The 54,920-nt window shown below is 72.8% G+C and carries 49 protein-coding genes, 18 tRNA genes and 2 pseudogenes (2 of these 69 only partly in view); 49 read left to right on the top strand and 20 right to left on the bottom strand.

All coding sequences use genetic code 11. The features are described 5' to 3' along the window. A protein-coding gene (locus Asi02nite_RS01970; protein WP_203710368.1) for a penicillin-binding protein crosses the window boundary here: on the bottom strand, positions 1 to 797 show its 5' end (the start). It extends 1,657 nt beyond the left edge of the window; 797 of the gene's 2,454 nt are visible here — the first part of the coding sequence; the start codon lies at positions 795 to 797; its stop codon lies off the left edge, out of view. A 151-nt stretch (positions 798 to 948) separates the two neighbouring features. Here Asi02nite_RS01970 and Asi02nite_RS01975 point away from each other — a divergent pair, with 151 nt between their 5' ends. Further along, positions 949 to 1,347: a YidB family protein gene (locus Asi02nite_RS01975; protein WP_203710370.1), complete on the top strand. Its 399-nt coding sequence runs from the start codon at positions 949 to 951 to the stop codon at positions 1,345 to 1,347. Then, positions 1,344 to 1,628, top strand: coding sequence for a GlsB/YeaQ/YmgE family stress response membrane protein (locus tag Asi02nite_RS01980; RefSeq protein WP_203710372.1), 285 nt, complete (start codon positions 1,344 to 1,346; stop codon positions 1,626 to 1,628). Before Asi02nite_RS01975 ends, Asi02nite_RS01980 begins: the two co-directional genes overlap by 4 nt. Here the strand turns inward: Asi02nite_RS01980 and Asi02nite_RS01985 are convergent. Beyond that, positions 1,614 to 3,011 (bottom strand): metallophosphoesterase family protein, encoded by a 1,398-nt coding sequence (locus Asi02nite_RS01985; protein WP_203710374.1) that lies wholly within the window; start codon positions 3,009 to 3,011, stop codon positions 1,614 to 1,616. The two genes, Asi02nite_RS01980 and Asi02nite_RS01985, sit on opposite strands and share 15 nt — an antisense overlap. A 41-nt stretch (positions 3,012 to 3,052) precedes the next feature. On the opposite strand from Asi02nite_RS01985, the gene Asi02nite_RS01990 reads away from it, so the two are divergent. Both Asi02nite_RS01990 and Asi02nite_RS01995 read left to right on the top strand, forming a co-directional pair. Further along, positions 3,053 to 4,345, top strand: coding sequence for a M16 family metallopeptidase (locus Asi02nite_RS01990; protein ID WP_203710376.1), 1,293 nt, complete (start codon positions 3,053 to 3,055; stop codon positions 4,343 to 4,345). Next, positions 4,342 to 5,691 carry a M16 family metallopeptidase gene (locus tag Asi02nite_RS01995; RefSeq protein WP_203710377.1) on the top strand — a complete coding sequence of 450 codons (1,350 nt, stop codon included), beginning with the start codon at positions 4,342 to 4,344 and terminating at the stop codon, positions 5,689 to 5,691. Before Asi02nite_RS01990 ends, Asi02nite_RS01995 begins: the two co-directional genes overlap by 4 nt. 224 nt (positions 5,692 to 5,915) lie before the next feature. Here the strand turns inward: Asi02nite_RS01995 and Asi02nite_RS02000 are convergent, their stop codons facing one another. From Asi02nite_RS02000 to Asi02nite_RS02015, 4 genes are all read right to left on the bottom strand, one after another. Continuing rightward, positions 5,916 to 6,929 (bottom strand): aspartate-semialdehyde dehydrogenase, encoded by a 1,014-nt coding sequence (locus Asi02nite_RS02000; RefSeq protein ID WP_203710378.1) that lies wholly within the window; start codon positions 6,927 to 6,929, stop codon positions 5,916 to 5,918. Between the two features lie 64 nt (positions 6,930 to 6,993). Next, entirely contained in the window at positions 6,994 to 7,758 is a 765-nt protein-coding gene (locus Asi02nite_RS02005) for a putative protein N(5)-glutamine methyltransferase (protein ID WP_203710379.1), read from the bottom strand. Positions 7,759 to 7,765: 7 nt separating this feature from the next. Next, entirely contained in the window at positions 7,766 to 8,665 is a 900-nt protein-coding gene (locus Asi02nite_RS02010; RefSeq protein WP_203710380.1) for an SDR family oxidoreductase, read from the bottom strand. Next, on the bottom strand, positions 8,662 to 8,994 hold the full coding sequence (locus Asi02nite_RS02015; protein ID WP_203710381.1) for a TfoX/Sxy family protein: 333 nt from the start codon (positions 8,992 to 8,994) through the stop codon (positions 8,662 to 8,664). The genes Asi02nite_RS02010 and Asi02nite_RS02015 overlap by 4 nt, the downstream gene beginning before the upstream one ends. A 73-nt stretch (positions 8,995 to 9,067) precedes the next feature. On the opposite strand from Asi02nite_RS02015, the gene Asi02nite_RS02020 reads away from it, so the two are divergent. Then, the gene (locus tag Asi02nite_RS02020; RefSeq protein ID WP_203710382.1) at positions 9,068 to 9,958 is read left to right on the top strand and encodes a hypothetical protein; all 891 of its coding nucleotides are present in this window, start codon (positions 9,068 to 9,070) and stop codon (positions 9,956 to 9,958) included. Between the two features lie 43 nt (positions 9,959 to 10,001). Continuing rightward, positions 10,002 to 10,637 carry an SRPBCC domain-containing protein gene (locus tag Asi02nite_RS02025; RefSeq protein WP_203710383.1) on the top strand — a complete coding sequence of 212 codons (636 nt, stop codon included), beginning with the start codon at positions 10,002 to 10,004 and terminating at the stop codon, positions 10,635 to 10,637. Positions 10,638 to 10,649: 12 nt separating this feature from the next. Here the strand turns inward: Asi02nite_RS02025 and Asi02nite_RS02030 are convergent, their stop codons facing one another. Further along, positions 10,650 to 11,222, bottom strand: a complete 573-nt coding sequence (locus Asi02nite_RS02030; RefSeq protein ID WP_203710384.1) for a DUF3558 family protein — start codon at positions 11,220 to 11,222, stop codon at positions 10,650 to 10,652. A 43-nt stretch (positions 11,223 to 11,265) separates the two neighbouring features. Continuing rightward, positions 11,266 to 11,511 carry a hypothetical protein gene (locus Asi02nite_RS02035; RefSeq protein WP_203710385.1) on the bottom strand — a complete coding sequence of 82 codons (246 nt, stop codon included), beginning with the start codon at positions 11,509 to 11,511 and terminating at the stop codon, positions 11,266 to 11,268. Positions 11,512 to 11,674: 163 nt separating this feature from the next. Between Asi02nite_RS02035 and Asi02nite_RS02040 the strand changes: the two genes are divergently transcribed. Together Asi02nite_RS02040 and Asi02nite_RS02045 are read left to right on the top strand one after the other, a co-directional pair. Then, positions 11,675 to 12,487, top strand: a complete 813-nt coding sequence (locus tag Asi02nite_RS02040; RefSeq protein ID WP_203710386.1) for a helix-turn-helix domain-containing protein — start codon at positions 11,675 to 11,677, stop codon at positions 12,485 to 12,487. A gap of 78 nt (positions 12,488 to 12,565) precedes the next feature. Further along, complete coding sequence (locus Asi02nite_RS02045; protein ID WP_203710387.1) at positions 12,566 to 13,372, top strand: SAM-dependent methyltransferase; 807 nt, start codon at positions 12,566 to 12,568, stop codon at positions 13,370 to 13,372. Between the two features lie 228 nt (positions 13,373 to 13,600). Here Asi02nite_RS02045 and Asi02nite_RS02050 read toward each other — a convergent pair whose 3' ends face one another. Further along, positions 13,601 to 13,810 carry a DUF397 domain-containing protein gene (locus Asi02nite_RS02050; protein ID WP_203710388.1) on the bottom strand — a complete coding sequence of 70 codons (210 nt, stop codon included), beginning with the start codon at positions 13,808 to 13,810 and terminating at the stop codon, positions 13,601 to 13,603. A 382-nt stretch (positions 13,811 to 14,192) separates the two neighbouring features. Between Asi02nite_RS02050 and Asi02nite_RS02055 the strand changes: the two genes are divergently transcribed. Both Asi02nite_RS02055 and Asi02nite_RS02060 read left to right on the top strand, forming a co-directional pair. After that, positions 14,193 to 14,465 (top strand): hypothetical protein, encoded by a 273-nt coding sequence (locus tag Asi02nite_RS02055; RefSeq protein ID WP_203710389.1) that lies wholly within the window; start codon positions 14,193 to 14,195, stop codon positions 14,463 to 14,465. Positions 14,466 to 14,538: 73 nt separating this feature from the next. After that, positions 14,539 to 15,225 carry a nucleotidyltransferase domain-containing protein gene (locus Asi02nite_RS02060; protein WP_203710390.1) on the top strand — a complete coding sequence of 229 codons (687 nt, stop codon included), beginning with the start codon at positions 14,539 to 14,541 and terminating at the stop codon, positions 15,223 to 15,225. Here the strand turns inward: Asi02nite_RS02060 and Asi02nite_RS02065 are convergent. After that, complete coding sequence (locus Asi02nite_RS02065; RefSeq protein ID WP_203710391.1) at positions 15,192 to 15,848, bottom strand: response regulator; 657 nt, start codon at positions 15,846 to 15,848, stop codon at positions 15,192 to 15,194. The two genes, Asi02nite_RS02060 and Asi02nite_RS02065, sit on opposite strands and share 34 nt — an antisense overlap. Next, positions 15,845 to 16,630 carry a sensor histidine kinase gene (locus tag Asi02nite_RS02070; RefSeq protein WP_203710489.1) on the bottom strand — a complete coding sequence of 262 codons (786 nt, stop codon included), beginning with the start codon at positions 16,628 to 16,630 and terminating at the stop codon, positions 15,845 to 15,847. Before Asi02nite_RS02070 ends, Asi02nite_RS02065 begins: the two co-directional genes overlap by 4 nt. A gap of 176 nt (positions 16,631 to 16,806) precedes the next feature. On the opposite strand from Asi02nite_RS02070, the gene Asi02nite_RS02075 reads away from it, so the two are divergent. The 20 genes from Asi02nite_RS02075 (at position 16,807) to Asi02nite_RS02170 (ending at position 22,439) form a co-directional block, all read left to right on the top strand. Further along, complete coding sequence (locus Asi02nite_RS02075) at positions 16,807 to 17,490, top strand: ABC transporter ATP-binding protein (protein WP_203710392.1); 684 nt, start codon at positions 16,807 to 16,809, stop codon at positions 17,488 to 17,490. A 70-nt stretch (positions 17,491 to 17,560) separates the two neighbouring features. Next, positions 17,561 to 19,918 carry an FtsX-like permease family protein gene (locus tag Asi02nite_RS02080; protein ID WP_203710393.1) on the top strand — a complete coding sequence of 786 codons (2,358 nt, stop codon included), beginning with the start codon at positions 17,561 to 17,563 and terminating at the stop codon, positions 19,916 to 19,918. 267 nt (positions 19,919 to 20,185) lie between these two features. Next, positions 20,186 to 20,258, top strand: a tRNA-Trp gene (locus tag Asi02nite_RS02085). 97 nt (positions 20,259 to 20,355) lie between these two features. Beyond that, a tRNA-Pro gene (locus Asi02nite_RS02090) sits at positions 20,356 to 20,428 on the top strand. Between the two features lie 12 nt (positions 20,429 to 20,440). After that, positions 20,441 to 20,513: transfer RNA gene (locus Asi02nite_RS02095), tRNA-Glu, on the top strand. A gap of 13 nt (positions 20,514 to 20,526) precedes the next feature. Beyond that, positions 20,527 to 20,599: transfer RNA gene (locus Asi02nite_RS02100), tRNA-Gly, on the top strand. Between the two features lie 6 nt (positions 20,600 to 20,605). Next, a tRNA-Leu gene (locus Asi02nite_RS02105) sits at positions 20,606 to 20,679 on the top strand. A gap of 24 nt (positions 20,680 to 20,703) precedes the next feature. Beyond that, positions 20,704 to 20,779: transfer RNA gene (locus tag Asi02nite_RS02110), tRNA-Gly, on the top strand. A 33-nt stretch (positions 20,780 to 20,812) separates the two neighbouring features. Then, on the top strand, positions 20,813 to 21,253 hold the full coding sequence (locus Asi02nite_RS02115) for an HNH endonuclease (RefSeq protein ID WP_239126410.1): 441 nt from the start codon (positions 20,813 to 20,815) through the stop codon (positions 21,251 to 21,253). A 38-nt stretch (positions 21,254 to 21,291) separates the two neighbouring features. Next, positions 21,292 to 21,363 (top strand) — tRNA-Gln (locus Asi02nite_RS02120). 19 nt (positions 21,364 to 21,382) lie between these two features. Next, positions 21,383 to 21,455: transfer RNA gene (locus tag Asi02nite_RS02125), tRNA-Thr, on the top strand. Between the two features lie 172 nt (positions 21,456 to 21,627). After that, positions 21,628 to 21,699 (top strand) — tRNA-Arg (locus Asi02nite_RS02130). 5 nt (positions 21,700 to 21,704) lie between these two features. Next, positions 21,705 to 21,781, top strand: a tRNA-Pro gene (locus tag Asi02nite_RS02135). 1 nt (position 21,782) lies between these two features. Next, positions 21,783 to 21,856 (top strand) — tRNA-Lys (locus Asi02nite_RS02140). Positions 21,857 to 21,858: 2 nt separating this feature from the next. Next, positions 21,859 to 21,937 (top strand) — tRNA-Met (locus tag Asi02nite_RS02145). Position 21,938: 1 nt separating this feature from the next. Next, positions 21,939 to 22,010, top strand: a tRNA-Asn gene (locus Asi02nite_RS02150). 5 nt (positions 22,011 to 22,015) lie between these two features. Next, positions 22,016 to 22,087 (top strand) — tRNA-Val (locus tag Asi02nite_RS02155). A gap of 2 nt (positions 22,088 to 22,089) precedes the next feature. After that, positions 22,090 to 22,166: transfer RNA gene (locus Asi02nite_RS02160), tRNA-His, on the top strand. A gap of 16 nt (positions 22,167 to 22,182) precedes the next feature. Then, positions 22,183 to 22,254 (top strand) — tRNA-Arg (locus tag Asi02nite_RS02165). Positions 22,255 to 22,368: 114 nt separating this feature from the next. Beyond that, positions 22,369 to 22,439: transfer RNA gene (locus tag Asi02nite_RS02170), tRNA-OTHER, on the top strand. Positions 22,440 to 22,503: 64 nt separating this feature from the next. On the opposite strand, the gene Asi02nite_RS02175 is transcribed toward Asi02nite_RS02170, so the two are convergent. Next, positions 22,504 to 22,579: transfer RNA gene (locus Asi02nite_RS02175), tRNA-Arg, on the bottom strand. Positions 22,580 to 22,671: 92 nt separating this feature from the next. On the opposite strand from Asi02nite_RS02175, the pseudogene Asi02nite_RS42655 reads away from it, so the two are divergent. Further along, positions 22,672 to 23,040: pseudogene (locus Asi02nite_RS42655) on the top strand (DUF1444 domain-containing protein); the annotation flags it as partial. A 241-nt stretch (positions 23,041 to 23,281) separates the two neighbouring features. Here Asi02nite_RS42655 and Asi02nite_RS02180 read toward each other — a convergent pair. Continuing rightward, positions 23,282 to 24,331 carry an alpha/beta hydrolase gene (locus tag Asi02nite_RS02180; protein WP_203710491.1) on the bottom strand — a complete coding sequence of 350 codons (1,050 nt, stop codon included), beginning with the start codon at positions 24,329 to 24,331 and terminating at the stop codon, positions 23,282 to 23,284. A gap of 168 nt (positions 24,332 to 24,499) precedes the next feature. Between Asi02nite_RS02180 and ssb the strand changes: the two are divergent. Beyond that, positions 24,500 to 25,057, top strand: a pseudogene (ssb, locus tag Asi02nite_RS02185) (single-stranded DNA-binding protein); the annotation flags it as partial. On the opposite strand, the gene Asi02nite_RS02190 reads toward ssb, so the two are convergent. Beyond that, positions 24,964 to 25,626, bottom strand: coding sequence for a TetR/AcrR family transcriptional regulator (locus Asi02nite_RS02190; RefSeq protein WP_203710394.1), 663 nt, complete (start codon positions 25,624 to 25,626; stop codon positions 24,964 to 24,966). The pseudogene ssb and the gene Asi02nite_RS02190 overlap by 94 nt on opposite strands. 53 nt (positions 25,627 to 25,679) lie before the next feature. On the opposite strand from Asi02nite_RS02190, the gene Asi02nite_RS02195 reads away from it, so the two are divergent. The 10 genes from Asi02nite_RS02195 to Asi02nite_RS02240 all read left to right on the top strand — a co-directional run bounded on the left by Asi02nite_RS02195 (position 25,680) and on the right by Asi02nite_RS02240 (position 37,237). Then, complete coding sequence (locus Asi02nite_RS02195; RefSeq protein WP_203710395.1) at positions 25,680 to 27,008, top strand: NAD(P)/FAD-dependent oxidoreductase; 1,329 nt, start codon at positions 25,680 to 25,682, stop codon at positions 27,006 to 27,008. A 465-nt stretch (positions 27,009 to 27,473) separates the two neighbouring features. Then, complete coding sequence (gene solA, locus Asi02nite_RS02200; protein ID WP_203710396.1) at positions 27,474 to 28,664, top strand: N-methyl-L-tryptophan oxidase; 1,191 nt, start codon at positions 27,474 to 27,476, stop codon at positions 28,662 to 28,664. 42 nt (positions 28,665 to 28,706) lie between these two features. Then, entirely contained in the window at positions 28,707 to 29,666 is a 960-nt protein-coding gene (locus Asi02nite_RS02205; protein WP_203710493.1) for a cobalamin biosynthesis protein, read from the top strand. After that, complete coding sequence (locus tag Asi02nite_RS02210; RefSeq protein ID WP_203710397.1) at positions 29,663 to 31,195, top strand: cobyric acid synthase; 1,533 nt, start codon at positions 29,663 to 29,665, stop codon at positions 31,193 to 31,195. Before Asi02nite_RS02205 ends, Asi02nite_RS02210 begins: the two co-directional genes overlap by 4 nt. Before the next feature lie 5 nt (positions 31,196 to 31,200). Then, positions 31,201 to 31,782: a uridine kinase family protein gene (locus tag Asi02nite_RS02215; RefSeq protein ID WP_239126411.1), complete on the top strand. Its 582-nt coding sequence runs from the start codon at positions 31,201 to 31,203 to the stop codon at positions 31,780 to 31,782. 231 nt (positions 31,783 to 32,013) lie between these two features. After that, entirely contained in the window at positions 32,014 to 33,129 is a 1,116-nt protein-coding gene (locus Asi02nite_RS02220; RefSeq protein ID WP_203710399.1) for a M48 family metallopeptidase, read from the top strand. Positions 33,130 to 33,164: 35 nt separating this feature from the next. Continuing rightward, positions 33,165 to 34,535, top strand: coding sequence for a dipeptidase (locus tag Asi02nite_RS02225; RefSeq protein WP_203710400.1), 1,371 nt, complete (start codon positions 33,165 to 33,167; stop codon positions 34,533 to 34,535). A 52-nt stretch (positions 34,536 to 34,587) separates the two neighbouring features. Then, positions 34,588 to 34,794 carry a hypothetical protein gene (locus Asi02nite_RS02230; protein ID WP_203710401.1) on the top strand — a complete coding sequence of 69 codons (207 nt, stop codon included), beginning with the start codon at positions 34,588 to 34,590 and terminating at the stop codon, positions 34,792 to 34,794. Between the two features lie 159 nt (positions 34,795 to 34,953). Beyond that, a complete protein-coding gene (locus Asi02nite_RS02235) occupies positions 34,954 to 35,325 on the top strand; it encodes a glyoxalase superfamily protein (RefSeq protein WP_203710402.1) in 372 nt (123 codons plus the stop codon). A gap of 355 nt (positions 35,326 to 35,680) precedes the next feature. Next, positions 35,681 to 37,237: an ATP-dependent DNA ligase gene (locus Asi02nite_RS02240; protein ID WP_203710403.1), complete on the top strand. Its 1,557-nt coding sequence runs from the start codon at positions 35,681 to 35,683 to the stop codon at positions 37,235 to 37,237. Between the two features lie 15 nt (positions 37,238 to 37,252). On the opposite strand, the gene Asi02nite_RS02245 is transcribed toward Asi02nite_RS02240, so the two are convergent. Further along, a complete protein-coding gene (locus tag Asi02nite_RS02245; protein ID WP_203710404.1) occupies positions 37,253 to 37,822 on the bottom strand; it encodes a GNAT family N-acetyltransferase in 570 nt (189 codons plus the stop codon). After that, the gene (locus Asi02nite_RS02250; protein ID WP_203710405.1) at positions 37,819 to 40,356 is read right to left on the bottom strand and encodes a cobyrinic acid a,c-diamide synthase CobB; all 2,538 of its coding nucleotides are present in this window, start codon (positions 40,354 to 40,356) and stop codon (positions 37,819 to 37,821) included. The genes Asi02nite_RS02245 and Asi02nite_RS02250 overlap by 4 nt, the downstream gene beginning before the upstream one ends. A gap of 143 nt (positions 40,357 to 40,499) precedes the next feature. Between Asi02nite_RS02250 and Asi02nite_RS02255 the strand changes: the two genes are divergently transcribed. The 3 genes from Asi02nite_RS02255 to Asi02nite_RS02265 all read left to right on the top strand — a co-directional run bounded on the left by Asi02nite_RS02255 (position 40,500) and on the right by Asi02nite_RS02265 (position 43,401). After that, positions 40,500 to 41,309 (top strand): SURF1 family cytochrome oxidase biogenesis protein, encoded by an 810-nt coding sequence (locus tag Asi02nite_RS02255; RefSeq protein WP_203710406.1) that lies wholly within the window; start codon positions 40,500 to 40,502, stop codon positions 41,307 to 41,309. A 72-nt stretch (positions 41,310 to 41,381) separates the two neighbouring features. Further along, positions 41,382 to 42,002 carry a hypothetical protein gene (locus tag Asi02nite_RS41375; RefSeq protein WP_239126412.1) on the top strand — a complete coding sequence of 207 codons (621 nt, stop codon included), beginning with the start codon at positions 41,382 to 41,384 and terminating at the stop codon, positions 42,000 to 42,002. Between the two features lie 37 nt (positions 42,003 to 42,039). Then, positions 42,040 to 43,401 carry an APC family permease gene (locus Asi02nite_RS02265; protein ID WP_203710407.1) on the top strand — a complete coding sequence of 454 codons (1,362 nt, stop codon included), beginning with the start codon at positions 42,040 to 42,042 and terminating at the stop codon, positions 43,399 to 43,401. A 430-nt stretch (positions 43,402 to 43,831) separates the two neighbouring features. Here the strand turns inward: Asi02nite_RS02265 and Asi02nite_RS02270 are convergent, their stop codons facing one another. Then, a complete protein-coding gene (locus tag Asi02nite_RS02270; protein ID WP_239126413.1) occupies positions 43,832 to 44,482 on the bottom strand; it encodes a pyridoxine/pyridoxamine 5'-phosphate oxidase in 651 nt (216 codons plus the stop codon). Between the two features lie 93 nt (positions 44,483 to 44,575). Between Asi02nite_RS02270 and Asi02nite_RS02275 the strand changes: the two genes are divergently transcribed. Beyond that, entirely contained in the window at positions 44,576 to 45,028 is a 453-nt protein-coding gene (locus Asi02nite_RS02275; protein ID WP_203710409.1) for a protein-tyrosine phosphatase family protein, read from the top strand. 508 nt (positions 45,029 to 45,536) lie between these two features. On the opposite strand, the gene cobC is transcribed toward Asi02nite_RS02275, so the two are convergent. Then, complete coding sequence (gene cobC / locus Asi02nite_RS02280) at positions 45,537 to 46,577, bottom strand: Rv2231c family histidinol phosphate aminotransferase CobC (RefSeq protein WP_239126422.1); 1,041 nt, start codon at positions 46,575 to 46,577, stop codon at positions 45,537 to 45,539. A 103-nt stretch (positions 46,578 to 46,680) separates the two neighbouring features. On the opposite strand from cobC, the gene Asi02nite_RS02285 reads away from it, so the two are divergent. The 3 genes from Asi02nite_RS02285 to cobA are packed head-to-tail and all read left to right on the top strand — an operon-like array spanning position 46,681 to position 51,207. Next, on the top strand, positions 46,681 to 48,837 hold the full coding sequence (locus tag Asi02nite_RS02285) for a transglycosylase domain-containing protein (protein WP_203710411.1): 2,157 nt from the start codon (positions 46,681 to 46,683) through the stop codon (positions 48,835 to 48,837). 52 nt (positions 48,838 to 48,889) lie between these two features. Next, positions 48,890 to 49,984, top strand: a complete 1,095-nt coding sequence (gene cobT / locus Asi02nite_RS02290) for a nicotinate-nucleotide--dimethylbenzimidazole phosphoribosyltransferase (RefSeq protein ID WP_203710412.1) — start codon at positions 48,890 to 48,892, stop codon at positions 49,982 to 49,984. Continuing rightward, positions 49,981 to 51,207 (top strand): uroporphyrinogen-III C-methyltransferase, encoded by a 1,227-nt coding sequence (cobA, locus tag Asi02nite_RS02295; protein WP_203710413.1) that lies wholly within the window; start codon positions 49,981 to 49,983, stop codon positions 51,205 to 51,207. Before cobT ends, cobA begins: the two co-directional genes overlap by 4 nt. Here the strand turns inward: cobA and otsB are convergent. Both otsB and Asi02nite_RS02305 read right to left on the bottom strand, forming a co-directional pair. Beyond that, entirely contained in the window at positions 51,204 to 53,771 is a 2,568-nt protein-coding gene (gene otsB, locus Asi02nite_RS02300) for a trehalose-phosphatase (protein WP_203710414.1), read from the bottom strand. The two genes, cobA and otsB, sit on opposite strands and share 4 nt — an antisense overlap. Beyond that, positions 53,768 to 54,920, bottom strand: partial view of an alpha,alpha-trehalose-phosphate synthase (UDP-forming) gene (locus Asi02nite_RS02305; RefSeq protein WP_203710415.1) — the 3' portion only. 251 nt of this gene lie beyond the right edge of the window; only the last 1,153 of its 1,404 coding nucleotides appear in the window; its start codon lies off the right edge, out of view; its stop codon occupies positions 53,768 to 53,770. The genes otsB and Asi02nite_RS02305 overlap by 4 nt, the downstream gene beginning before the upstream one ends.

Consider the following 54,920-nt stretch of genomic DNA (forward strand, 5'->3'; position numbering starts at 1 on the left):
GTGGTGATCGCGCCGGTCTTGACCATCTGGTCGAGCACCCAGTCGCGCCGCTCCAGGGTCTGCGGCCGCTGCCCCTCGTCCATCGGGTCGTAGACGCTCGGCGCCCGGATCACGCCGGCGAGCAGGGCCGACTCAGACAGGGAGAGCTTGTCCGGCGTCTTGCCGAAGTAATAGGAGGACGCCGCGTAGATGCCGTACGTGCTGTGCCCGAACGGGGCCATGTTCAGGTAGCGCTCGATGACACCGTTCTTGCCGAGCTCCTTGTCGAGCGCCAGGGCCTGCCGGCTCTCCTTGATCTTGCGGCTGGTGCTCTTCTCGGTCGCCTCGACCACCTGCTGCGGGTCGGTCGCGGCGTAGGTGGCGAGCATCCGGACGAGCTGCATGTCGAGCGTCGAGCCGCCCTGCTGGGCGCCGGTCGTCTTGTTGACCACCACGGCCCGCGCGAGGCCGCGCACGTCCACGCCATTGTGCCGGTAGAACGACTGGTCCTCGGCCGCGACCAGGGCCTGCGGCATCGTCGGCGCGATCGCCGCGAGCTGCACGTCCTTGCGGTTCTCGTCGAAGAACGTGGCGAGCTGGGTCCTGCCGTCCCGGGCGAACACCTGGGTGGCCTGCGGCGCCTGCTTCACGGTGAAGCTCGCGGGCAGCGCGTCGAAGGAGACGGCACCCGCCTTCGCGATGAGCCCGGACGCGGCGGCGAGGGGGAAGGCGGCGGCGGCCACGATCACGCCGGAGAGCACACCGACCGCGGCCAGCGTGGCGACATTGCGAAACCGGCTGTTTTCGTGCGCGCGCATAGGACCCCCGGGCTGTTTGGCGTGTATTGGACCAGACGCGTCAATCGGCCTCCCGGTTGCGGGTCGGGATGCGTGAATCAAGTCACCCTCGCCACGACACGCGGCATAGCCTCCCTATAAAAGGGGCAAATGCCAGATATAGGGAGCGGGGATGGACCTGGACGAGATCACCAAACTGGCGCAGAACGAGCGGGTACGCCGGCTCCTGCTCAGCGTGCTCACCCGGGCCGGTGCCGGTCTCGACCTGAACCGCCTCCTCGACCAGCTCCAACAGGGCGGCCTGCAGCAGCAGGTGCAGTCCTGGGTCGCCGCCGGGCCCAACCGCGAGATCACCGACGCCCAGATCCGGGACGCGCTCGGCGCGGCCAACCTCGACGCGGCCGCCGGTGACGCCGGCCTGTCGCCCGAGCAGGCCGCCACCACGCTCGCCGAGGTGCTGCCCCAGCTCGTCGACCGGGCCAGCCCGGGCGGTGCCCTGCCCGACGCCAGCACGCTCGAGGACGCCTTCGGCCAGCTCCTGCTGGGCGACGCGAGGGAGGACCACCCATGATCAGCACACTGCTCTGGGCGCTCATCGGCGGCGCCGTCATCGGCGTCCTGGCCCGGGTGATCCTGCCCGGTCGTCAGTACCTCTCGATCTGGGCCACGATCGGCGTCGGCTTCGTGGCCGCGCTCGTCGGCGGCGTGATCGCGGACTTCCTGGGCGTGGGCGAGACCCGCGGCATCGACTGGATCCGCCACGGCATCCAGATCGGCCTGGCGATCCTGTTCGTCTGGATCTTCAGCCGGCTGGCCGCCCGCGACGTCGCCAAACGGTCAATCGAGCGGTAGCTCGTCGAACAGCACCACGGGCCCGTCGGGCTCGCGGGTGTCGAAGCGGTACGAGCGGACCACGGCGGCGGCCGAGTCGAGCACCGAGAACACGGTCACGTCGTTGTCGGCCACGTAGGGCAGCGGCTCGCCCGCCGGCCCGGTCAGCGGCGCGCGCGTGGGCACGATCGGCTCCAGCCCGCCCGGGTCGCCGCGGTGCGGGTACGCGCCGTACGAGTTGCCGACGTTCGAGCTCTCCAGCCAGTTGACCCCGTTGTCGTCCCGGAACCGGTTCCACAGGTGGGAGTGGCCGTTGACGACGAGGTCGACCCCGGCCGCCCCGAACAGCGGCGCCAGGTCGCGCAGCACGATGTCGTCGGGGTACGCGTAGCCGTCCGCGGTCGCCACCGGGTCGGTGTAGGCCGGCAGCACGTGCGCGCCCAGGCCGTGACTCGCGTGGTGGAACAGCACCACCCGGAACCGGGCTTCCCGGGCCGCGGGCGACGCGAGCTCACCGGCCAGCCACTCGTGCTGCGGCGACCCCGCGTCGATCCGCTCGAACAGGAACTGCCCGCCCATCGGGTCGCCGACCCGGTCGGCCGGCTCCCGGTAGGTCGTCACCGCGTCGCGCCACGCCCGGGTGACGAACAGCGCCACCACGAACACGTCGCCGACGGTCCGCGACCACCAGCGCGGGCCGTCCGGGCCGGCCGGCACCGGGAACAGCGCCTCGTAGGAGGCCGTGTCCCAGGCGTCGGGCGCCGGGTCGTCGAAGAGGTCCTGCGGCGTGCGGTGCCGGGCCCGGCGGCCCATCACCTCGTGGTTGCCGATCGCCGGGAACAGCGGGGCGTGCTGCAGCAGCGGCGCGCCCCGGTAGTGCCGGCCCGCGATCACCGTGTCGGCCCGCCCGGTCAGGCTCGCGAAGAAACCCCGCCCGGTCGGGTGCGCGAACCAGTCGGCGGCGCGGTCCGGCACACCCACCATGTCGCCGGCGAACAGCACGCCGTCGAGCTCGACACCGACCGTCTCGGCCACCTTCGCCAGGTTGGCGGGGGTCATCGGCCACATCTGGTGGTCGCTGGAGAGCAGCAGCCGCACCGGCGCGCCCGGGGCGACCGCGGGCGCCAGGCTGTAGTCGGGTGACTCGGCGACGCGGCCGTCGGCGAAGAACGAGACGACGCGGTACGGGGTGCGGCCCGCCCCGAGCCCGTCCACGTACGCCCAGTGGCGGTGCACGGTCGCGCGTACACCCTGGTCGTCGTGGAGGGTGACCAGCGTGGAGCTGGTCGCTTCGACGCGCCGCCCGCCCGGCAGGAGCACCGCGCCGGTCGCCGGCTCGTCGGTGTGCCAGAGGACGTGCACCCCGTCCGGGGACGGGTCGAGGAGGTACGGCTCGCTGTGCACCGCACAAGTATCCCGGTCCGCTGATCGGATAACGTCACTCCATGTCCGAGACGGGTTATCCCTGGCCGATCGAGACCACCCGGCTCGCCAACGGCCTGCGCGTCGTGGTCTCGCCGGACCGCACGGCGCCGGTCGTGGCGGTCAACCTCTGGTACGACGTCGGGTCGCGGCACGAGCCCGAGGGGCAGACCGGCTTCGCCCACCTGTTCGAGCACCTGATGTTCGAGGGCTCGGTCAACGTGCCCAAGACCGAGCACATGCGACTCGTCCAGGGCAACGGCGGCTCGCTGAACGCGACGACCAACCCTGACCGGACCAACTACTTCGAGACGCTGCCGGCCGAGCACCTGGAGCTGGCGCTCTGGCTCGAGGCCGACCGGATGGGCGGGCTGGTGCCCGCGCTGGTCCAGGAGACGCTCGACAACCAGCGCGACGTGGTCAAGAACGAACGGCGGCAGCGGTACGAGAACGTGCCCTACGGCGACGCCTGGCTGCGGCTGCTCCCGCTGCTCTACCCGGAGGGGCATCCCTACCACCACCCGACGATCGGGTCGATGGCCGACCTCAACGCGGCCGAGCTCGGCACGTTTCAGGCGTTCCACCGCTCCTACTACGCCCCCGACAACGCGGTGCTGACGGTGGCCGGCGACGCCGAGCCCGCCGAGGTGTTCGCGCTGGCGGAGAAATACTTCGGCAAGCTGGCCGCCGGCGGTGCGCGGCCCGCGGCGCCGATCGGCTCCCTGGACAGCTGGGCGGGCCCGGTCTCGTCGGTGGTCGCGGCCGAGGTGCCGGCGCCGCGCGTCTACCTGGCGCACCGGACCTACCCCTACGGCACGCCGGAGTACGACGCGCTCACCGTGCTCGCGACGATCCTCGGCCAGGGCCGGGGCAGCCGCCTCTACCGGCTGCTGGCCGACGGCGCGCGGCTGGCCCAGCCCGACACCGTCTCCGCCTACGGCGTCGACCTCGCGTACGCGCCCGCGCCACTGATCGCCTCCGCGACCGCCCGCCCGGGCGTCACCGCGGCCCGGCTCGGCGCGGCGCTGGCGGAGGTGGTCGACGACCTCGTCGCCGGCGGCGTCACCGACGCGGAGCTGACCCGCGCCAAGGCGCTGCTGGAGACCGAGTGGTGGATCGGGGTCGCCACCGTGGACGGCCGAGCCGACCTGCTCAGCCGCTACGCCACCCTGTTCGGCGACCCGGCCCGGGTCGGCACGCGGCTGCCCGGCTGGCGTGCCGTGACCGCCGACGCGGTGGCCGAGGTGGCCCGCGCGGTGCTCCGCCCCGAGGACCGCGTGACGCTCGTCTACGAGCCGATGGAGGCAGTGGCATGACCCAGCTCATCGCGCAGCGCCCGGAGCCGGGCACGCCCCGGCCCTACCGCTTCCCGACGGTGGTCCGGCGCGACGTCGCCGGTGGCCAGGTGGTCGCGGCCGACCTGCCGGGCCACAACCTGGCCGTGGCGTCGCTGCTGCTCGACGCGGGCGGCGGCCGGGAGACGACGGGCGTCGAGGGCGTCGCCGAGGTGCTGGCCAAGGCCCTCGAGGAGGGCACGACGGCGCGCTCGGCCGCCGACTACGCGGTCGCGCTCGAGTCGCTCGGCACCGACCTGTCGCTCTCGGTCGACTGGGACTCGTTCTCGGCCACCGTCCAGGTGCCGGTCGCGGCCCTGCCCGCGGCGGTCGAGCTGCTCGCCGAGGCGGTGCGCCGACCCAAGCTCGACCCGGCCGACGTGACCCGGGTCCGCGACGACGAGGCCGAGTCGCTGCGGCTCTACTGGGCCAACCCCGGCCCGCGGGCCGACGCGGTGCTGCGCGCCGACCTGTTCGGCGGCGAGGTGCGGCACGGCCGCCCGCTCTCCGGCGACCCGCGCTCGGTGGCCGGGCTCTCCGTCGACGACGTGCTCGGCTTCCACCGCTCCTGGTTCGCCGCACCCGGCACGCTGCTGGTGGTCGGCGACCTGTCCCGCATCGACCTCGACGCGCTGGGCCGCGCGGCCTTCGCGGGCGCGACCGAGGCCGCCGCGCTGGCCGGCGAGCCGTTCCCGGTCGGCGCGCGGGCGTCCCGGCGGATCGTGATCGTCGACCGCCCGGGTTCGGTGCAGTCGACGCTGCGGCTCGGCCACACGGCGCCGCACCGGTCGCACCCCGACTACGTGCCGATGACACTCGGCGCGATCGTGCTCGGCGGCGCGTTCACGTCACGCCTCAACCACCTGCTGCGCGAGGTGAAGGGCTACACCTACGGCATCCGGTCCGAATACGGCCTGTCCCGCCGCTTCGGCCGGTTCGTGGTCAGCGCGGGGGTCCAGACCGCGGTGACGGCACCGGCACTGGTCGACGCGGTCGGCGAGATCGCCCGCACCCAGGCGGAGGGCGTCACGGAGCCGGAGCTGGCGGTGGCTCGCGACTGGCGGGCGGGCCAGCTCTCGGTGGGCCTCCAGTCACCGCGGGCCTACGCGGGGGCGCTGGCGACGCTGGTCGTGCACGACCTGCCCGACGACTACCACGCCCGGTTGCGCGAGTCGCTGCTGCACGCGACGGTGGAGGAGGTCTCGGCGGCGACCGCGGCCCACCTCAACCCGACCGGCATCACCCTGGTCATCGAGGGCGACGCGGAAAAGATCCAGAACGACCTGGCAGCGACCGACCTCGGCGAGGTCACGGTGACGGCGGTCTAGGAGCGCGGCGGGCCGTCTCGCGGCGCGTGGCGTGCGGTATCAGCGGCCCGCGGCGGGATCGGCGGCGCGCGGCGTGGGAGATCAGCGGCGCACGGCGGCCACCGCATGGCGGCGCCCGCCGGGCCTTGGCCACGGCGGTGCCTGCCGGGCTTCGGCCAATGCGCGTCGGCGTCCGGGCCTCGGCCGGCCGCGTGGCGGCCGAGGTCCGGCGGGCTGTCGTCGTGTCAGGCCAGGAGTTCGGCGATCTGGACCGCGTTGAGGGCCGCGCCCTTGCGGAGGTTGTCGTTCGAGACGAAGAAGGCCAGGCCGTTGTCGGCCGTCTCGTCGGCGCGTAGCCGGCCCACGTAGGACGGGTCCTGGCCCGCTGCCTTCAGTGGCGTCGGCACGTCGTCGATCGTCACGCCCGGTGCGGCGGCCAGCAGCTCCGCCGCTCGGGCCGGGCTCAGCGGGGCCGCGAAGCGGGCGTTGACCTGCATCGAGTGGCCGGTGAAGACGGGCACCCGGACGCAGGTGCCGGAGACGCGTAGGCCCGGGATTTCGAGGATCTTGCGGCTCTCGTTGCGGAGCTTCTGCTCCTCCTCGGTCTCGAAGGAGCCGTCGTCGACCAGGGCGCCGGCCAGCGGGAGCACGTTGAACGCGATCGGCTCGGCGAACTGCCGCGGCTGCGGGAACTCGACCGCGGCGCCGTCGTGGGTCAGCTCCGTGGCCCGCTCGGCGACCTTGCGGACCTGCTCGTCGAGCTCGGCGACGCCGGAGAGCCCGGCGCCGGAGACCGCCTGGTAGGTCGCGACCACCATGGCGACCAGGCCGGCCTCGGCGTGCAGCGGGCGGAGCACCGGCATGATCGCCATCGTGGTGCAGTTGGGGTTGGCGATGATGCCCAGCGGACGATCGGCCATCGCGTGCGGGTTGACCTCGGAGACCACCAGCGGGACCCGCGGGTCCATCCGCCAGGCCGACGAGTTGTCGATCACCACGGCGCCGGCCTCGGCGACCTTGGGGGCCAGCGTCTTGGACGCGCCCTTGCCGGCCGAGAACAGCACGACGTCGAGACCCCGGTAGTCGGCGGTGTCGGCGTCCTCGACGGTGATCTCGGTGCCCTGCCACGGCAGGGTCCGCCCGGCCGAGCGCGCGCTGGCGAACAGCCGCAGCTCCTCGACCGGGAAGGCGCGCTCCGCCAGGATTCGCCGCATGACGCTGCCGACCTGGCCGGTGGCACCCATGATTCCGATCCTCATGAACGCGAGGTTACCGACCCCGGGCCTGCCGGCCGACCGAGATTCCCACCCTGTGGGGCGGCTATCACCTCCGGCCCACCACGACGGTGGCGTCCAGGTCCTCGTCGGCGACCACGGTGGGCGTCAGGCCGGCCCCGGTCAGCGCCGCCCGCGCCGCCTCGACCTGGTCGACGCCGATCTCGCTGAACAGCGTGCCCCCGGGGCGCAGCCACACGGGCGCCTGGGCGGCCACCCGGCGCAACACGTCGAGCCCGTCGGCACCACCGTCCAGGGCCCGCAGCGGCTCGTGCTCACGGGCCTCGGGAGGCAACAGTTCAACCGCCCCACTGGGTACGTACGGCACGTTGGCCACGAGCACGTCCACGCGCCCCCGCAGTTCGCCCGGCAACGGCGCGAACAGGTCGCCGGGGTAGACCCGCCCGCCGTACGGCGCCAGGTTGCGCTTGGCCACCGCCACGGCGGCAGGCTCGATGTCGGCGGCGTACACGTCGAGACCGTCCACCCGGTCGGCGACGGCCGCCGCGATCGCGCCCGAGCCGCAGGCCAGGTCGACGAGCACCGCGGGGCCGGTGATCTCCGCCGCCGCGAGCCGGACCAGGAGCTCGGTGCGGTGCCGGGGCACGAACACGCCGGGCGCGACCGCGACCCGCAGCCCGCAGAACTCGGCCCAGCCCAGCACGTGCTCCAGCGGGACGCCCCGGACCCGCTCGGCGACCATCTCGTCGAGCCGGGCGGCACTGGGCGCGGAGTCGACCAGCAGCCGGGCCTCGTCCTCGGCGAACACACACCCGGCCGCCCGCAGCCGCTCGACGATCTTCTCCGGAGTCACCGAGGGTTTATACCTCCGGCTCGGGAGCCAGGCGACGCAATACCTCGGCGAAGTCGATCGGCGGGTGCCCGGCGATCCGCTCGACGCGGTCGGACACCTCTGCCAGGTCGCCGTGGGCGATGGCGGTGTAGGTGCTGACCCACCCGTCGACCTGCCAGGCGGGCGCGCCGTAGTGGGCCCGCGACGCGTACGCCTCCTGGAGGGTCTCCTGCTCGTAGCGGTAGGGCCGGTTGAGCACCGCCGTCATCGTGGCGGCCGCTTCCTCCAGCGTGATCGCGAACGGCCCCGTCAGGTCGTAGGTCTGCCCGGCGTGCCGCCCCGGCTCGCCGAGCACCGCGACGGCCACGTCGGCGACGTCGTCCCGGGCGACCGCGGCCACCCGCCCCTCGCCGGCGGGGCCGCGGATGACCCCGTCGACCGCCAGGCTCGGCAGGAAGTCGAGGTAGAGGTTGTCGCGCAGGATCGTGTGCGACAGGCCGCTGGCGTGCAGGTGCTGCTCGGTCGCGTAGTGGTGGTGGGCCAGGGTGAACGTCGAGTCCGGTGCCGCGCTGACGAACGACGTGTAGACCAGGTGCTTCACGCCCGCCGCGATGGCCGCGTCGACGAAGGTGAGGTGCCTCGTCACCCGGTCGGCCTCCTCGGCCGCCGACACCATGAACACCGTGTCCACACCGGACAGTGCCGCCCGGAGGGCGTCGGCGTCGCCGTAGTCGGCCACCGCGGCGGTCGCGCCCGGCAGCTTCGGCGCCCTGTCGGCGGCGCGGACCAGCAGCCGTTGCGGAACGCCCGCGTCGGCCAGCCGCCGCGCGACCCGCCCGCCCAGCTCGCCCGTCGACCCCGTCACGGCGAGGACGCCGGGGCCCGGCGCGTGGCTGCGCCCGGCCTCCCGGGCCGGCGTGGTGCTCATTTCGGTGGGAGCGTGCGCGCGTACGCGACGCCCCGCTCGACCCAGGCGCGCAGATCTTTCTCGTCGGCCAGCCCGTCCGTGCCGACCACCACCCAACCGGCCGGCCGGCGCCCGCCACCCATCTCGAACGGCGTCACGTGCGGCTTGCCCAGCGCCGCGTCGGTGGCGTCGCGGCCGACCCGCACCAGCAGGCCGTCGCCGCGGACGCCGCAGGCCATGTTGCCGCCCACCATGAAGATCAGACTGCCGAACATCCGGCGCTCGTCGACGTCGGGGCCGCCACCGACCAGCTCCCGGACCTGCGCGACCAGGTGATCATCAACTGCCATCATCCGATCGTGCCACGCACCCGCGTGGCGGTCAGGCCGGAACGGAATCGGCCCCCGGATCGTCAGAACGGGTATGCGACGTTCGACCTGGGCCTTCGTGGCCGCCGCGCCCCTCCTGCTGCTCGCCTCGGCCTGTGGCACCCAGCCCGCCGCCGACGCCGCGCCGCCCAACCGCCCCGCGGCCGACGCGCTCGGTGCCGACGAGGTGGCGCTGCGGGTCGTCCACACCGGCGGCTTCGTGACGCCGCAGTCGATCCCGGCCCGGGTGCCCGCACTGTCGATCTACGGCGACGGCCGGGTGATCACCCAGGGCCCGGTCCCGGCCATCTATCCCGGTCCCGCGCTGCCCAACCTGCAGCAGTCCCGGATCTCCGCCGAAGACGTCGACGCGCTGGTGAAGCGCGCGCTCGACGCCGGTGTCGGCGCGGGCACAGACCTGGGCCAGCCCGGTGTCGCCGACGCGTCCACGACCCGGTTCCTGGTGACGACGGGCGCGGGGGTGCGCACGACGGACGCGTACGCGCTGGAGCTGCCCGACCACGGCGGCCTGCTCACCGCGCCGCAGAAGGCCGCCCGCAAGGAGCTCTCCGACCTGCTGGCCGCCCTGCAGGACCTGCCGACGACGCTCGGTGCCGGCGCGGTCAGGGACGAGGGCGCCTACCCGACCAAGGCGGTCGCGGGCATCGCCACTCCCTACGTCGCGCCGGAGAACGTCGCCGAGCTGGGCGGCCCGCCGGCGCCGGTCGACTGGCCGGGCCCGGCGCTGCCCGGCGACCGCCTCAACCCCACCGTCGACGTCGGCTGCGTGACCGCGACCGGTGCCGAGGCGACGGCGGTGCTCACCGCGGCCGGCACGGCCAACGCGATGACCCCGTGGGTGTCGGGCGGCAAGCAGTGGTCGGTGCTGCTACGACCGTTGCTGCCCGACGAGAGCGGCTGCGCGGACCTGGCGAAACAGTCATAGGCGTACGCGGCCTGCGATCCTAGCCGTTGATAAAGTGTCGAACGTGGACTTTCTGGACGCGATCAAGGCCGCCACCCGCGAGGTGGGCCAGCAGAACCTGCCCGAGGGCCCGGCCCGGTCGGTGGTCCTGCGGCGCAGCTTCCCCGCGCCGGCGGACGACGTCTGGGACGCGCTGACCGATCCCGACCGGATCGGCCGTTGGTTCCTCCCGGTCAGCGGCGACCTCACGGTCGGGGGGCTCTACCAGATCGAGGGCAACGCGGGCGGCCGGATCCTGCGCTGCGAGCGGCCGACCGAGCTGGTGGTCACCTGGATCTTCGGTGCCGACATCGCGACGACGACCGGCAGCGAGGTGCACCTGACCCTGTCGCCGGAGCCCGACGGCGGCACCGAGTTGCTGCTGCGGCACATCGCGGTGGTCGACCCGGCGCTCTGGGCGCAATATGGCCCAGGTGCCACCGGCGTCGGCTGGGACCTGTCGTTCCTGGGCCTCGGCCTGCACCTGGCCGGCGGCTCGCTCGACGAGGCCGAAGGGTGGGAGGAGTCGGCGGAGGCCCGGGCGTGCATGGTCGCCAGCGCGGAGAGCTGGGGCGCCGCGCAACTCGCCGACGGCGCCACGCCCGACGAGGTCACCGCGGCGGTCGCCAACACGATCGCCTTCTACGCCCCGGAAGACTGAGCGAGACGGGGCCTAGTCGGGAGTCGGGCGGGGGATGCGGGCGTCGACCACGGGGGCGAGCCGGGTCGCGACCTCGCAGGCCCGTTCGCCCAGCGGCAGTCGCTCGACCGTGAGGCCCACCTGGACGGCGCGGTCGGGGCGCACGGCGAAGAGGCGCTCGCAGGTGGCCTCGCCGAGCCGGGTGCCCTCGCGCTGCAGCACGCCGTCGGGGGCCGCGGCGAACGGTGACATCCGGCCCGCGGTGAACAGGCCGCGCCCTTCCACCTCCTCCAGCGCCTGCTCGGCCACCTCGAGCGAGGCGGGCAGGAAGCTGACCGAGACGCTGTCGACGTACGCGCCGGCGCCGTCCCGCGGCTGGGCCTCGCGGTAGAGGCACATCGTCGTCTCCGCACCACCCGCGAGACCCGGTGCGGACGTCAGCGCGCCCGGGCCGAGGCCGAGGCTCTCCCGTTCGGCGTCGCGGAGGAACTCGCACGGGCTCGCCAGGCTGGCGAGGTCGGGCGGTGGTGGCGGCTCGCGCCGCGGCGACGAACACCCGGCCAGCGCCAGCAGGACGCAGCAGGACATCGACATCCATCTCCGCATGGCTCAACTGTAGCCACGCGGGAGCCGGACCCGGGGGCGCGCGTCAGGCCGCGGTGGCCCCGAACGGAGGGCGGTCGTCCCGTGCGTCGGACCAGACTCCGCTGTGGTCGATGCGCCGCTGCGCCTCGCCGAGGTCGATGTCGTAGAGGTCGCACAACGCGCGGGCGGACGGCAGCATCTGCAGGCCGCCGTCGCGGAGCCGGCGCAGCACCGCGGTTTCGTCGGCGCCGTCACGGATCTCGGCGGAGGCCTGCTGGACGAGGTCGGCATAGCCGGTAGGGAGCGGCATGAGCGCAGTATCCCCCGATAGGGTGGCGCGGCTGTACCCCGTACCTCTGAATCGATCTTTTGGAATTGATCCTTCGGATGGTGTAACTGGACTGGTACGGCCGGTAAGGTGTCGGGCGTTGACATGAGGCGTCGCGACGGCGCATCGCATGGGAGGTCGTGAAGTGCCGGTCACTGGCCAGCGGGTGGTTCGGCGTGCCCTGGGGCGACGGCTGACCAAACTGCGTGTCGCCAACGGCAAGTCACGACGCGAGGTCGCCGAGGCCAAGCTCGGCATCTCGGAGCCGACGCTGCACCGCATCGAGACGGGCAAGGTCCCGGTCACCGGTGCCAACGTGCGCGCGCTGTGCTGGCTCTACGGCGCCGACCAGAGCGTCACGGACGCGCTCGCCGAGCTCGCCCTCGGCACGTCGCGCGAGGAGTGGTGGGACGGCAGCCCGGTCATCCCCGACTGGTTCAAGCTCTACGTCGGCCTCGAGGCCAGCGCGTCGAAGATCTGCACCTACGACGGCGAGATCATCCCGGGTGAGTTGCAGACCGAGCAGTACGCCGTGGCGGTGTTCGGCGCCGAGCAGCCGCGCGACGACGAGGCCGTGCACCGGCACGTGAAGCTACGGATGCAGCGCCAGCGCGCGCTGCTGGCCCGGGCGCCGCGGCTCGTGACCGTGCTGGGCGAGGGCGCGCTGACCCGGCCGGTCGGCGGCAAGACCGTCCTCGACGGGCAGATCGAGCACCTGCGCCGCACGGCCAAGCGCGACAACGTCGAGATCCGGGTGCTGCCGTTCACGGTCGGCGCGCACGCCGCGATGGCCGGCGCGTTCCGCATCCTCGACTTCGACGACCCCGACGATCCCGACGTGGTCTATCTCGAGTCCCACGTGGGCGCCCTCTATCTCGAAGAGGAACACGAGGTGGCCGAATACCGCCGCGTCTTCGACCTCGTGATGAAGGCATCGGTCGCGCTCGAGAACTTCTAACCCCTGGGGCGACATCAGGGGTCCACTCGTGCATAGTGGACCTTGACAGTTGTCGACCTTGAACCCTGGGGAGGGCTCGTGGCTGGTGTCGCGAACGACAAGCCGGCGACCGCGGCGCGCATCTACGACTACCACCTCGGTGGCACGCACAACTTCCCGGCCGACCGCGCCGCGGCGCAGGCGATCACCGAGATGTTCCCGTTCGTGCCGCTGCTGGCCCGCAACAACCGGGCGTTCCTGGGCCGGGCCGTGCGCTACCTGGCGAGCCAGGGCATCACGCAATTCATCGACGTCGGCTCCGGCATCCCGACCGAGGGCAACGTCCACGAGATCGCCCAGGAGATCGTCTCCGAGGCCCGCGTCGTCTACGTCGACATCGACCCGATCGCCGTCTCGGAGAGCCTGGACCTGTTGGCCGGCAACGACAACGCGACCGCGATCCGGGCCGACCTGCGGGACCCGCAGGCCATTCTCGACAACGCCCAGCTCCGGAAGATCATCGACTTCGACCAGCCGGTCGGGCTGCTGATGGTGGCGGTGCTGCACTTCGTCGCCGACGACGCCGACGCGAGCCGCTCGGTGACCGAGTTGCTGCGGCCGCTGGTGCCCGGCAGCCACCTCGTCATCTCGCACGGCTCCGCCGAGGGCATGCAGCGCGACCTGACCAACCTCGACAGTGCGCAGGACGTCTACAAGCGCGACACGGCCACGCCGTTCGTGCTGCGCGACCGCGCTCAGGTGGGTTCCTACTTCGAGGGTCTCGACCTGGTCGAGCCCGGCGTCGTCTGGCTGCCCGAGTGGCGTCCGGCCGCCGGCGACCCGCAGGACTTCACCGACCGGCCGACCGAGAGCGGTGGCCTCTGCGCCGTGGGCGTGGTGCGTTAGGGCCTGTCCTGCCGATCAACGCGGCCTGCGACGGGCCCAGCCGCCGCCTGGCGGCGTCCCGGGATCACCGAGATACAACACCGGTATCCCGGCAATCCCGGGCCACCACCAGACGACGCCTGGACTCCGTCTCGGCTCACGCTGATCGGCAGGACAGGCCCTTGTCGCTCGAAACGTTCGCGCCGGGCCGGTTTCCACCGGCCCGGCGCTTTGTCTTTGTGGGGCTGCTCAGTCGGTCAGGAGGCCGTCGAACTCACCGCGCTTGGCTCCGAAGAGGAACGAGTCCCATTCCTCGGTGGTGAACCGCACCAGGCCACCTGAGCGGTTCTTGCTGTTGCGCACCTCGATCCAACCGTCGTCGTGGCGGCGCGCTTCCACGCAGCTGCCACCGTTGCCCGTCGAGCGGCTGGACATGATCCATCCCGTGCTGTCCGGCATGGGGTTGTCCCTTCTGGTCATGTGACGTGGAAACTGGCGCCAGCCATGGTTTCCGGCGAACCGAACACATCGGACACCCGCCCGGCCAGAATCCAAAAGTTGCTCTCGGTAGTCGAAGATCGGCACCGTGTGCCTATTTCGAGCTTCCATGGCAGCACTTGCTCCTGGTAGAGACCGATATTGGGCGTACGGCCTGCGGCTTGCTTCTTTCACCATGAAACCGTGGCGTACATAGCGTAACTGAAACTCGCGCCGATGGATGACCTCAGGATGCCAAAGATCGCCGTGAAATCTTGCACGCCGATCAGCTGGCTGCGATGCTCATCCACACAACCCCTCCCGCGAGCCCCCCAAGCACAGAACCGCGACGGAGATGATCCACATGGCCGCGCCGCTGCTCGATCCCTACCTCCGCACGGAACCCGCGACTGTCCCGAACGCCGGCTTCCAGCCGGGCAGCTGGGTCTGGGTGCACACATTGGGCAGTTGGCGACCCGGGATCGTGCTGCACTCCTCGCCGCACGCGGCGACCGTCCGCTACCGGCCGGCCCAGGGGCGCGGCACCAGCGTCGACACCGTGACGACCCACTCGCTGGCCGCGCGCAAGGACGAGGACCCGCTCCTCGACGCCGCGCCGCTCGGCGCCCCGCACTGACCACACCTTCGTCCACAATGGATTAGATGCGCCGGGGCGCGCGAAGGTTGCCTCAACGGGGAAGATTTTCTCAGTGTCCGTCCTGCTCATGGGTGTCATCGGGTCCACCGCCTACGGCCTGGCGGGCCCGCACTCCGACGTCGACCGGCTGGGCGTCTTCGCGGTGCCGACGGCCGAGCTGCACGGCCTCGAGCGGCCCGCCGAGAGCACGGTGAGCCACGAGCCCGACGTGACGCTGCACGAGGCGGCCAAGTTCTGCCGGCTGGCGCTGGCCGGCAACCCGACCGTCACCGAGCTGCTCTGGCTGCCGGACCGCCTCTACGAGACGCGCGCGCCGCTGGGCGACGAGCTGATCGCCCTGCGCCACGCCTTCCTCTCCGCCCGGCGCGTCCGCGAGGCCTACCTCGGCTACGCGACCAAACAGTTCCGCCTGCTGGCCAACCGCACCGGCGACTACGACCCCCGCGTTGCCAAGCACGCCCGGCACCTGATGCGCCTGTGCCACCAGGGGCTGCACACCTACCGCACCGGCGAGGTCCGGGTCGAGCTCGACGATCCGCGCGCCTTCCGCGACTTCGGCGAGCGGGTCGCGGCGGGCGACCTCGACGTCGCCCGGTCGATGCTGGCCGAGCACGAGGCCGCGTTCGCCGCCACCGTCACGCCGTTGCCCGAGTCGCCGGACGTGCCACCGGTCGAGGCCTGGCTGCGCCGCGTCCGGCACGCCTTCTACGAGCCGGGCGTGACCAGCCCCGTCTCGTAGGCCAGCACCACCGCCTGCGCGCGGTCGCGCAGCCCCAGCTTGGCGAAGATCCGGGCGACGTGCGTCTTCACCGTGGCCTCGCTGAGCGTCAGCGCCGCGGCGAGCTCGGTGTTGGACAGGCCGCGCCCGAGCAGCGTCAACACCTCGTGCTCGCGCGGGGTCAGCGCCGTCAGGTCCTGGTGCACGGCCGGCGCCTCCCGCCGCGCGTACCGCTGCACCAGCCGTCTGGTGATCGACGGCGCGAGCAGCGCGTCACCGGTGTCGACCAGGCGCACCGCGGCCGCGAGATGGTCGGCCGTCACGTCCTTGAGCAGGAAGCCGCTCGCCCCGATCGACAGCGCGGCGTAGACGTACCGGTCGAGGTCGAACGTGGTCAGCATGAGCACGCGGCAGGTCTCACCGCTGTCCACGATGTGGCGGGTCGCGTCCAGGCCGTTCATCGTCGGCATCCGGATGTCCATCAGCACCACGTCCGGCCGCAGCCGCCGGGTCGCCGCCACCGCCTCGGCGCCGTCGCCGGCCTCGCCGACCACGTCGATGCCGCGCGCCGTCAGGATCAGCCGGAAGCCGGTGCGGATCAGCTCCTGGTCGTCCGCGATCAGCACCCTCGGCCGGCCGGTCATGGGTGGTCCACCGGGATCCGGGCCCGCACCCGGTAGCCGCCGCCGAGCCTGCGCCGCGCGTCCAGGTCGCCGCCGTAGACCGCGACCCGCTGCCGCAGGCCGACCAGACCTCGGCCGGTGCCCTCGGTCTTCGGCGGCGGCCCGCCGGTCAGCACGCTCGGGCCGGTGGTGAGCACCTCGACGCGCAGCGACCGGTCCGCGTACCGGACGGTGACCTCGGCCTTGCCGCCCGCGCCGTGCTTGAGCGCGTTGGTCAGGGCCTCCTGGACGATCCGGTACGCGGTGACGTCGACGCCCGGCGGCAGCGGCCGTGGGTCGCCCGCGATCCGCACCTCCACCGGCAGGCCGGCGAACGCGATCCGGTCGACGAGCGGGCTGAGCCGGCGCAGGCTCGGTTGCGGGGCGTCCGCGTCGTCCCCCTCGCAGCCGCCATCGCCGGTGCCGGTGCCGGTGCCGGTGCCGTCCGCGGCCGGGGCCAGCAGGCCGAGCAGGTGCCGGAGCTCCGTCATCGTGTGCCGGCCAGCGGCCTCCACAGCGGACAGCGCCTTCGCGGCGTCGTCGGGGAGCGTCGTGAGCACCTCGCGGGCCGCGGTCGCCTGCACGATCATCAGGCTCACGTTGTGGCTGACGATGTCGTGCAGCTCGCGGGCGATCCGGGCGCGCTCCTCCTCGACGGCGGTGCGGGCGGCGGTCTCCCGCTCGCGCTCGAGCAGCCAGCCCCGCTCGTGCAGCGCCTCGCGGTGCCGGCCGCGGGCGCGCAGCCAGGCGATCCCCAGGCCCACCGCGACGGTTGTCGCGACGGCAGCGACCAGCCAACCCACGCTCCTACGATCGCAGACCCGGCGCCGGTGCGCGTCACCCGCGAGGTCCAGCCCCCTACATCCCGGGGATGACCGGGGCACCGGGTTGCATCCCGCGGCCGACGCCGTCGTGCGCCGGCGGTGGCTAGCTTGCTCGCATGACCACAGTCGTGCGGCTCGACAACGTCCGCAAAGAGTACGGCGACACGACCGCGCTGGCCGGAGTCTCGCTGGAGGTCCGGTCCGGCGAGGCCGTGGCGGTGATGGGGCCCTCCGGGTGCGGCAAGTCCACGCTGCTCAACATGATCGCGGGCCTGGACCGGCCGACGTCCGGCTCGGTACACGTGCACGACGAGGACCTCGGCCGCCTCAACGAGACGAAGCTGGCGCTGTTCCGCCGCCACCGGATCGGCATGATCTTCCAGTTCTTCAACCTGCTCGACGACCTGCCGGCACTCGACAACGTGGCGCTGGCCGCCCAGCTCACCGGCAGCCGCGTCGACACCGCCCGGCAGCGGGCGCTGGAACTGCTCGACGAGCTCGGCATCGCCGACCGCCGCAACGTCTACCCGGCCGCGCTCAGCGGCGGCGAGCGGCAGCGGGTCGCGGTGGCCCGGGCGCTGATGAACCGGCCGGGGCTGCTGCTCGCCGACGAGCCGACCGGGGCGCTGGACAGCCGCGCCGGCGAACAGGTGATGGACCTGCTGCTGGACCTCAACCAGATCGGCCAGACGCTGGTCATCGTCACCCACGACGAACGCCTCGCCACCCGGTGCGCGAGCCGCGTCGTGTCCCTCGCCGACGGCCGCGTGGCCGGCGAACGCGCATTGGAACGGGCATGAGCGAGCGAAGCGAGCGCGGCCGGCTCAGTCGCGGGCGCTCCTGCTCCGCCGACCGAAGGGAGGCGGCGGCATGAGCGCGGTGTGGCGGGCGGCGCGGGCGGGGGTGCGGCGCCGGCGGGTGCAGACGTTCGTGATCGGGTTGGTCGTGCTGTTGTCGACCACGACGATCGTGGTCGCGTTGGCGTTGCTGGCGGCCACGTCCGCGCCGTTCGAGCGGTCCTTCGCCCGACAGGCCGGGCCGCACGCGATCGCGGTGTTCGACCCGGCGGTCGTGTCGCCGGACCAGTGGGCCGGCCTGGCTTCGCCGGGTGTGGCCGCGGCGGCGGGGCCTTTCTCCGCGGTGACGCTGCAACCGGCCGAGCGGGTCGGGCCGGGGCCACGGGGCCCGGTCACCGTCGTCGGCCGGGCCGACCCCGGCGGGCCGGTGGACCGGCTCGACCTGTGGCAGGGACGCTGGCCCGCCGCGCCGGGGGAGATCGTGCTCAACGAGCCCGTGCACGAGCTCTTCCAGGACCCCGGCACGATCACGCTGGACGGCACGGCGTACACCATCGTCGGTCGGGCCCATGCCCTTTCCGGCTCCGCGGACGCCTGGATGACGCCGGCGCAGGTCACCGCGTTGGGGCCGGACGCGGTGCAGATGCTCTACCGGTTCACCGGTGACGTGTCGACCACGACGGCCGTCGAGGCGCGGCTGGCCGACGCCACGGCCGGGCTGCCCACCGGTGCGCTGGAGGCCGCGCAGCCGTACCAGGTGGTCCGCGACCGGATCGCCGCCGACGTCGCGGTGTACGTGCCGTTCCTCGGCTCGTTCGGCGTACTCGGCCTCGTGGTCGGGATCGTGATCGTCGGCAACGTCGTCAGCGGCGCGGTCGTCTCCGGCTACCGGCACATCGGCATCCTCAAGGCGCTCGGCTTCACGCCGCGCCAGGTCGTCGCCGTCTACCTGCTGATGGTGTCGGTGCCGGCGGCCGTGGGCTGCCTCCTCGGCACCGCCGCGGGCTCGTTCGCGGCGCAACCGCTGCTGCGCGACGGGTTCCAGGGGATGGGGCTCGACCCGGGCGTCGGCGTCGACGTGTGGAGCCTGCTGGCCGGCCTGGTCGGGGTGCCCGCCACCGTCGTACTCGCCGCGCTCGTGCCCGCGCTCCGGGCGCACCGCCTGTCGGCGGCCGAGGCGATCAGCGCCGGCAGCGCACCCCGGCTCGGCCGCGCGACCCGCGTGCAGCACCGGCTCGCCGGCCTGCGCGTACCCCGTGCCGTGTCGTTGGGGTTGGGTCTGCCGTTCGCCCGGCCCGGCCGGACCGCCTTCACCGTCGTGGCCGTGCTGCTCGGCGTGACCACGGTGACGTTCGCGACCGGGCTGACGGACACGCTGGTACGGGTGTCCGCGATCGAGGAACGGTCCGACGGGCAGGTCGCGGTGCAGCCGTCCAACGGGCTGATCCGGCTCACGCCCGACGGTGTGCCCCCGCCCGCCGGCCCGCCGGTCACCACCAGCCGTACCGACGCCGAGGTCTCGGACCTGCTGCGCGGCCTGCCGTCCGCGGCCCGGGTGGCGGCCCTCTACCGCCTGCCGGTGACCGCGGTCGGGCAGACCGAGGCGCTGGACGTCAACTTCATGCGCGGCGACTACGCGACGATGGGCCTGGCGGACGAGTTGACCGCGGGCCGGTGGATGGCGGGGCCGGGGGAGACGGTCGTGCCGTCGGAGTTGATGCGGGAACGTGGGCTGGCCCTTGGCGACCGGATCACCCTGCGGCTCGGCGGCGCCCAACGGGACCTGACCGTGGTCGGCACGCTGATGGACGGGCCGAACGGGCCACCCGGCATCCTCGCCGACTGGGCGGTGCTCGACGGTCTCGACCCGGGTCGGGTGGTGCCGCCGCACGAGGTCCGCTACCAGGTCCAACTCGTGGACGGCGGTGACGTCGCGGCCTACGTGCGGGCCGTCCAGGCGGCCGACCCCGGGCTCGACGCGTGGGACACCGCGCAGGTCAGCGACATGCTGCTGACGCTGGTCGGGTTCTCCTCGACGCTGGCGCTGCTGCTGTCGGCCGTCGCGGCGCTGGGCGTCTTCAACACGGTCATGCTCAACGTCCGGGAACGGCGGCGGGACCTCGGCACGCTCAAGTCGATCGGCATGACGCCACGCCAGGTCGTCACGATGGTGCTGGCGTCGACACTCGTCGTCGGCGTGGCCGGCGGGGTGCTCGGCATCCCGCTCGGGATGCTCGCCCACCGCGTCATCATGCCGGCGACCGCCGGGGCCAGCCAGGTGGCGCTGCCGGCCGCGGTGCTCTCGGTGTGGCAGCTACCGACGCTGGTGTTGCTCGCCCTGGCCGGCGTCGTGATCGCGCTGCTCGGGGCGCTGGTCCCGGCCCGCGGCGCGGCCCGCCTCACGATCGCGTCGGTGCTCCACAATGAATGATCTTTTAATTCCGTTGCCCGAGGCGGGAATGCGGCCTACCTTTGATACAGACGACGACGAGCAAGGAGACCCGGAGATGTTGCGGCAGACGGATTCGCGAGCGCAGTGGCTCATGCCATGCGGTTGTGCCGCCCTGCCGAATCCCGGGCGGACTCCTGTCGGCGATGAGCCGAAGCACGCGGAACGGTGGCTGACATAGCTGTTGCTTTCACAGCAGCGCTGACGCCGCCCACCCGCACAGGATGGGCGGCGTTTTCTTTTACCCATAGGGGCGTGGCGCAACTGGTAGCGCACCGGCCTCCAAATCCGGTGGTTGCAGGTTCGAGTCCTGTCGCCCCTGCTTTTCCTGCCCTTTTCCGGGCGGGGGTCGTGCTTTGAGAACTCCACAGTGGATGGCATTTTCGCCCGGGGCCGCGTCGTCACGCGGCCTCGGGCATCGGGAACGACCGGCTCGGTGACCGGGCCTGCCTTGGGAGCAGGAAGTGCGGGGTTCGACTCCCCGGTTCCCGACGTTGTTTGAATGGGCCGTCGGAGCAGCGGAACGCTCACCTGACCCTCACTCAGGAGATCGCCGGTTCGATCCCGGCACGGCCTACGCGATATGCCATGCGGTCGTGGTGAACTCGGCGGACACGTCGGTCTTCCAAACCGAAGAAGCGGGGTCGGTGCCCGCCGACCGCTCGTGTCGCCGAGGTGACCCAATCGGCAGAGGTGCCCGGCTCAAATCCGGGATGTCGCGGGTTCGAGTCCCGCCCTCGGCACGCTGTTTCTTCGAAAGCTCGCACGCGGATGTGGCGCAGTTGGTAGCGCGGCACCTTGCCAGGGTGCAGGTCGCCGGTTCGAATCCGGTCATCCGCTCCAGACCACCGTTTCGACATATGGAAGGAGGATCCGGTGGACGTCCTGGTCATCAACGCCGACCTCGGCCCGCTCCACCGGGTCAGTCTGCGGCACGCCGTGCGGATGCTCGTGCGGCAGGTCGCCGAGGTGCACGAGTCGCGGCCCGACGGGCTGATCGGCGTCTACCCGGTGCCGACCGTCGTGCGGCTCGTGAAGTACGTGGTCACGAAGTGGCGCTACACCGCCGTACCCGGATGGTCGCGGTCCGGGGTGTTGATCCGTGACGGCCGGTGCTGCGGTTACTGCGGCGGCCACGCCAGCACGGTCGACCACGTCCTGCCGCGCTCCCGCGGCGGCCGCAACACCTGGACCAACACGATTGCGGCCTGCGACGGCTGCAACCAGCGCAAGGGTGACCGCACCCCGGCCGAGGCCGGCATGGTCCCGCGGCACGAGCCGACGACCCCGTCGTGGGCGTCGCTCGCCCGGCGCTGACCGCGGCCGGCGGGCTCCCTGCCGCCGGCCGCCCCCAATGGGAGCTGATGTAACCGGCAGCATGGTTGCCTCTGAAGCAGCTCGTGGAGGTTCGAATCCTCCGCTCCCAGCGATTCGCTCCTTGGCCGCGCCGACGTAGCTCACCAGGTAGAGCGGCGCCTTCGTAACGCGCAGGTAGGCGGTTCGAGTCCGCCCGTCGGCTCTGGCGATTTATCGGGGTGGGTGCAGGTGCACAGCGTTGCCTTGCAAGCTTCGCGTGCGCGGTTCGATACCGCGTCACTCCACGTTGGAATCTGCCCGCCTGGCCCAACTGGCAGAGGCGTCCGGTTCAGGACCGGGAGGTTGGGGGTTCGAATCCCGCCGTCACCGCGCAAGCCCTTGTAGCTCAACGGACAGAGCACCGGTCTACGAAGCCGGTGGTGGAGGTTCGATTCCTCCCGAGGGCACCCATCGGGCTGTAGCGCAGCTTGGCAGCGCACCGCGTTCGGGACGCGGGGGTCGCCGGTTCAAATCCGGCCAGCCCGACCACGCGCCGTTAGCTCAGTCTGGTAGAGCACTGGCCTCTTAAGCCACGTGTCGGGGGTTCGAATCCCTCACGGCGCACGTGCGGGATAGAGGAGCTCGGTCGTCCTCGCAGGCCTCATAAGCCTGAGATCGCGGGTTCGAATCCCGCTCCCGCTTCCATTCTCCCGTAGCTCAACGGCGGAGCAGGCGACTGTTGATCGCAAGGATGCTGGTTCGAATCCAGCCGGGAGAGCGTACGCCCGCGTAGCTCAGTGGAAGAGCACTGCTTTCACACAGCAGGGGTCCCTGGTTCGAGCCCAGGCGCGGGCACGGTGATCGTGGTGTACGGGTGTGCACGCCGGATTGTGGATCCGGAGGGCGGTGGGTTCGAGTCCCCGCGGTCACCCCATAAGCGCGCTCGGCGCACCCTCGTAGCTCAGCGGAAGAGCGCGGCCCTCCGAAGGCCGAGGTCACTGGTTCGAATCCAGTCGGGGGTACGGGCACCGCGCAGGCGGGCGTTGGCTGCCCAGCCGCTGCTCATAACGGCGGTCCGCCCGGTTCGACACCGGGGCCTGCGACGAGCCCCCGTCTCGGGGGCCCCTGGTCTGGCCGCGTCGCCGGTGCGGCGGTCGGTCTGCAAAACCGGATCCCCCAAAAGGGGCTGGGGTTCGACTCCCCGCCAGGCCTCGACATGCCATCCACCGTGGGGGAGGCCCGGACCCGGCCGTGGGCCGGTCGGGCCGTGGTGGTGCGCTCGGCAGGATTCGAACCTGCGACCCTGGGCTTAGAAGACCCCTGCTCTATCCACTGAGCTACGAGCGCCGGGCGGGGCGTCGCGCCCTGTGTCGGTGAAATTGACGGACAGCCAGGGCGTGACGATCTCGCCTGCACATATTAGGTTTCCACGCGTGCAGGTGACGAGCACCCGCTTTATGCCTCTCCTGGTGTCGACCGCCGATCGGACGGTCGACGAGGGGCACGTGCTCGACGAGTTCACGGACCGTATCGCGATCGCGTACTCGTTCGGTCCTCCGTTCGGGGAAAGATTGGTCAGCTGGTCGGATCTCGAGCGGTTGGCCATCAACCGTCGCACACTGCGCCGCGTGGCGATCGACCACCTCTACGACAACCTGCGGCGGGCCCAGATCCACGGCCGCCCACCTGCGCTGATGCTGTCGTTCGAGGGGCTCGAGTCCAGCGTGCTGCTGGCGGAGGCGTTCTGGGACGAGCTGGCGCCGCGCGTACCCGGGGAGCTTGTCGTCGGGGTGCCCGCGCGGGATGTCGTGATTATCACTGGCAGCGAGTCGCCGCCCGGGCTGTCCAAGGCCCGGCGGGCGGTCGAACGCGTGTTCATGGCCGGCGACCGGCACCCGCTCAGCCGGGATCTGCTGGTCTGGCGGCAGGGTGACTGGCAGCCGCTGCTCGGTGGGCGCCCGGAGCGGCCCGGACCGCGGCCGCCGGAGCCTGGCTGGGGCCGCGCCGGCCCCGCTGGCCCTGGTTGGTCCGGGGGCGGGCCGCGGCCGGTCAGTTCGGCGCCGGAGCCTCCGCAACGTCGGTGGCAGCCGCCGCGCCAGCGCCCGGAGCCTGACTATCCGGAGCCTGACTATCGACAACCTCCGCCACCGCGGGGCCCCCGTCAGTGGGAGTCACGTACGCGTCGATCCAGCGCCCCACCTCAGTGAACAGGCGCTCCCGGGGCTGTGGCCCGGAGAGCGTGAGGTCGTGCAGGCCGCCGTCGATGCGCACCAGCGTCACGTGCTGGCCCAGGCGGGGGGCGTAGCGGACGATGTGGTCGACGTCGAGGACGGCATCGGCCATGTTGATGCTTTCGTGCCATTTCGCCCCGCGGAAGGTCCGCGTCGAGCAGGCGACCAGCACCGGGGCGGGGATGTCGAGGCCGGCCCAGAGCTGCCGGTGCGCGCTGCGGATCGCGCGGATCCAGCCCGCGAAGATCGGGAAGGCCTCGATCGGCTTCCACGCCAGGTTGTAGTCCCACTCGCCGCGGTGCGTGATGTGCAGGCTCTGCCCGTACAGGCTCTCCAGGCCGCGGGGGACGACCCGGCGCGGGCTGCGGCGGCCCATCCGGGCGACGCCGGCGAGCACCGGGCCGCGCATCAGCCAGGGCATGTTGAACTCGAAGAACGGACTGTTCAAGAAAAGACCATCGATCATTTTCCGGTCACGTCGGGCATGCGCCCACAGGGACGCGACCAGGCCGCCGGTCGAGTGGCCGTTGACGAGCAGCGTGTCGGCGCCGATGAGCTCGGCGGCGATGTCGAGCTCGGTGAAGTACTCGGTGAGGTCGGTGGTGAAGTTCGGCGTCTGGTGCGGCAGCAGGCTGCGGCCGTACCGGCGCAGGTCGAGGGCGTGGAAGTCCCAGCCGCGGTCGACGTAGAAGTCGGCGAGGTGGGTCTGGAAGAAGTAGTCGACGAAGCCGTGCACGTAGAGCACCGCACGGCCGGTCGGGCGCTCGGCCCGGCGGCTGACCAGCGTCGCGACCAGCGGTCCCTCGTCGTCGTGCCCGAGGTCGATGACGCGGCGCTCGTACGGTTTGCCGAGGACGTCCATCTCCACGTCTGCCACGATCCAGACGCTACCGCGCGCCTAGCACATCCGACCTTGATCGTTCGGTTTTCCACAGCCCTTCCGTTATCCACAGCCGTCATCGTCCCCGCCCCCGTTCGGGCCAGGCTGGTCTCCGAGTCGACTCGTCCCGTTGTTTCGTCCACCATTCGGAGATTGATGATGTTTGACACTTACGTGACCTTGGTCGGCAACCTTCTGACGGCGCCGGAGTGGCGCCGCACGACCAACACCAGCACGCTCGTGGCCAGCTTCCGGGTCGCCTCGACGGCCCGGCGCTTCGACCGCGACAGCGGGCGCTGGGTCGACGGAAACAGCCTGCGGGTCAGGGTGACCTGCTGGCGACGACTGGCCGAAGGGGTCGCGTCGTCGGTGATGACGGGCGACCCGGTGGTCGTCGTGGGCCGGCTCTACACGCGCGACTGGGTCGACGGCGAGGGCAACAACCGCACGTCGTACGAGGTGGAGGCGGTGGCCGTCGGCCACGACCTGTCCCGGGGCAAGGCGCGCTTCGTGCGCACCCGGGCTGCCGGTGCGACCAGCGAGGTCGACGACGACGAGGCGGCGCTGCGGGCGCGGGGCGAGTCGACCGAGCCGGTCGACTCGGGCGAGGCGCCGGCCAGCTACGGCGACAGCGACGACCTGTTCGACGACGCGGAGTTCGCCGAGCTGTCCGACGCGCGGCCGGCTGCCGCGGCGGAGGAGGAGGCGCCCGTGCCGGTCTGATCCTGGGTGCCCAGCACGGCGGCCAGGACGGTGTCGAGGTAGGCCTCGAGGGCGGCGCCCGTGGGCACGGCCTCCGGGATCCGCACGACGAGCTGGATGTGCCCGAGGTAGGTGGCGTAGGCGAACAGCGCGCGGCGGTCGGCCTCGGCCTGGTCGAAGCCGAGCGCGGTGAGCTGCGCGGCGATGTAGGCGGTTCGCCGGGCCACGGCCCGGCGCATCGCCGGCGCCACCGCCGGGTGGTCGGCCGCGGCGTGCAGGTGCACCTCGACCGGCGCGCGCTCCGACGCGGTGACGGCGACGAACAGGGCGCGCAGGCGCGCGACGGGTCCGGGTTCGGCGTCGACGGTGCGCAGGATCGCGTCGGTGTAGGTCTCGTCCCAGCTGCTCAGCGCGGCCTCGAGCAGGGCGTCCCGGTTGGCGAAGTGCCAGTAGAAGCTGCCCTTGGTGGTGCCGAGCCGGGTGGAGAGCGGTTCGACCGCCACGCCGGTGAGGCCTTGCTCGCCGATAGCGGTCAATGCCGCGGCTGTCCAGTCGTCGGGTCCGAGACGGGGTTTACGCACGACCATACGTTACCGTATGGTCTCTCCATACGGTTCCGTATGGAGGTGACCACATGGATCATGACGTGATCGTCGTCGGCACCAGAGCGGCCGGCGCGGCGACCGCGATGCTGTTGGCCCGGGCCGGCCTGCGGGTCCTGGCGGTCGACCGGGCGCGTTTCCCGAGCGACACCCTCTCGACCCACCAGGTGCAGGTGCCGGGCATCGCCAGGCTGGGCCGATGGGGCGTGCTCGACCGGATCGCGGCCGTCACGCCGGCGGTGCCCCGGGTCCGGCTCGACGTCGGCGCGGCGGTGCTCGACGGGCGCTATCCGGCGGTCGACGGGGTCGACGCGCTGTACGGTCCGCGCCGCACGCTGCTCGACGCGACGCTCGTGGACGGCGCGCGGGCGGCGGGCGCCGAGGTCCGCGAGGGCTTCGCGGTCGACGAACTGACCCGCGACGCCGAAGGCCGGGTGACAGGCATCCAAGGCCGAAACCGCGGGGAGGGGAGGGGGAGGGGCCCCTCAACCGTGCCGATCACCGCGACCGCTCGGCTCGTGATCGGTGCCGACGGCAAGCGCTCGACGATCGCCGAGGCGGTCGGTGCCGGCGCCTACCACGTCCGGCCGCCCGCGACGTTCGCCTGCTACACCTACTGGTCCGGTGTCGACCTGCCGGTCGGCTCGATCTATGTCCGGCCCGGGCTGACCGTTCCGGCGTTCCCGACCAACGACGGGCTCGTGATGGTCGCGGTGTTCGCGCCGCTGGCCGAGTTCGATCGGTTCCGGGCGGATCCGGCGGCCGGCTACCTGGCCGCGCTCGACCGGTGCGGCGACCTGGGCGAGCGGGTCCGGTCCGGGGTGCGGGCCGAGCCGTACCGGTTGGCGCCCGACGTGCCCAACCTGTTCCGCGCGGCGCACGGACCGGGGTGGGCGCTCGTGGGCGACGCCGGGATCGTCATGGATCCGGTGGCGGGCCAGGGGATCAGCAACGCGTTCCGCGACGCGGAGTCGCTCGCGGCCGCGGTGGCGCGGGGCATGGATGCCGGCGGTCGGCTGGATGAGGCGCTGGCCGGTTACCAGCGGGAGCGGGATGCCGCCGCCTGGCCGGTGTTCGCGATGACCAGGGACCTGGCGGGGTTGCGGATCTCGACGGGGCAGCGCCTGCTGCTTGGCGCGATCGCCGATGATCCGGTGGAGACGTCGCAGTTTCTCGGGGTGCTGGCGGGTGCCGTTCGTTACGACGAGTACCTCCGGGCGGGGAACGTGCTCGGTCGGATCGGGGGTGGGGCGGTGCGCCGGCTGCGCCGCGTCGGCTCTCCTGCGGGGGTCGGTGCGGCGTTTGGGTGCCGTGCCAAGGCGGGCCCGGAGGCGCGGGACGTGTCGGCGGCGTCTGGCTGATGGCGGTGGCGTCTCGGCTGCTTTGATTCAACGCCGCGGGTTCGAACTGGGGTCGGCGCCGTGCCAAGACGGGCCGGGGAGCCGCCGGACGTGTCGGCGGCGTCTGGCTGATGGCGGTGGCGTCTCGGCTGCCTTGACCAACGCCGCGGGCTCGAAACGGGGGTCGGCGCCGTGCCAAGACGGGCCCGGAGCCGCTAGACGTGCCGGCTGTGTCTGGATGACGGCGGCGTTCCGGGCGGCTTGATATGACGGCGGCGTTCCGGGCGGCTTGATCAAGCCGCGGGCCCGGAATGGTGATCAGGTGCCATGCTCAACGGCGTCGCGTCCGCAGAGCCGGTTGATCGTCGAACGCTGCGACGACCGGAAGCTTTACTGACGGCGCGGCGCGGAATGGAGCGGCACGTCCGGGTGGGTTACGCATTCCCTGTCCGCTTCGTCGCTTCCGGTTGCGTCTAGGCTGCCGGAATGGAGCTGACCGGTAGCCGGCCCGAGGTCGTGGTCGTAGGGCTCGGCACGATGGGTGCGGCCGCCGCCTACCACCTGGCGAGCCGCGGTGTCCGGGTGGTGGGACTCGACCGGTTCAGGCCGCCGCACGGCCGCGGGGAGCACGCCGGCGGCACCCGGATCATCCGGCAGGCGTACGCCGAAGGCCGCGTCTACGTGCCGCTGGTGCAGCGGGCGTCGGAGCTGTGGCGCCAGCTCGGCGACGTCGCCGGCGTCGAGCTCGTGACCCAGACCGGCGGCCTGATGCTGGGGCGGGCCGACTCCGCGCAGGTGTCGGGCGCGCTCGCGTCAGCGCAGGCGCACTTCCTGGACCACGAGCTGCTCGATGCCAAGACGATCCGCGAGCGGTTCCCGGCCTTCGCGCCCGAGGACGACGAGGTCGGTGTCTACGAGCGGGCGGCGGGCATCATCCGGCCCGAGGCGGCGATCCGCGAGCACCTGCGGCTGGCGGAGCGTGCCGGGGCCGAGCTGCGCTACGGAGCGACCGTCGCGGGCTGGGACGCCACCGACGACGGTGTCACGGTGCGCGTCGACGGGGAGACGATCAGCGCCGACCGGCTCGTCGTCTGTCCCGGCCCGTGGGCCGCCGACCTGCTGCGGATGCCCGGTGTCCCGGTCACGCTGGAAGGCCGGCTCCAGCACTACTGGCTGCCGGACGACGATTTCGCCATCGGGCGTTGCCCGGTCTGGATCTGGGAGCCGAGCGACGGGCTCGTCGGGTACGGCGTACCCGCGTTCGCGCCGCCCGACGACCTGCAGGGGTTGGAGCCGGGCGTCGGCGCGGTGGTCAAAGCCGCGTTCCACAGCGGTGAGCGTCCCGCTGACGCCGAGCTCGGTGCGCCGTCCGCGACGCCCGACGACACGGCCGCGATGCTCGCCTGGCTGTCGCGGCGGTTGCCGGCGCTGGCCGGTGCGAAATACCTCGAGGCCAAGCCGTGCCTCTACACGATGACCCCCGACGGCGACTTCATCCTGGGCCAACATCCCGAGGCGCCGAACGTCGCGGTGGCGGCAGGGTTCTCCGGCCACGGCTTCAAGTTCGCGCCGGTGGTCGGTGAGATCCTCGCCGACCTGGCCCAGACCGGCCACACGCTGCACACCATCGATCAGTTCGCGCCGGGCCGCTTCACCGCGAAGGCCACCGGACCCTAGCGGACCCGCCCCGCCTAGGGTGATCACGTGGGTTGGCTGGCGATGGACCGGGTGAAGGTGGCGGACGCCGCCGGGTTGATGGCCGGGTACGGCCTGGACGCGTGGCTCGGTGACCCGCGGCGGTTCCACCCCGTCGCCGGGTTCGGCACGCTCGCGCAGGCTCTCGAACGCCGTCTCTACCGTGACGACCGGCGCGCCGGGGCCGCGTACACCCTGATCGCCGTCGGCACGCCCGCGGCGCTCGGCATCGCCGCCGCGCTGGCGACCCGCCGGCGTCCGGTGGCCCGGTTCGTGGTGACCGCGGCCGCCGCCTGGACCGTCCTCGGCGGGCGCACGTTGCGCGCCGAGGGAGCGGCGATGTCCCGCCACCTCCGCGGTGGCGACCTGCCGGCCGCCCGGCGCCGGCTCAACCACCTGTGCGGGCGTGACCCGGAGCAACTCGACGAGGCGGAGTTGGCCCGGGCCACCGTCGAGTCGGTCGCGGAGAACACCTCCGACGCGGTGGTCGCGCCGCTGACCTGGGGCGCCGTGGCCGGCGTGCCGGGGCTGCTGGCCTACCGCGCGGCGAACACGCTGGACGCGATGGTCGGGCACCGGTCGGCCCGGTACGCCCGGTTCGGTACGCCCGCCGCCCGCCTCGACGACCTGCTCAACCTCGCGCCGGCCCGGCTGACCGCGCTGCTGACCGTGGCGGCCGCGCCCCAGGTGCGTGGCCGGCGGGCGGAGGCCCTGCGGGTCTGGCGGCGGGACCGCAACGACCACCCGAGCCCGAACGCCGGCCAGTGCGAGTCGGCGATGGCCGGAGCGCTCGGCGTGCGGCTCGGCGGACGCAACATCTACTTCGGACGCACCGAGACCCGCCCGTACCTCGGCGACGGCCCCCGCCCCGATTTCCGTCACATCGCGCGGGCTGCGCGGCTGTCCGGCACCGTCGGCGTCGCGTCCGCGGTGTTGGCGGCGGCGACGGCCCTGGCGCGGCCTCGTCGTCGGGCGAAGCGATGAGCGGCGGACTACTGGTCGCGGGCACCACCTCCGACGCAGGGAAGAGCGTGGTCACGGCCGGGATCTGCCGTTGGCTGCACCGCCGCGGCGTACGCGTGGCGCCGTTCAAAGCGCAGAACATGTCCAACAACTCGGCCGTGGTGGTCGGACCGGACGGTCGTGGCGGCGAGATCGGGCGCGCGCAGGCGATGCAGGCCGCCGCCTGCGGTCTGCCGGCCGACGTCCGGTTCAACCCGGTGCTGCTCAAACCTGGCAGCGACCACTCCAGCCAGGTCGTCGTGCTCGGCGAGGCGGTCGACCGGGTCGACGCGGGCAACTTCCGGTCGCTCAAGACCCGGCTGGCTGCGACCGTGTTCGAGACCTTCGACCAACTGCGCTCCGAGTACGACGTGGTCGTCTGCGAAGGGGCGGGCAGCCCTGCGGAGATCAACCTGCGGGACACCGACTTCGTCAACCTCGGGCTGGCCCGCCACGGGCGGCTCCCGACCGTGGTGGTCGGCGACATCGACCGGGGCGGGGTGTTCGCGGCCCTGTTCGGCACGGTCGCCCTGCTCGACAAGGCCGACCAGGATCTCGTCGCCGGCTTCGTGGTCAACAAGTTCCGCGGCGACAGAGGACTGCTCCAGCCCGGCATCGACATGCTGGAGCGGGTCACCGGCCGGCCCACGTACGGCGTGCTTCCCTGGCATCTCGATCTCTGGCTGGACGCCGAGGACTCGCTCGCCTACGGCACCACCCTCGGCCGGCCCGCGGCACCGCACGGCGCGGAGTGGCTCGACGTGGCCGTGGTGCGGCTGCCGCGCATCTCCAACGCGACCGACGCCGAAGCGCTGGCGACCGAGCCGGGCGTACGGGTGCGACTGACCATCGAACCCGCCGACGTGGCCGCGGCCGACCTCGTCGTGCTGCCGGGCAGCAAGTCCACGGTGGACGATCTGCGGTGGCTGCGGGAGACCGGGCTCGCCGGCGTGGTCGCGCGTCGCGCCGCGGCGGGCCGGCCTGTGCTGGGCATCTGCGGCGGCTATCAGATGCTCGCGCGGGCGATCCACGACGACGTCGAGAGCGGGCGCGGCACGGTCGCCGGGCTCGGGCTGCTGCCCACCGAGATCACGTTCGAGCAGCGCAAGACCGTGACGCTCGCGGCGGGCACGGCCGAGGGCGGCGTGCCGGTGCGTGGCTACGAGATCCATCACGGCTACGTCTCCGCCGGTGCGCCGGCGGTCCCGCTCATGACGTACGCCGACGGTCGACCGGAAGGCGCGCGGGACGGGGCGGTGTTCGGGACGCACTGGCACGGCGCGTTCGAGTCCGACGAGTTCCGGCGCTGGTTCCTGGTCGAGAGCGCGCGGCTGGCCGGCCGGTCGGGCTTCACGCCCGCGCCCGGCACGGTGTTCGCTGACGTTCGCGAACGCACTCTCGATCTGCTCGGCGACCTCGTCGAGGAGCACCTGGACACCGACGCGCTGTGGCGGCTGGTGGAGGCCGGGCCGCCGGCGGGCCTGCCGTTCGTGCCGCCCGGCGCGCCGTGAGGCCCGTGACGTTCGACGGGCTGTCGCGGCGGATCCTGCGCCGCCGACCGCGGCTCGGGTCGACCCGGCTGGTCGGCGTGGACGGGGCGAGCGGAGCGGGCAAGACCGTCTTCGCGGAACGGCTGGCCGGCTCCGTGGCGGCGGTCGGCGGGGTTCCGGTGCCGGTCGTGCACACCGATGACTTCCTCGACGGGTGGGACGACCAGTTCACCTATTGGGGCCGGCTCGAAGAGCTCGTGCTCGCGCCGTTGCGCGCGGGGCGGGCCGGTAGGCATCGGCACTACGACTGGGGGCGCGCCGCGTTCGCCGGGCCGTGGGTCGAGGTGCCGCCCGCGCCGGTGGTGGTGCTCGAAGGGTTCGGTGCGGCGCGGGCGGGCGCGGAGCTCGCCTTCACGGTCCTGGTGGTCGCACCGCCGCGGTTGCGGCTGGCGCGGTCGCTGGCGCGTGACGGCGCGGCCACCCGACCGGAGCTGCTGCGGTGGCGGCGCCGGGAGAACCGGCACTTCGCGGCCGACCACACCGCGGAGCGGGCCGACCTCGTGGTCTCCGGCGTCTGGTCCGGTGAGCCGGTGGTCGTCGGCCACTGAACGCGGATCGCTCGGCTGCTCGTGATGGCGACTGGTCATGTGGATGAGTACCGGGGCGGACGCCGAAGGTTCACCGCGATTCGGGACGGGAACGTGCCATTCGCGTACCGCCGATCTGGTCGGCGAGAAACGGGTGGTCCGACCGGTCAGTGGTTATCCACAGGCATAGACGGGCGCCGTGGCGTGGTGCACGCTGGGCGATGACACAGCGGCGATCCGGGGGAGCCCACGATGAGCGGTGACGAGCAGGACGCGACGGTTCCCGCGCGGCGGCGGGTCGTCCTGACCGGCATCAGCTCGCGCGCCTGGGAGCATCCGGCCGACCGGGGCGCGCTCACCGCGTTGCGCGAGCTCCGCGGGTTCGACGACGTGCTCAAGGCGTTCTTCGGCATGTGGAACGAGCGCGGCTTCCGGCTGACGTTCCTGGCCTCGTCGATCCGGGTCGACCACCGGCAATATCCGCGTGTCTACGGGCTCTACGCCGAGGCCGCGCAGGCGCTCGACCTTCCGGAGCTACCAGAGCTGTTCGTGCGCCAGTCGCCGGTGCTGGGTGGTCAGGCGATCGGGCTCGACCGGCCGTTCATCGTGCTCGACTCGGCGTCGGTCCAGCAGCTCGACGACGAGGAGCTACGCACGCTGCTCGGCCACGAGATCGGCCACCTGCGCAGCGGGCACGCGGTCTACAAGACGATGCTGATGATCCTCACCCGTTGGGCGGCCAACCTGAGCTGGCTACCCGTCGGCGCCATCGCGCTCCGGGCGATCATCGCCGCGATGCTGGAGTGGTGGCGCAAGGCGGAGCTGTCCGCCGACCGCGCCGGCCTTCTCGCCAACCAGGATCCCGCGGCGTCGCTGCGGCTGCTGATGAAGCTCGCCGGCGGCGGCGACCTCAGCCAGATAGACACGGCGGCGTTCCTGGAGCAGGCCGCCGAATACGACGGCGGCGGCGACCTCCGCGACAGCTTTCACAAGATCCGCATGACCGCGTGGAGCAGCCACCCCGTCCCGGTCGCCCGCGCGGCTGACCTACGACACTGGATCGACTCCGGTGACTACGCGCGGATCGTCGGCGGCGACTACCCGCGCCGCGACGGCGACGACGGTGCCCGGGTCGGCGAAGACATCAAGGCGGCCGCCGACTCCTACCGTGAGGCGTTCGGCCGCTCCCAGGACCCGCTGGTCGGGCTGCTACGCCGACTAGGTGACGGCGCCAGTGACGTCGGCGAATGGGCGGGCGGCGGCGCGGCCAGGGCGCGCAGCTGGGTGGGCAACGCCGCCGACGCGGCCTCCCGGGCCGCTCGCGGGCGCAACGAGCGCCGCGACGACGCCCCGCCCGCCGGGGGCTGACCAGAGGGTCGACGGGCTGGTCATACGATCACGGGATGACCGCTCCCATCCTCTCCGAGTCCGAGCTGCGTGCTGCGATCGAGCGCGAGATGCCCGGCGTCCGTGCCGACCTCGAACGGTTGATCCGCATCCCGGGCATCGCCTTCGACGGCTTCGACTTCAGCCACGTCGAGCGTTCCGCGGAGGCGGTGGCCGAGCTCCTGCGCGGTTGCGGCCTCGAGGTCGAGATCGTGCGCGACGGCGGCCAGCCCGCCGTCATCGGGCACAAGCCGGCGCCCGAGGGCGCGCCGACCGTCCTGCTGTACGCGCACCACGACGTCCAGCCCGTCGGCGACCTCTCGCTCTGGAAGTCCGAGCCGTTCGAGCCCGTGGAGCGCGACGGTCGGCTCTACGGCCGCGGCGCCGCTGACGACAAGGCCGGCGTGATGGCCCACGTCGCGGCCCTGCGGGCGTTCGGTGACGCGTTACCGGTCGGTGTCGTGGTCTTCGTCGAGGGCGAGGAGGAGTTCGGCTCGGAGTCGCTGGGCGGGCTGCTCTCCCGCTACCAGGAGCGGTTGCGCTCCGACGTCATCGTGATCGCGGACTCGGGCAACTGGGACGTGGGCGTCCCGGCGGTCACCACCTCGCTGCGTGGCCTGGTCAACTGCTTCGTCGAGGTACGGGTGCTCGAGGCGGCCGTACACAGCGGCATGTTCGGCGGAGCCGTGCCGGATGCCCTGACCGTGCTGTCGCGGCTGATCGCGACCTTCCACGACGCCGCCGGCGACGTGGCCATCGACGGGCTGGTCCGCACCGCCACCGCGGTCGTCGACTACCCCGAGGACCGCCTGCGCGAAGAGGCCGGACTGCTCGAAGGCGTCGAGTTCATCGGCACCGGCCGTCTGACCGACCGGATCTGGCACCAGCCGACCGTCTCGATCCTCGGCATCGACGCGCCGCCCACCGCCGGCGCGCCTAACGCGCTGATCCCGACGGCGAAGGCGAAGGTCAGCGTCCGGTTGGCGCCAGGCGAGGACCCGAAGCAGGCGTACGCGGCGATCGTCGACCACGTGGAGAAGCACGTCCCGTGGGGTGCCCAGGCCTCGGTGGTGCTGGAATCCGACGGCGCGCCCTGCGTGATCGACACGAGCGGTCCGATGTTCGCCGCCGGGCGGGCGTCCTTCCGTGCGGCCTGGGACGGCGTCGAGCCCGTCGACATGGGCGTCGGTGGGTCGATCCCGTTCATCGCGACGTTCCAGGAGATGTTCCCGGCGGCCACGATCCTGGTCACCGGCGTCGAGGACCCGAACTCCAAGGCGCACGGCCCCAACGAGAGCCTGCACCTGGCGGAGTTCCAGCGGGCCTGCCTGGCCGAGGCGCTGCTGTTCGCCAACGTGGCCGCGGTCGCACGTGGCACGGTTGGGTGACCCTTCGATCTCCGGGCGGAAAATGTCGGTGGGTTGCCCTAGGCTGTCGAACATGAGTACGAACGAGGCCATCACGCGGCTTGGTGCCGCGGTCAGTGCACTGGGGGACGTTGACGTCTCCGCGTGGTCGGAGGAGGCCCTCCGCGAACAGCTCGGCGAGCTGTCGGTGAACCTGTGCGCCCTCGACGCCCTGCTCTCGAAGGTCGCCGACGGCGTGCGCGCTCGCGGCCTACGCATCGAGGAGCCGGTCGCCGCCTGAGCACCGCGTCCCGGGAGGCCGACCGTGTGGCCGGCTTCCCGGGCGGGCCGGGCTCGCGGCCGCTCCGACCCTTCGGGCGAAGGTCGCGGAGGTGGGACAACCACCGGCGCGGGGCCTGCGGGGCCACAAAGTGTCATACCGGGCCGATAGCGTCGCTACATGGACTGGAAGATCGAGCTCGTCGCAATCCCGGTCACCGATGTCGACCGGGCCAAGTCGTTCTACGTCGATCAGTGCGGCTTCAACGCCGACCACGACCATCAGGTCACTCCCGAGCTGCGCTTCGTCCAGCTCACACCGCCCGGATCGGCCTGCTCCATCGTCCTGGGCACCGGCATCACGGAGATGGCGCCCGGTTCCCAGAAGGGCGTCCAGGTGGTGGTGGCGGACGCCGCGAAGGCCCGCGAGGAACTGATCAGCAAGGGCGTCGACGCCAGCCCGGTCGACGTGCAGCAGTGGGGCTCGTTCGTCTACTTCGCCGATCCCGACGGCAACACCTGGTCGCTTCAGCAGCTGCCACCGCGCTCCTGACGCTCGACGCCCGCGCCGCGGCGGCCCTGGCCGCCGCGGACAGCGGGCAGCGGACAGCGTCCGGTCGACAGGCCGCGCTGTAGGGCTGTCCGGCGACGTCGTGGCGCGGCGGGTGCTTCGCGGCTGTGCGTCGCGGGCAGCGCGCGGCGCCTTGGCTGGCGGCTGGTTGGCAGGCGGGCCACGGGGGTGGTCTGGCGGCGTCGTGACACGGCGGGTGGTGCTTCGCGGCGTGCGACGTGCGGGCGGTGACCCGCCCGTTGCTACTGCCTGTCGACGGGCCACGGCGAATCGGCGGTCCGCGGGTGGGCTCGGGCGGCGACCGACTCTTGTCGTACCCAGGTGTCAGGATGTGGAAATGCTCTTCGCAGACTTGGCCGCGACGTCCGGGGCGGTGACGGCTACCTCGAAGCGGCTCGCGAAGGTCGATCTGCTCGCGGCCGCGTTGCGGGCGCTCGACCCCAGTGAGGTCGAGGCCGGGTCGGCCTATCTCGCGGGTGAGTTGCGGCAGCGGCAGACGGGGGTCGGCTACGCGGGGCTACGTGACCTGCCGCCGCCGGCGGAGCGGGCCAGTCTGACCGTCGGCGCGGTCGATGCCGCCATCGCGGAGATCGCCGGCGTCAGTGGCAGTGGGTCGCAGGCCCGGCGCAGGGGGTTGCTCGGGGCGCTGTTCGCGGCCGCTACCGTCGACGAGCAGCGGATGTTGCGCGGGCTGTTCAGCGGTGAGTTGCGGCAGGGGGCACAGCAGGGCCTGCTCGCCGACGCGATCGCGCGGGCCGCCGACGTGCCGGGGCCGGCCGTGCGGCGGGCGCTGCTGCTCGTGGGTGACCTCAAGACGGTCGCCGTGGCTGCGCTCGAGGGTGGGGTTCAAGCCCTCGCCGAGTTCGCGTTGCAGGTCGGGCGGCCGCTCGCCCCGATGTTGGCCTCCAGCGCGCCCAGCGTCGACGAGGCGCTCGACGCCACCGGTGTGCCGGCCGCCGTCGACGTGAAGCTCGACGGCATCCGGATCCAGGTGCATCGCAGTGGCGACGACGTGGCCGTCTTCACCCGTAGCCTCGACGAGATCACGTCGCGGCTGCCGGAGGTGGTCGATTCCGTGCGGGCGTTGTCGGCCCGCGATCTCGTGCTCGACGGGGAGGCGATCGGGCTCGACGCCGACGGGCGGCCGCGGCCCTTCCAGGAGACGGCGAGTCGCGCGGCGACGCGCGGGGCGCGGCGGGGCGCGCCGCGGCCGGCGACCGACAGCGGTGTGACGCTCACGCCCTACTTCTTCGACGTGTTGCACATCGACGGCGCCGACCTGCTCGACGCGCCGGGGGTCGAGCGGTGGGCCGCGCTCGAGGCGGCACTACCTGAGGCGCTGCGGGTGCCGCGGACCATGGTCGACGGGGCCGAGCAGGCGCACGACGTCTACGCCCGGGCGCTCGACGCCGGGCACGAGGGCGTGGTGATCAAGTCGGCGACGGCGGCCTACGACGCCGGGCGGCGGGGGGCCGCCTGGGTCAAGGTCAAGCCGCGGCACACGCTCGATCTGGTCGTGCTGGCCGTCGAGTGGGGGAGTGGGCGGCGCACCGGGTGGCTCTCGAACCTGCACCTGGGCGCGCGGGATTTGCGTACCGGTGGGTTCGTCATGCTCGGCAAGACCTTCAAGGGGTTGACCGACGAGTTGCTGCGTTGGCAGACCGAGCGGTTCCAGGAGATCGCGGTCGACAAGGGTGACTGGGTCGTCCGGGTCCGGCCCGAGCAGGTCGTCGAGATCGCGTTCGACGGGGTGCAGACCAGCCCGCGGTACCCGGGCGGCGTGGCGTTGCGGTTCGCGCGGGTGATCCGGTACCGCGACGACAAGAGCGCCGAAGAGGCCGACACGATCGACACCGTGCTCGCCATCCACGCCGGGCGGCCGATCACGCCGTGACCCGCGGCGACACCCTCAGCGCAGGTCGGCCGCGACGAACGACCAGACCTCCAGGTCGACACGACCACTGTGGACGTACCCGGCGTTGCGCAGCAGGCCCTCGTAGGTGAAACCCGCCTTCTCCGCCACCCGGCGCGACGCGGTGTTGCCCGGCGCCACCCGCACCTCGATGCGCTGGAAGCCGTGCTCGAGGATCAGCGCGATCGCGAGCGCGTCGATCGCCTCCGGCGCGACACCGAAACCGCGGGCTTCGGCGGCGACGGCGTACGAGACCTCGGTGACCTTGGCGCCCCAGTCGGTGCGCTTGGTCCACAGGCAGCCGACCAGCCGGTCGTCCTCGCGGCGGATGACGCCGTAGTGGTCGCCGGCCCCGCTGTCGCGCCGCTCCTGCGCCATCTCCGTGCACCACGCGGTGCCGTCGATCTGGCCGAAGTCGCGCGGGAACGGCAGCCAGCGTTGGGTCTGCTTGTCGGCGAAGATCTCCGCGACGGGTTTGGCGTCGTCTTCACAGAGCTGGCGTACGTGCAGGCGCGGCGTCGAAACCCGCAGCTCCGGGAACGTCCGCAGCGGTAGCTGGCCCCTCACGCGATCCCCCCGTCGTCGTCCCGCATCCGTCCAGCGGCCGGCCCGTGCGGCGGCCGTCCCGGCACCGCCGGCATCTCGGCCGTGCCGGCGGCCAGTGCCCCGTCGGCTTCCGCCCAGCCCGGCGCCGGCTCCCCAGGCTGGCCGGGCACGGCCGGGCCGCCGACCAGCGGCATCGGTCGGCCCCACTCGCCCGACGGCCCGTGGCCGCCGCCCAGTTCTGGCCCGCTGCCAGGCGTCAGGCCGGTCCGGAACGGCTCGGGCCCATGCCCGCCGGCGGGCGCGGAGCCCGTGCCGGGCGGCTCAGGCCCGCGGCCGCCTGGCGCGAGGCCGATCCCAGCGGGTTCGGGTCCGCGACTGCCCGGCGCGTGGCGAGACGACTCAGGGCCGCCGCCGCTTGGCGCGAGGCCGATCCCAGCGGGCTCGGGTCCGCGACTGCCCGGCGTGTGGCGAGACGGCTCAGGCCCGCGGCCCCCGCCAGGGGTAGGGCCGATCCCACTCAGGTCGGGCCCGTGTCCGCTGCCAGGCGTAAGCCGGCTTCGCGACTGCTCAGGCCCGTGCCCGCCGCCGGCCGCCAGGCCCACACCGGACGGCTCAGGCCCGCGACCCCCGTCCGGAGCGGAGCCACCGGGGCGCTCGGGCCCGCGACCGCCCGCCGTCGGCACGCTGGACGCCGGCACCGCCGGACCGAACCCGCTCCCCGCCGCCGGCATGCCACCCCGGCCGACCGAGAACCCGAACTCCCGCCCCGGCGACTCGCCGTCCGTCCAGGGGTGCGACTCCGGCGCGTCGACGAAGGCGTAGCCGTCGCCGGGTCGCGCACCCGGAACCCCCGCGAAACCGAAACCGTCGGTCGCCGGCTCGGCCGTCGGCGGGAAGCCCCGCCCGTCCGTCTGATGCTCGTCGGCGACCGGTGGCACGACCCGCAACCGCGGCGGCCCCGACGCCGGTGGACCGGATGCGGGCGGCAGGCCGGGTTCGCCGCCACCTTGCACGGCCCGCAACCGCGGTGCCCCGCCGCCGGAAACGGCCGCCGGGAAACCGTGTGTCTCGGTCGGCGCCTCCGCGGGGCCGGTGCCGTAGTCGAGTGCCGGCCGCGGCCCGACAGCCGGCACGGCCCCCGTCGCCGCCACCCACGCGCCCTCACCCGGAGCGGGGCCGTCGCCCGGCCGCGCCGCCAGCACCAGCCGGCGCGCGATCTCGGGGAAGCCCGCCCAGTGCAGGCTGAGCTGTGAGGCGTGGACGCGCCGCCAGACGAAGCCCTCCGGCGTGCCGCCGTTCCACGTCCACGCCGGCGTCTGGCACGCCCGCGGGCTGACCACACCGCGGTGCTGCTTGTAGCCGGTCACCCGGGCGCCGATCTCGGCCACGGCGGTCGTCGAGCGGGCGGTCGCGTCGCGGTAACCGACGATCATCTGGTCGCCGGTGGTGCCGGTCGCGTCGAGCACGCCGCACATCGGGCGGCCGTCGAAGGCCTGGGCGAGCCAGAGCAGACCGGCGCCTTCGGCGATCACCGGGCGGCCGGAGCGGGCCAGGTCGGCCACGTCGGCGCAGAGGCGGCGGTTGGCGGACAGCTCCTCCGCGTACGCCTCGGGCAAGGCGCCCCCGACGACCAGCGCGTCGGTGCCCTCGGGCAGCAACTCGTCGCGGAGCGGGTCGACCGCCACGACCGTGGCGCCGGCCGCCTCCAGCAGCTCGCGCGTCTCCGCGTACGCGAAGGACAGGCTTGGCCCGCCGGCAAGCGCGACGAGCGGGCGGCGGCCGACCATGACGGCGGCCGTGTCCTCGGGGGTGACCGCCAGCTCGCTCGCCGGCGACCATGGGGTCACGGACAGGTTGGGCGCGGAGTGGGCCAGCCCGAGCAGGCCGTCGAGGTCGACGGCGCCGGCGACCGACTCGCCGAGCCGGCGGATGCCGCGCAGCGCCTCGACCTCGCGGTGCAGCACCGGGACCACGCCCTCATGCCGCGGTGGGAGCGTCGACGGCAGGTCGCGGCGGCGCAGGGCGCCGTAGACGGGCACGCCGATGTCGTCGAGCGCCTCGCGGAGCAGCTGCTCGTGGCGGTCGGAGGCGACCCGGTTGAGGATCACACCCCCGAGCCAGGTCAACTCGTCGTACGCGCGGAAGCCGTGCACGAGCGCGGCCACCGACTGGCCCATCGCGCCGACGTCGACGACCATGATCACGGGTGCCCGCAGGGCGGCGGCGACGCCCGCGGTGGAGTCGGTCTCGACCCGGCCGGCGAGGCTGTCGAACAGGCCCATCGTGCCCTCGACGACGGCGATGTCGTGGCCCTCGGCGGCGTGCGCGAACAGCGGCGCGACCCGGTGCGCGCCGACCAGCCGCGGGTCGAGGTTGCGGCCGGGGGTGCCGGCCGCGGCGCCGAGGTAGGCGGCGTCGGTGTGGTCGGGGCCGACCTTGAAGCCGACCGCGGACAGGCCGCGGCCGGCGAACGCGGCCAGCAGCCCGACCGCCAGCGCGGTCTTGCCGTGACCGGACGACGGCGCGCTGACCACCACCCGGGGCACGGCGGACATCGGCGACTCCTCGGCGGAAATTGGCGAGCCGTCCGACGATACCTAATGGGCCCGACAACATCAGGCCGACGGCACATCGACGAAGGGCGTACGTCCGGCGACCGCCAGGAATCCCTGTCGTACCCCCGCAGTAGCCTCATGGCGTGTACCGGTTCCTGCTGACCCCCCGCTGGCTGGGCTTCCTCGCGCTCGCGCTGGTCGCCGCCACGGTGTGTGTGCTGCTCGGCAACTGGCAGCACGGTCGCTACGAGCTGCGCAAGGACGTCAACCACCGGATCGACGTGACCGGCACCGCCACGCCGCTGCCGCTCGACTCCGTCGTCACGCCGGGTGGCAGCGTGGGCACGCCCGGTCCGGGGCCGCAGCGCACGGCCGAGTGGACGCGGGTGACGGCCAGCGGCCGCTACGACCCCGCCAACGTCGTGCTGGTCCGGGGCCGCACCGTCGACAGCAAGGTCGGCTTCGAGATCGTCACGCCGCTTCGACTATCCGACGGGTCGGCGGTCCTCGTCGACCTGGGCTGGGTGCCGGCCGCGCCGGGCGGCGGCGCCTACACGCAGCCCACGGTCCCGCCGATCCCGACCGGCCAGGTCACGGTCACGGGCGCCGTCAAGCTGTCCGAGAGCCGCGGCACGGGGATCGACCGCGCCGAGGGCAAGCTGGAGACCCGCCGGGTCTCGGTGCCACGGATCGCGGCCGAGCTGCCCTACCCGCTCCGCGGCGCGTTCGTGCAGCTCGACACCCAGGTGCCGGCGGCCGACGCGGGCTTCTCCCCGGTCCCGCCCAACTACGAGAACGACTGGCTCAACCTCGGCTACACGGTGCAGTGGTGGCTGTTCGGGGTGATGGCGCTGTTCGCGTTCGCGTGGGCCGCCCGGCGTGAGGCCCGCGGCAAGCCCAGAGCTGCCGGCACGGCACCGCCGCAGGAACGGGAACTGGCCAGCAGCGCCTGATGTCGCGGCGGGTGGTCGTGGGCATCGGGCAGTAAGGTGCCGACAGGAGCTGCCACGACGAAGGGGTGCGTCATGGGCACAGAGCCGACCCTGCCGCTGCCCGGGGCGGGTGCGCCGGGCCAGTTCCCGCCGCCGACCGATCCCTGGTCGACGCCCGACCTCGGTCCGCTGCCGGATCCGACCTCCGACCCGGGGCCGGTCTACGCGCCGCCGCCCGGGCCGGCCGGCGCGCCCCCGCACCAGACGAGCGCACCGCCGCACCAGACCAGCGCGCCGCCGCATCCGACGAGCGTGCCGCCGGTGGCGCAGTCCAGCCCCGCCGGGCCGTACCCGCCGGGTGATGGGACCGTCGTGGCGCAGATCGGCGAGATCCGGGTGACGTCCCAGCTCGTGCACACGCCGGCGGGCACGTTCCCGCTCGCCGGCTCGAGCTGGCAGGTCAACGACTTCTGGCAGACGACCCAGAAGACGCCGACGTGGGCCGTACTCGTGGCGATCTTCGGTTTCTGCGTGCTGACCGTGTTCAGCCTGCTGTTCCTGCTGGTCAAGGAGACCGTCTACAGCGGAACCGTGCAGGTCGTCGTGACCAACGACCGGCATCAGTACGTCGCCCGTATCGGGGTCGCCGACCAGCAGCAGGTGCATTACGTGCACCAGCAGGTCAACTACGTGCGGGCGCTCGCCGCGTTGTGAGGCATGCCACAGCGGCCGACTGGGTATGGCGGCTCGCATGACGACCGACACGGGCATCACGGAGCCGACCCGGCCGGCCGACGAGGGTCTCCGGCGGGTGATCTCGCGGCCGATGCTGACGTTCTTCATCATCGGCGACATCCTCGGCGCGGGCATCTACTCGCTGACGGGCGCGGTGGGCGCCGACGTCGGCGGTGCCATCTGGGCGTCGTTCCTGGTCGCGTTCGCGCTGGCGTTCCTGACGGCGTTCGCGTACATGGAGCTCGTCACGAAGTATCCGCAGGCGGCGGGCGGCGCCCTCTACTGCGACCGGGCGTTCCGGCTGCGGTTCCTCAGCTTCCTGGTGACGTTCGCGATCATGGCGTCCGGCGTCACGTCGGCGACGTTCGCGGCGAGCCGGATCGGCGGCGACTACTTCACGGGCCTGTTCGGGGTCGAGAACCCGCCGATGGTCCTCATCGGAATCGTGGCCATCCTGCTGGTCGCGGCGGTCAACCTGTGGGGCGTGGCCGAGTCGGTCCGGGTCAACGTCGTGATCACCTGCATCGAGCTCGCCGGCCTGCTGTTCATCATCGCGGTCGGCATCGTCGTGCTCGGCGGCGGCGACGGCGACCCGGGCCAGGCGTTCACGTTCTCGGGTACGGGCTTCGGCGTCGTCACCGGCATCCTCTCGGGCGCGGCGACCGCGTTCTACGCGTTCCTGGGCTTCGAGGACTCGGTCAACCTGGCCGAGGAGACCGCGGAGCCGAGCCGCTCGTTCCCGCCCGCGATGATCACCGGCCTGGTGCTGGCCGGTGTCGTCTATCTGCTGGTCGCGTTCACGGCGGCGATGACCGTGCCGCTCGACGTGCTCACGGAGTCGACCGCGCCGCTGCTCGAGGTGGTCCGGCTCGGCACACCCGACCTGCCGGTCGGGGAGATCTTCTCCGCCGTCTCGATCATCGCGGTCACGAACACCATGCTGATCAACATGCTGATGGCATCGAGGCTGCTGTACGGCATGGCCCGGCGCGACGTCCTCCCCGGCGTCTTCGGCCGGCTGGGCCGGCGCCGGACGCCGTGGGTGGCGATCGCCTTCACGACGGCGATCTCGATCATTCTGCTCTTCTTCGTCGACGACCTGAGCGACCTGTCGGACACGACGGTCCTCCTCCTGACCGCGGTCTTCCTGCTGGTCAACCTCTCGGCCCTGTACCTACGCCGCGACCCGGTGGACCGCCCCCACTTCCGCGCACCGACGGCGGTCCTGGTGCTGGGCGCGCTGGTCTCGCTGATCTTCCTGCTCCCGATGGTCCGCGAGGCGTCGATCTACGTGCTGGCGCTGTGGCTGTTGCTGGGTGGCGTGGTGCTGTGGGGGATCAACTGGGCCTTCATGCGCCGCTCGGAGGCGCGCTCCTAGAGCCGGCCCGCGGTGCGGCGGGCGTCAGGGCACGGGCCGACGCCCGCCGACGGTGCCGCGGGCGTCGGGTTGCTTGGGGGCTCGGCCGCAGCGGGTGTGCGCGTGGATCCGCTGTTCACCAACGCCCCGCTGTCGCCTGCGGCGTACCGGGGGCCAACTGGCGTGTATCGCCTTCGGCGTGGGGTGAGCTGTCGACACGACGCGCGTCGGTGCGTGCGGCGGGGGTTGGTGGGTGCGGTGTCGATTGGCGACGCGCCTCGACGGCTGCGGGGGCGGGCGCCTGGACGTGTCGCCGGCGGATTGGTGGGCGCGGGGTGGTTGTCGACGCGACGCGCTTCGACCGCCGCGGGGGCGGGGCGCCCAGGCGTGTCGCGGCGGGTCGGTGGGCGCGCTGTCGACTGCCGACCCCCATGCGCATCGACGGTGCTGCTCAGGGCCAGAGCAGTTCCTTCTGCCAGACGTCGCCGTCGCGGCGGTAGCGCAGGCGTACGTGGCGGCGGGTCGCGTCGCCCTGCCAGAACTCGACCGCGACTGGCGTCACCGCGTACACCGTGTGGTCCGGGGATGGCGTGTCCGGGTCCGCGGCAATGGTCGCGGCGGACGCCGTCAGGGCGCGCTCCAGATCGGCCGGGTCGGGCAGCACCTCGCTCTGCGTGCTGGCGAGGCTGGCCACCCGGGAGTCGTCCGGCCGGGCGCGGAAGTCGTCGGCCGAGGTTTGTGGGTCGAGCGCGGCGACCGTGCCCCGGACGCGCACCTGCCGTCCCTGCTCCCGCCAGTAGAAGCCGAGCGCGGCGGCCGGGCGCGCGGCGATCTGCCGTCCCTTCGCGCTGGTGGCGCTGGTCGCGAACTGCCAGCCGCGGTCGTCGACGTCCTTGAGGATGAGCACGCGCGCATCCGGCAGGCCGTCGGCGTCGACCGTGCTGAGCGTCATCGCGTGCGGCTCCACCACCCCCGCGGCGATGGCCTCCCCGAGCCAGGCGACGAACAGGGCGTCGGGATGGTCAGGGGTCTCATCGGGTACGAACGACGGCAGCGGTCGGGCGAACACAGGCTGGCCACGCAGAAGATCACGAATGCTCACCGCCCGATCCTGCCACCCGGGCGCCCGGTCGGGCTGATGTCGTAAAACGGTCGAATCAACCTCGGCCGGCCACCCGGCCATTATGGTGGGCTCATGATCGACTCGTGGGATCCCGCCGGCCCCGGCGTGCTGAGGCTGCCTTCGGGCCGCCTGGTCCGCGGGCGCGGTCTCCTACGGGCGTACCCGCTGGGCCCGCCGCCGACCTTCGGGATCTACCTGCTCGGCAAGCCGTGGTCGCTGGCGGCCTGGGAAAGCCGCTGGGTCCGCTGGCCTGACCTGTGGCTGCCGAGCGACCCCGCCGACGCCGGCCAGGCCCTGCACGAGGCCTGGGAAAGAGCGGCCACGGAACGGGTCGAGCTCGCCTGCCGCGGCGGCCGCGGCCGCACCGGCACGGCGCTGGCGTGCCTGGCGATCATCGACGGGATCCCGGCGGCGGAAGCGGTGGCCTACGTCCGCGCCAACTACGACCGCCGCGCGGTCGAGACCCCCTGGCAGAAACGCTTCGTGACCCGCTTCGCGGCCCCGGGCCCGCCGGACCTGAACTGACAGAGCCGGTGGCGGCACCAAGTTGGCCCAGGTGATGCAGCGCCAACTCGAAGGGCTCCGGGCGCGGCTTGCCCACAGAAATCGCGGATGGGAGCCGGGGTCGGTCCGCGTAAGCATCGGCCCTGTGCGGCGGACGGATACGTGATCGGTTTCGGGGCGGCGGCCTACTGGGCTTGGCTGATGACCGCCGAGCGCTTGCCCCCGGACGGGCCGATAGAAGTCGGTTGTCGATCCGCGCCGAGCATGGCCGCTGATAGCGGAGGGATGTCCGTCTCGGGGCACCGCGGCCCGCTTGAGCTGGCCGGGCCGGCACCGGTCCGCGAGGGCGTTGGTAGGGCCGTGCGAAGCGTGACCTGGCACCACCGGGAGCCGGGAGGGCGCGAAAACACGGGCCGGCGGTGGCCTTGCGGCCATCGAGCTCGCGCGTGACCGGCCGGACGGTCGGCGCGAGATGCGAACGCTGTGGGAGCTCGCCCCGGGTGCGGGGTGCCGGGCCTGTGCACGCGCGTCAGCCGGGGATCGCTGCTTTCAGGGCCTCGACGAACGCGTCCGTTGTCGCCGGGTCGCGGACGGCGATCCGGATGAAGTCCGGGCCGAGGCCCGGGAACGTGTCGCCGCGCCGAGTGGCGAAGCCCGCGGCGCGGAGAGTCAGGCGGATCTTGTCCGCGCCGGGGATCTGGAGCAGGACGAACGAGCTCTGCGGCACCGCCGCGATCGTCACGGTCGGGATCTCCGCCAGGCGGGAGACCAGGTGGGCGCGGTCCGCCGCCAGCGAGTGGGCGATCTCCGCCTCCGCCGCCACCGCCACCGGGGTTGCGCAGGCCGCCGCGGCCGCGAGGGCTGGTGTCGAGACCGGCCAGAGTGGTTGCACCGCCGCCAAACGGGCGATCACGTCCGGGGCCGCCAGGGCGTAGCCGATGCGGAGGCCCGCCAGCGCCCAGGTCTTCGTCAGGCTGCGCAGGACGATCAGACCGGGCACGTCCGTGCGGTGGGCGAGGGACTCCGGTTCCGGCTCGCCGGACGGGCCCAGGGTCGTGTCGGCGAACGCCTCGTCGACCACCAGGATGCGGCCCGGGCGGGCCATGTCGGCCAGCGCCGACGACGGGTGCAGCACCGAGGTCGGGTTCGTCGGGTTGCCCACGAAGACCAGGTCCGCCGACGGGGGGACCAACGTCGGATCCAGCGTGTACGGCGGTGGCAGCAGCACCCGCGTCACCCGGTGGCCGGCCGCCAGCAGCGCCGCTTCCGGCTCCGTGAACTGTGGGTGCACCACCACCGGGTGCGTGGCTGCGCGGAACGCCTGGGCGATCAGCACGAACGCCTGCGCCGCACCGGCCGTCAGCAGGACCGAGGACGGGGGCAGGCCGTGGCGGGCCGCCACCGCCGCGCGGGCCGTCGCGCCGTCCGGGTAGGCCGCCAGCGTCGAGAGTGACGCCGTCACCGGGTCCGACAGCCAGGGCGGCAGCGGGGCCTGGCGGACGTTGACCGCCAGGTCGACCAGACCCGGCCCCACCTCGGCGTCACCGTGATGTCCCAAGAGCACGCGCACGACCGTACCCACGCGAAATGGATCTTGACCAAGGGGAACGTGAGACGTAGACGTTGTTCACTTTCAACTACGGACATATCCCTTTATGTCCTAACTTGGGGTGGTGATTAAGCGCGCCCTCTCCACGACCAGCCGGTTCGCTCCGTTGCTGCGGGCCGGGCTCATCGCCGGTGTCGTCGTGGCGGCGGTCGCCTATCCGCTGGTCGCCGTCGGTGGTCTCGGCGCGAAGAAGGGTGCCGAGGCGTTCAACGCCATGCCGAGCGAACTCTCGGTCAAACCGCCGGCGCAGACGAGCTACGTGTACGCCGCCGACGGCAAGACCCTGCTGACCATGTTCTACGAGGAGCATCGCAAGTACGTGCCCATCTCCCAGATGTCGCCGTACATCCAGCAGGCCATCGTGGCGTCCGAGGACCAGCGCTTCTACGAGCACAACGGCGTCGACCCCAAGGGCATCGCGCGCGCGTTCGTCGCCAACCACCAGAGCGAGGGCGTCCAGCAGGGCGCCTCGACGCTGACGATGCAGTACGTCCGGATGGCCCAGCGCGACGGCGCCACGACGCCGCTCGAGGTGCAGGAGGCCACCGAGCAGACCAGCACCCGCAAGCTGCGCGAGATGCGGCTCGCGCTCGCGGTCGAGAAGAAGTACACGAAGCAGGAGATCCTCGAGCGCTACCTCAACTCGGCCTACTTCGGACACCGCGCGTACGGCATCTACGCCGCCTCCGAGGTGTTCTTCTCCAAGTCGCCCAAGGACCTGACGCTGATCGAGGCCGCCACGCTCGCGGGCCTGGTCAAGGCGCCCACCGAGTACGACCCGGCGACGCAGGACAAGCTCGCGGCGACCGCCCGGCGCAACTACGTGCTCGACAACATGCAGAAGATGGGCTACCTGAGCCCGCAGGACAACGCGGCCTCCAAGTCGCTGCCGATCGCGCTCAACCTGAGCACGCCGGCCAACGACTGCGTCTCGGTGCCGAAGAACCTCAACAGCTGGGGCTTCTTCTGTGACTACCTCAAGCTCTGGTGGATGGAGCAGCCGGCGTTCGGCGACAACGCCTCGCAGCGCGAGGACAACCTGCGCCGCGGTGGCTACAAGATCGTCACGTCGCTGGACCCGAGCATCCAGGACATCGCCGAGCGCAACGTGATGCAGAAGGAGAAGTCCACCAGCAAGTTCGCGCACGGCCTGGTGGTCATCCAGCCCGGCACGGGACTGGTCAAGTCGATGGCGGTCAACCGCGTCTACTCGCTGGACCAGAGCAAGAACGGATCGCACTCCGACCCGGCCAAGTCGTCGAAGATCAAGGGCAACTACCCGAACACGGTGGTGCCGCTGCTCGGTGGCGGTGACATGCCGGGCTACCAGGCGGGTTCGACGTTCAAGATGTTCACCATGCTGGCCGCGCTGGACGCCGGGATGCCGCTGTCCACCGCGTACAACTCGCCGATGAAGTTGGTCTCGCAGTATCCGGGCGAAGGGCCCGCCTCCTGCGGCGGCCGCTGGTGCCCGTCGAACGCGTCCGGCGCGATGACCGGCAAGCACGCGATGTGGTCGGGCTTCGGCAAGTCCGTCAACACGTACTTCGTGCAACTCGAGCAGGCCGTCGGCGCCGACAAGGCCGTCCAGATGGCCGAGCGGCTGGGTCTGCGCTGGCGCACCGACGTCGACCAGATGATGGCCAAGCCGCCGCGCTCGAAGACCTGGGGCGCGTTCACCCTCGGCGTCTCCGACGTGACACCGCTGGAGATGGCCACCGCGTACGCCACCGTGGCCGCCGACGGCGTCTACTGCGAGCCGATGCCGGTGACCTCGATCCAGAACCCCGACGGTACGCAGGCGACCTGGACCAACCCCAACGGCGACCATGTCGACGTGGCCAAGCCGCGCTGCCGCCAGGAGGTCACGCAGGACGTGGCCCGCGCGGCGGCCGACGCGGCCCGCTGCCCGACCGGTGGCAAGGCGAAGACCGGTTCCTGCCAGGAGTGGTCGACCGCGCCGAGCGTGACCGGGACGGTGGGTCGCCCGGTGGGCGGCAAGACGGGTACGACGGACAGCACCCGGTCCGCCTGGTTCGTCGGCTTCACCAAGGAGTTGGCGGCCGCGAGCTTCATCGCTGACCCCGACAACCCGTTCAACGCGGTGGGAGACGCGCAGTCGCAGAAGCCGATCGACTCGGTGGCCCAGACGCTGCGCGATTCGTTGAAGGGCCAACCGGTCCAGGACTTCACCGCACCGTCACCGGCGATCGTCCGATGATCGACGGGGCCCCGCAAGGGGCCCCACCGGCGGCTCACGGGATCATGGGGGAATGAGCCTCCTCGCCGACACCGTGGCCGCGATCCGGCCGCTCGACCCCGCAGCCATGGCCGCCGCGCACGCGCGGCAGGCCACCCTGACCAAGCCGCCGGGTTCGTTGGGGTCGCTGGAGGATCTGGGGGTACGCCTCGCGGGGCTCGCCGGCACCAGCCCGCCTCCGCTGCCGGAGCCGGCGGTGGTCGCGGTGTTCGCGGGCGACCACGGCGTGCACGCCCAGGCGGTCAGCCCGTGGCCGCAGGAGGTCACGGCGCAGATGGTCGCCAACTTCCTGGCGGGGGGCGCCGTGGTCAACGCGTTCGCGCGGCAGACGGGCGCCGAGGTCGTCGTGGTGGACGTGGGCGTCGCCACGCCGCTGCTCACCGACGCGCCAACCGACGCCGCCTCGGCTGTCGGGAGTAGGCGCCCGCGGCTCGTGCGGGCCAACGTCCGGCGCGGCACCGGCGACCTGAGCGTCGAGGCGGCCATGACCCGCGACGAGGCGGTCGCGGCCGTCGAAGCCGGTATCCGGGTCGCCGCCGACCTCGTCGACAACGGCGCCCGCTGCCTGGTCACCGGCGACATGGGCATCGGCAACACCACGCCCGCGGCCGCGCTGATCGCCGCCTTCACCGGCGCCGCGGCGGCCGACGTGACCGGCCGCGGCACCGGCATCGACGACGAGACCCACGGCCGCAAGGTGGGCATCGTGCAGCGGGCCCTGGCCCTGCACCGGCCCGACCCGGGCGACCCCGTCGGCGTGCTGGCCGCCGTCGGCGGGCTTGAGCACGCCGCCCTCGCGGGCTTCGTGCTCGGCGGCGCCGCGCGGCGCGTACCCGTGATCCTGGACGGCGTCATCGCCGACTCGGCCGCGCTCGCCGCGGCGGCGCTGGCCCCCGACGCGGTCGGCGCCATGGTCGCCGGCCACCGCTCCGCCGAGCCCGGCGCGTCGGTCGCCCTGCGCCACCTCGGCCTCGAGCCCCTGGTCGACCTCGGCCTGCGGCTCGGCGAGGGCACCGGCGCGGTGCTCGCCTGGCCCATCGTGGCCAGCGCGGCCCGGGTGCTGCACGACGTCGCCACCTTCGACTCCGCCGGGGTGGCCGAGAAATGACCGACCTCTACCCCCTGGCGCTGCGCCTCGACGGCCGGCCCGTGCTGGTCGTCGGCGGCGGCGCGGTGGCCAGCCGCCGGGTCCCGGCCCTGCTGTCGGCCGGCGCGGCCGTCACCGTCGTCTCGCCCGAGCTGACCCCGACCCTGCACGGCCTCGCCGACGCGGGCCGGATCCGCTGGGAGCGCCGCCGGTTCGCGGAGTCCGACGTGGACGGCACCTGGCTCGTCCAGGTCGCGGTCGACGACCCCGCCGCGGCCGCGGCCGTCTCGGCGGCCGCCGAGGAGCGCCGGGTGTTCTGCGTCCGCGCCGACGACCGGACGGCCGCGACCGCCTGGACCCCCGCGGTGACCCGCCGCGGCCCGGTCACCGTCGCGGTGCTGGGCGGCGGCGACCCCCGCCGCGCGGTGGCCACCCGGGACGCGATCGCCGCGTTCCTGGCGGGCTGGACCGGCGCGGCGGCCAGCGCCACCGCCGCCACCGCGCCCGAGAGCCACCCAGGCGGCCGGGTCGCCCTGGTCGGCGCCGGCCCCGGCGACCCCGAGCTGATCACCGTCAAGGGCCGCCGCCTGCTCGCCGAGGCCGACGTGGTCGTCGCCGACCGGCTCGCGCCCGGGCTGCTCCTCGACGAGATCCGCCCGGACGCGGAGGTCGTCGACGCGGCGAAGAACCCGTACGGACCGGCCCGCACGCAGGAGGAGATCAACCAGATCCTGGTGGACCGGGCGCGGCAGGGTAAGGCGGTCGTCCGGCTCAAGGGCGGCGACCCGTTCGTCTTCGGGCGCGGCGGCGAGGAGGTCATCGCCTGCGCGGAGGCCGGCGTGCCGGTCACGGTCGTACCCGGCGTGACGAGCGCGATCGCCGTCCCCGGCGGCGCCAGCGTCCCGGTCACCCACCGCGGCGTCGCGCACGAGTTCACGGTGGTCTCGGGTCACCTCGCCCCGGACGACCCGGAGTCGCTGGTCAACTGGCCGGCGCTGGCGGCGACGCACGGCACGCTCGTCGTGCTGATGGGCCTGAAGAACCTGGCCGCCATCACCGCCGCGCTGCTCACCCACGGCCGCGACGCCGGCAGCCCGGCCGCGGTCATCCAGGAGGGCACCACCGCCAACGAGCGCGTCGTGGAAGCCCCGCTCGCCGAGTTGGCGGAAACGGTGCGGGAGGCCGGAATCCGGCCTCCCGCGATCGTCGTCGTCGGAAGCGTGGTGCGCGCCCTCAAACGCTAGGGCTTGACCAGCCCCGACAGCAGCAGGGCGCAGCGGATCAGGCCGAGGTGGCTGTAGGCCTGCGGGTGGTTGCCCAGCCCGCGCTCGGCCAGCGGGTCGTACTGCTCGGGCAGCAGTCCCGTCGGCCCCGCCGTCGCGACCATCTGCTCGAACAGCTCCTCGGCGTCGGCCCGGCGCCCGGTGCGCAGGTAGGCCTCCACCAGCCAGGACGTGCAGATGTGGAAGCCGCCCTCGCGGCCGGGCAGGCCGTCGTCCCAGCGGTACCGGTAGACGACCGGGCCGCTGCGCAGGTCGGCCTCGACCTTGAGCACGGTCGAGAGGAAACGCGGGTCGTCGTCCGGGAGCAGGCCCGACAGGCCGATCCAGAGCGACGACGCGTCCATCTCCTCGTCGCCGTACGCCACGGTGTAGGCACCGGCCTGCTCGTGCCAGCCGTGCTCGAGCACGTTGTGCGCGATCCGGTCCCGCAGGCCGACCCAGTCGGGCCGGTCCTGGCCGGCGTGCTTGCGCACGACGTGCAGCGCCCGGTCGACGGTCATCCAGCACATGACCTTGGAGTAGACGTGGTGGCGCGGCTGGAGCCGGGCCTCCCAGAGGCCGTGATCGGGCTCGTGCCAGCGGCGCTCGACCGCCTGCACCATCGCCTCCAGGACCCGCCACTCCTCCTCGCGCACCGCGCCGCGGGCGTCCGCGACGGCGGCCAGCAGGTCGGCGATCGGGCCGAACACGTCGAGCTGGAGCTGGTGGTTGGCGAGGTTGCCGACCCGCACCGGGCGGGACCCGGCGTAGCCCGGCAGCGTGTCGATGACCGCCTCGGCGCCCAGCTCGTAGCCCTCGACCGTGTAGAGCGGGTGCAGCCGCTCCGGGTGGCCGCCGGTGCGCTCGACGCAGCCGTCGACCCAGCGCAGGAAGCCCTCGGCCTCGTCCAGCGAGCCGAGGTCGACCAGCGCCCGGGCGGTCATCGCCGCGTCCCGCAGCCAGCAGTAGCGGTAGTCCCAGTTGCGGACCCCGCCCAGCTCCTCGGGCAGCGAGGTCGTCGCGGCCGCCAGGATCGCGCCCGTCGGCTCGTGGGCCAGGCCCTTGAGCGTCAGCGCGCTGCGGGCCACCAGCTCGCGGCCCTCGGGCGGCAGCCGCAGCGAGCGGACCCAGTGCTTCCAGGGTTCCTCGGCCGCCTCCTGGCGTTCCGCCGCGGTCACCTCGTGGGCCTGCAGGCTGTGCGTGCCGAACCGCAGCTCCAGCAGTTGCTCGCCGCCGAGCGCGGTCAGGTCGACGCTCGCGCGCGCCGTGTCGTACCCGCCGTCCTCGGTGATCTCCCAGGCGACGCCGGGGGAGTAGAGCGCGACCGGCTCGTTGGAGCCGAGCACCAGCAGCCCGTCGCCGAGCGCCTGGAGCCGCACCTGCACCTGGCCGAACTCGGGTCGTGGGGCGAACTCGAGGTCGACGCGGGCCGAGCCGGTCAGCCGGCGCACCAGGGCGGAGTCGCCGCCCGCGCGGTCGATCCAGTCGGTGACGGTCAGGCCCGACCAGCGGGTCTCCACGGTCATCGTGCCGGGCCGGTAGCGCTGCCCGAGCGGCAGGCCGCCGCGCTCCGGGGCCACCGCGAGGTGCCCGGCCGGGCTGCCGCCGAGCAGGTCGGCGAAGATCGCCGCCGAGTCCGGCCGCGGGTGGCACAGCCAGGTGACCTTGGCCTCCGGGGTGAGCAGCGCCACGGTCTCGCCGTTGGAGAGCATCGAGTGCCGCTCGATCGGCACCGCCCGCTCGCCGAACAGCCAGTGCTGCCGGGTCGCCAGCAGCAGGCCGAGCAGCCGGGCGGCGTCGATCGGCTCGCTGACCCGGTGACCGGCCTTCGTCTCGCCGTCGCCGATCTTCACCCCGACGTCGGGGCCGGTCAGGGTCGCGAACGCGTTCTCGTCGGTGATGTCGTCGCCGATGAACAGCACGGCGCTGGCCGACATGGAGGTGCGCAGCTGGTGCACCGCGGTGCCCTTGTGGGTCGGCACGACGGAGAGCTCGATCACCTCCTTGCCGTGGGTGACCGTCACCTCCCGCCAGGTCGCCGGCCCGTCCGCCACCCGGGCCTTGACCTCGTCGGCCACGTCCCGTTCCGCCGTGCGGTAGTGGACGGCCACGCTGGCCGGCTTGTTCTCCAGGCGTACGCCCGGCTTGCCTGTCACGATCTCGCGCAGCTCGACCTGCAGCCGGGTGCGGACCTCGACCAGCTCGGGCGTCAGCCGCTCGACGAAGCCGATGTCGAACTCGGAGCCGTGGCTGCCGACGAGGTGCACCTCGCTCGGCAGCCGGGACAGCGTGGCCAGGTCGCGCAGGGCACGCCCGGACACGACCGCCACGGTGGTCTGCGGCAGGGCCGCGAGGGCACGCACCGCCGCCACGCTCTCGGGCAGGGGCACGGCCTGCGTGGGGTCGGCCACGATCGGCGCCAGCGTGCCGTCGTAGTCACACGCGATGAGCAGGTGCGGAACCCGCGCGATCCGGCCGATGGCCGCGCGCAGCTCCGGGTCGATCTGGCCGGCGGCCTTCTGATCGACCTCGATCAGGTTGGTCACGCGACCTCCACGTCGGGCACACCCAGCTCGTTGAGGAACGACCGGGCCCAGTGGCCGACGTCATGTGTGCGGAGGTGCCGCTGCATGAGCCGCATGCGGCGCCGGGCCTCCGGATGCTCGACGTGCACCGCGCGCAGCAGCGCCTCCTTGACTCCGTCAGGGTCGTGCGGGTTACACAGGAACGACTGCCGGAGCTCTGTCGCGGCACCCGCGAACTCGCTCAGGACCAGCGCCCCACCCGTGTCGGCACGCGCCGCCACGTATTCCTTCGCCACCAAATTCATCCCGTCTCGCAGCGGGGTCACCATCATGACGTCGGCCGCGCAATAGAGCGCGGCCAACTCGGTGCGACTGTACGACTGGTGAAGGTAGTGGACGGCCGGAACGCCGACGCGACCGAACTCCCCGTTGATCCGGCCGACCTCGCGCTCGACCTTGACCCGCAGGGTCTGGTAGTGCTCGACCCGCTCCCGGCTCGGCGTGGCGACCTGCACCATCACCGCTTCCGGCACGGAGAGCTTGCCGTCGGAGAGCAGCTCCCGGAACGCCTTGAGGCGCAGCTCGATGCCCTTGGTGTAGTCGAGCCGGTCGACCCCGAGGATCACGGTCTTCGGGTCGCCCAGCTCGGCGCGGATCTGCTTGGCCCGGTTCTGCACCGCCGGGTCGGCGGCCATCCGCTCCATCTCGGCCACGTCGATCGAGATGGGGAAGGCGCCGGCCTTGACCGGGCGGCCGTCGACGTCGATGACCTGGCCCTCGTAGCGCAGACCCAGCAGGTGCCGCGCCAGCCGTACGAAGTTCTGCGCCGCCAGCCGCTGCTGGAAGCCGATCAGGTCGGCGCCGAGCAGGCCGCGCAGGATCTCGGCCCGGAACGGCATCTGCATGAACAGCTCGATCGGCGGGAACGGGATGTGCAGGAAGAAGCCGATCTTCAGGTCGGGCCGGCGCTCGCGCAGCATCGCGGGCACGAGCTGGAGCTGGTAGTCCTGGACCCAGACCGTCGCGCCCTCGGCGGCGACCTCCGCGGCCGCCTCCGCGAACCGGGCGTTGACCTGCCGGTACGACTCCCGCCAGCGGCGCTTGAACACCGGCGTCTCGACCGCGTCGTGGTAGAGCGGCCAGATGGTGGCGTTGGACATGCCCTCGTAG

The organism is Asanoa siamensis (assembly GCF_016862555.1).
Classification (GTDB): Bacteria; Actinomycetota; Actinomycetes; order Mycobacteriales; family Micromonosporaceae; genus Asanoa; species Asanoa siamensis.

Coding starts and splice junctions, on each gene's coding strand:
- Asi02nite_RS01975 (WP_203710370.1), top strand. CDS start 949: ATGGACCTGGACGAGATCACCAAACTGGCGCAGAACGAGCGGGTACGC.
- Asi02nite_RS01980 (WP_203710372.1), top strand. CDS start 1,344: ATGATCAGCACACTGCTCTGGGCGCTCATCGGCGGCGCCGTCATCGGC.
- Asi02nite_RS01990 (WP_203710376.1), top strand. CDS start 3,053: ATGTCCGAGACGGGTTATCCCTGGCCGATCGAGACCACCCGGCTCGCC.
- Asi02nite_RS01995 (WP_203710377.1), top strand. CDS start 4,342: ATGACCCAGCTCATCGCGCAGCGCCCGGAGCCGGGCACGCCCCGGCCC.
- Asi02nite_RS02000 (WP_203710378.1), bottom strand. CDS start 6,929: ATGAGGATCGGAATCATGGGTGCCACCGGCCAGGTCGGCAGCGTCATG.
- Asi02nite_RS02010 (WP_203710380.1), bottom strand. CDS start 8,665: ATGAGCACCACGCCGGCCCGGGAGGCCGGGCGCAGCCACGCGCCGGGC.
- Asi02nite_RS02015 (WP_203710381.1), bottom strand. CDS start 8,994: ATGGCAGTTGATGATCACCTGGTCGCGCAGGTCCGGGAGCTGGTCGGT.
- Asi02nite_RS02020 (WP_203710382.1), top strand. CDS start 9,068: ATGCGACGTTCGACCTGGGCCTTCGTGGCCGCCGCGCCCCTCCTGCTG.
- Asi02nite_RS02030 (WP_203710384.1), bottom strand. CDS start 11,222: ATGCGGAGATGGATGTCGATGTCCTGCTGCGTCCTGCTGGCGCTGGCC.
- Asi02nite_RS02035 (WP_203710385.1), bottom strand. CDS start 11,511: ATGCCGCTCCCTACCGGCTATGCCGACCTCGTCCAGCAGGCCTCCGCC.
- Asi02nite_RS02050 (WP_203710388.1), bottom strand. CDS start 13,810: ATGCCGGACAGCACGGGATGGATCATGTCCAGCCGCTCGACGGGCAAC.
- Asi02nite_RS02055 (WP_203710389.1), top strand. CDS start 14,193: ATGGCCGCGCCGCTGCTCGATCCCTACCTCCGCACGGAACCCGCGACT.
- Asi02nite_RS02065 (WP_203710391.1), bottom strand. CDS start 15,848: ATGACCGGCCGGCCGAGGGTGCTGATCGCGGACGACCAGGAGCTGATC.
- Asi02nite_RS02075 (WP_203710392.1), top strand. CDS start 16,807: ATGACCACAGTCGTGCGGCTCGACAACGTCCGCAAAGAGTACGGCGAC.
- Asi02nite_RS02080 (WP_203710393.1), top strand. CDS start 17,561: ATGAGCGCGGTGTGGCGGGCGGCGCGGGCGGGGGTGCGGCGCCGGCGG.
- Asi02nite_RS02195 (WP_203710395.1), top strand. CDS start 25,680: ATGGATCATGACGTGATCGTCGTCGGCACCAGAGCGGCCGGCGCGGCG.
- solA (WP_203710396.1), top strand. CDS start 27,474: ATGGAGCTGACCGGTAGCCGGCCCGAGGTCGTGGTCGTAGGGCTCGGC.
- Asi02nite_RS02205 (WP_203710493.1), top strand. CDS start 28,707: ATGGACCGGGTGAAGGTGGCGGACGCCGCCGGGTTGATGGCCGGGTAC.
- Asi02nite_RS02210 (WP_203710397.1), top strand. CDS start 29,663: ATGAGCGGCGGACTACTGGTCGCGGGCACCACCTCCGACGCAGGGAAG.
- Asi02nite_RS02220 (WP_203710399.1), top strand. CDS start 32,014: ATGAGCGGTGACGAGCAGGACGCGACGGTTCCCGCGCGGCGGCGGGTC.
- Asi02nite_RS02225 (WP_203710400.1), top strand. CDS start 33,165: ATGACCGCTCCCATCCTCTCCGAGTCCGAGCTGCGTGCTGCGATCGAG.
- Asi02nite_RS02230 (WP_203710401.1), top strand. CDS start 34,588: ATGAGTACGAACGAGGCCATCACGCGGCTTGGTGCCGCGGTCAGTGCA.
- Asi02nite_RS02235 (WP_203710402.1), top strand. CDS start 34,954: ATGGACTGGAAGATCGAGCTCGTCGCAATCCCGGTCACCGATGTCGAC.
- Asi02nite_RS02240 (WP_203710403.1), top strand. CDS start 35,681: ATGCTCTTCGCAGACTTGGCCGCGACGTCCGGGGCGGTGACGGCTACC.
- Asi02nite_RS02250 (WP_203710405.1), bottom strand. CDS start 40,356: ATGTCCGCCGTGCCCCGGGTGGTGGTCAGCGCGCCGTCGTCCGGTCAC.
- Asi02nite_RS41375 (WP_239126412.1), top strand. CDS start 41,382: ATGGGCACAGAGCCGACCCTGCCGCTGCCCGGGGCGGGTGCGCCGGGC.
- Asi02nite_RS02265 (WP_203710407.1), top strand. CDS start 42,040: ATGACGACCGACACGGGCATCACGGAGCCGACCCGGCCGGCCGACGAG.
- Asi02nite_RS02275 (WP_203710409.1), top strand. CDS start 44,576: ATGATCGACTCGTGGGATCCCGCCGGCCCCGGCGTGCTGAGGCTGCCT.
- cobT (WP_203710412.1), top strand. CDS start 48,890: ATGAGCCTCCTCGCCGACACCGTGGCCGCGATCCGGCCGCTCGACCCC.
- cobA (WP_203710413.1), top strand. CDS start 49,981: ATGACCGACCTCTACCCCCTGGCGCTGCGCCTCGACGGCCGGCCCGTG.